Origin of the sequence: Solibacillus sp. FSL K6-4121 (genome assembly GCF_038002585.1) — a bacterium.
Taxonomy (GTDB): domain Bacteria; phylum Bacillota; class Bacilli; order Bacillales_A; family Planococcaceae; genus Solibacillus; species Solibacillus faecavium.
In genome coordinates, this window is record NZ_JBBOCS010000002.1 from 1 (window position 1) to 57,671 (window position 57,671).

Genomic DNA, 57,671 nt, shown 5'->3' on the forward strand with positions numbered 1-57,671 from the left:
CACGTGGCTTTAGCGCTGTCTTGCCGTAGCCCACCAATCAAGTGAAATTTTATTAGAAAAGCAACCCCATGTGATGGAGATGAGTCGAATCGTTCACTTTTAATAGAGAATTTTATAGGCGGATAGACATTTATTAGAAAAACATTCAAGCTTTTCGTAACAAGGAGGATATAAATTTGTTAAAATAAAAGTAGAAGAAAGTGGAGGTGCATGATCATAGAGAAAATAAAAAAGCTCATCCAATTAATTAGTTTTCGCGCGTTGCTAATTATCGTTCTTACTGCTACGGCATTGTTACAATTTTCTTTGATGATTGATAATGTCCGTGGTGTTACATATGATATTAAATTAACAGAATTATCACCAGAAACAATTCGTTCAATAAAAACAATTGAAGATACCGTCAAAACAGAACAGGAAGTGGAGAATGCCGAACGTTCAGTAGAACCTGTTTACATATTTAAAGAAGATGTTCCAAGCCACCGTGCCACTTTTGTAACGACAATATTTGATATTGTATTGGACGTGAAAAGGGATATTGGGAATCAGGATGGCGAAGTAGGCCAGCCAGAACAGCTGGAGTTATTGCGTTCAAATCTAAAAGATGTAATAGAAAATCAGCAAAACCTGATTTTATCGGATGCACAGCTAGTAAATTTACTGAATGCTCCAAAAGGAAATATCGAATCAACACGTGATTCACTGGCTGCATTGGTGGAAACGAATTTAAATCGTCCGCTTCGTAGGGAAAATCTGATTACATATCGTAATGACCTTGAAAGTAAAATTCGTCAGCATCCTTCCATATCGGATAGTTTAATGAGTGTAGCAGTTGCAGTTGGACGAGCTGCTGTCATAGAAACAGAAGTACTTGATGAGGAAAAAACAGCTATTGCTGTGCAGCAAGCTAAAGATGCCGTTGAACCGACCCGCATTCTTCAAGGACAGATCATTGTTCAGGAAGGGGAAGTCGTTACTCGGGAAATTTATCGTCAACTCGAATTATTAGGGATGCTGGACAGTGAAGAATCGATTAAACCGATTGCCGGCCTCGTTATTTTAATTGTTCTGCAAATGGCATTTTTATTTGCATTATTTGATCGTTCAAAAAAGGACCCTTCCAAAAAGCGTAATGAATTATTTGTTACGATGATTGTCTATTCTATCGCATTGGTCATGATGAAGTTAATCGGTCTGATTTCAGGGAATTTTGATTTAACGATTGCATTTATTTATCCTTCCGCCCTCGTGACGATGCTTGTTCGTGTATTGGCAAATGACCGTACAGCGAGCATAGTAACATTAATGACCGCAGCATCAGCAGGCATTATATTTCATGAAGGCTATTCTGCCATTTTACAGATGGATATGGCACTTTATATTTTATTTGGTGGTTTTGCATCAATTATCTTTATGCGCAGTTTGGAAAAGCGGAAAGATATTTTACAGGCCGTTGGTATTGTAACGCTTGTTAATATTTTATTTATTGCGTTTTATTTATTGATGGCACAATCTGGCTATGGCTTTGTGGAAATTTCATTCTATGCAGCTGCTGCAATCATATCAGGATTACTATCCGGTGCGTTGATGATGGGCTTACTTCCATATTTTGAGTCGGCGTTTGGAATTTTATCCGTTATGCGCTTAATTGAACTGTCGAATCCAAATCATCCACTTTTGAAAAAAATCTTAACGGAGACGCCTGGTACGTACCATCATAGTATTATGGTAGCGAATTTAGCAGAAGCTGCGTGTGAAGCAATTGGAGCGGATGGCTTGCTGGCAAGGGTAAGCTGCTATTATCATGATGTAGGTAAAACACGAAGACCAATGTTCTTTATAGAAAACCAAATGGGTACAAACCCACATGATTCTATGTCACCTGAAAGCAGTGCAGAAATTATCATTGCACACACAACTGATGGGGCAGAGCTTCTACGTAAGCATAAAATGCCTCAGGAGATTATAGATATTTGTTTACAGCATCATGGGACAAGTACATTGAAATTCTTCTTGTTTAAGGCGAAGGAAGAAGGGAAAGAATTGGATGAAAGTATATTCCGCTATCCTGGTCCAAAGCCACAATCGAAAGAGGCAGCCATTATTAGCATTGCAGATAGTGTAGAGGCTGCAGTAAGGTCATTGCATCAGCCGAGTGCAGAAAAAATTCATAAGCTTGTACAGTCGATTATTCAGGACCGTGTGCAAGATGATCAGTTTGATGAATGTGATATTTCTTTGAAAGAACTGAAAACGATTGAAGATATTTTATGTGAAACTTTAAATGGGACGTTCCACTCGCGTATTGAATATCCAAAGGAAAATTAGGAGGGAACAAATTGTTATTAATTGATTTTTTAGATGAAACAAATGAAGTAAAAGATCCGCATTTGAAATTGGTGGAAGAACTGCTGCAGCACGCAGCCGAACACGAAGGGATTGAAGATGGTTCTGAAGTATCGATTACATTTGTAACGAATGAGGCCATTCATGAAATCAACCGTGAATATCGGGATAAAGATCAACCTACCGATGTTATTTCATTCGCTCTGGAGGAAATGGGTGAAGGGGAAATGCAAATTATCGGAGAAGGTATACCCCGTATATTGGGAGATATTATTATTTCTACAGACCGCACAAAAGAGCAGGCTGCGGAATATGGGCATACTTTTGAACGTGAATTAGGATTTTTAGCAGTGCATGGATTTTTGCATTTGCTCGGGTATGACCATATGACACCTGAAGATGAGAAAATCATGTTCGGAAAGCAGGATGCTATTTTACAATCATACGGCTTAGGTCGTGATACAAATGAACGTCCGTAAGTTTTTCCGATCTTTCCGTTATGCAATGGAGGGAATACTTACGGCCGTCAACGAACAAAATTTCAGATTTCACTTAGTGAGCGCAATAATAGTAATCATCGCAGGTGTATTAACAGGCTTAACTATAGTCGAATGGAGTATTATTGTATTGGTAATTTTCCTCGTTTTAGGTGCCGAGCTGATAAATACAGCCATCGAACGAGTAGTGGACCTTGCTTCACCGGAATTTCATCCGATTGCAAAGCAGGCAAAGGATATTGCGGCAGGTGCTGTACTTGTTTTTGCGCTCGCAAGTGTTATAATCGGACTACTCATATTTTTACCAAAATGGCTATAACTTCTTTTTTGGAAACATAAGAATACTTACTGGAAAGTTATTACTCTGGTCGACAGCCGAACTTGGAAGCAAGGACAGGTAGTGATGAAAATAATATGTATATGTTGGGGGAACTGACGATGAACATGGATCAACTAATGGAACAGTCTAAAATTGCACGTGAATTTGCTTATGTGCCTTACTCTAAATTTAAAGTAGGTGCGGCATTATTAGCTGAGGACGGTACTGTATACAATGGCTGCAATATAGAGAATGCAGGGTATAGTATGACAAACTGCGCGGAACGTACAGCATTTTTTAAAGCGGTTTCGGAAGGCAATATGAAATTTAAAGCATTAGCGGTTGTAGCAGATACACCGGGTCCATGTTCTCCATGCGGAGCTTGTCGACAAGTAATGAGTGAATTTTGTGCACCGGATATGCCTGTCTACTTAACGAATATGAATGGGGACGTTCAGCAAACGACAGTAGGCGAGCTTATCCCGGGTGCTTTTAATACGGAGGATATGAAAAATGCAGGAAAATAAAGGATACAAATCGGGCTTTGTCTCGATTGTAGGTCGACCAAATGTCGGCAAATCAACATTTTTAAACCGAGTGATTGGTCAAAAGATCGCGATTATGTCGGACAAACCACAAACAACACGAAATAAAGTACAAGGCGTATTAACACAGGAAAACTCTCAAACAATTTTCATCGATACGCCGGGAATCCATAAGCCTAAACATAAATTAGGCGAATTTATGTTAAAAACATCACGTAATGCATTAAGAGAAGTCGATGTTATTATGTTCATGGTGAATGCAGAGCAGGCAATCGGTAAAGGTGACGAGTTCATCATCGAGTTATTGCAAGGCAATAAAACACCGGTATTTTTAATCATTAATAAAATCGATTTAGTACATCCTGATGAATTAGTGAAAATTATTGATTCGTATAAAGATAAGTTCGACTTTGCGGAAATTATTCCAATCTCAGCATTACAAGGCAACAATGTTGAAAACTTATTAACGACTATTGAAAAGTATTTGCCGGAAGGGCCTCAATATTACCCTGCTGACCAAGTAACGGATCATCCGGAGCGCTTCATTATCTCTGAATTAATTCGTGAAAAAGTATTGCATTTAACTCGTGAAGAAATTCCGCATTCAATCGCGGTCGTTATTGAACGAATTAAACCACATGAAGAAAAGGAAAATATGATTCATGTGCAGGCGACAATCATGGTAGAGCGTGATTCACAAAAAGGGATTGTCATCGGAAAACGCGGTGCTCTTTTAAAAGAGGTTGGTGTACGTGCCCGCCAGGATATTGAAATGTTGCTAGGTTCAAAAGTATATTTAGAACTTTGGGTAAAAGTCCAAAAAGATTGGCGTAATAAGCAAACCCATTTACGTGATTTCGGCTTTAGAGAAGACGAGTATTAAAAATAATATGAACAGATGCAGCGTTTATGTTGCATCTGTTCTTTATTTATTTCTGCATTTTTGCTAGTGTATAGTTGAATAAAATTTAGTATTATAAGATATAATAGGGATTATTTTACAATAAACTTAGTAGGTGAATGATTGAATACATTAAATAAATTTTTGCTGTCATTTTGGGTCGTGTCATTAGGAATTTTAGTGGCCGTTATGGTAACGATGGATAAAGACACTCCGATACTAATAGCAGAAGGGCAAATGACTACACCCGTTGAAGGCGGGAAAGAACAGCTTGCGCAAAGCAGCGATATTAAAGAAACGGTCGAACCAGTACCCGGGCTTGAACCGGTAAAGGAACCAGAGATTGAGCCACAGCCGGAAATTGTAAAAGAATCTATGCGTCTGGCGATGGTTGGCGATGTTCTGCTTCATTTGAGGCTTGCTCAATATGAGGATTTCACGTCATCTTTTGCAGCGGTGGCCCCAACTATGCAAAGCTATGATTATTTAATTGCAAATCAGGAATCCCCTCCAGTAGGGAACAATTATGCATTAAGTGGCTTCCCTCAATTTTCGAGCCCTCCTCATATTGTTCGAGATCTCCAAAATGCAGGTGTAGATATGGTTACTATTGCAAATAACCATACCGTTGATAAAGGGGAAGGTGGTGTCCGTACATTTTTTGAGAATCTGGATAAGTACGGCATGCCTTACGTAGGGGCGTATAAAAATGCTGAAGATAAAGCGAATGACCGTATCATTGAAGTTGGGTCGATAAAAATCGGATTACTTGCCTATACGTATGGCACTAACGGACTGTACTTACCAAAAGGCTCCCCATATATTATCAATTATATTGATGAGACAAAAATAAAGGCGGATATAGAATTATTAAAAGAAGAAGTAGATGTTGTAGCGGTTTCCATGCACTGGGGACCAGAATACGCTTATAGCGAAAGCGACTATCAGAAGCATTACGCAAAAGTTTTAAATGAGGCTGGGGCACATATTGTTCTCGGGACACATCCGCATGTGCTGCAACCATACAAAAAGCTTGTAACTGAACAGGGGCATGAAACGCATGTCTTTTATTCCCTAGGCAATTTCTTTTCAACGATTTTAACCATTCCGAACACTATGATTGGCGGGATCGCTAGCCTGGAAATTACGAAGGAAGGCGATGTTATTACGATTCGACAGCCTGAGCTCTATGCGACATCCGTATTGAAAGATACAGATGGTATTTACCGAGTATATCCTTTAAAAGATGTGGAACAACGATCTGTTCAAAATCTGGATTGGGTAAAGAAAATAATTGGTGATGAGGTAACCGTTTATTAAACATTTGATGTAGCAGTACGGTATAATAATACTATGAAAGAAATAGAAGGATGTGCAATAGATGCTACATAAATGGGAAGGCATCGTTTTAAAAGCGCGTGCTTACGGTGAATCAAACAAAATTGTTACGATTATGACTCGTGAAGCAGGGAAAGTGGCGTGTATGGCGCGTGGAGCCAAGAAACCTACAAGCCGCCTTGCAGGTGTAACACAACCTTTTATGCACGGCTCATTTTTAGTCCAGCGTACGTCAGGTATGGGAACTTTGCAGCAAGGGGAACATTTTAATTCAATGCGCCATATTCAAACGGACATTACGGCAACAGCCTATGCGAGCTATATTGTGGAAATTGTCGATCGTTTAGTTGAAGAAGGTAGACCCGAGCAGTATGCCTTTGAAATTTTAATTCAGGCGCTCAATGCGATTGAAGAAGGTTATGACCCTGAAGCGATTACATTATTTGTGGATTGGAAGATGCTTCCGTATGCTGGGGTGCAGCCAATTTTACATGCATGTGCCGGCTGTGGGGCAGTAGACGGGGAATTTGCTTTTTCATTTACACAAGGAGGCTTTATATGCCATCGTTGTTTTCATTTGGATCCGTATATTATCCGACTATCACCAACACAGTTAAAACTGATTCGCATGTTTTATACAGTGCCGATTGATCAAGTAGGCAAGCTTGAATTGAAGCCACAGACGAAGCAGTTTATAAAGAAAATCGTCACGACAATCTATGAAGAGCAAACAGGAATACGGCTGAAGTCACGAAGTTTTATAGAGCAATTAGAGCGTACACCTTTATTGCAGCGTGAAAAAAAGGAAGAAAACTAAATTAATTGCCTAGGAAATAAGCTAGTCAGATGGAGCGTTTCTACATTTGACTAGCTTTATTATTTGAAAGGGATGATGAAGGATGGAACAGTTTAAAAATGAAAATATAACGGTTTTTCAAAGTGTGCTCTATCAAACAACGTCCGCGGTAGTTAAAACAGAACGGGCAATCATTTTAACCGATCCTAATTGGCTGCCGAATGAAATTAATGAAATAAAAGCTTATATCCAAACGATTATTGGTGAACGGAAATTATTTATTATTTATACTCATAGTGATTTTGACCATATTATTGCAGCCGGGGCTTTTCCGAATGCTACAACAATAGCGAGTGAGGCATTTGTGAACCGTTCGGATAAAGAAAAGGCATTAGAGGAAATACATCAATTTGATGCACAGTACTATATTCAAAGAGACTATCCGATTGTTTATCCAACGATTGATATTGTTATTAAAGAAGATGGCCAGACCGTTAATTTGGAAGATGCTTCATGCACATTTTATTTGGCACCCGGGCATACTTGTGACGGTTTATTTACTGTAGTGGAGCCTTACGGAATTTTATTGGCTGGCGATTATTTATCGGACGTTGAGTTTCCCTTTATTGAGGATTTGAAGTGTTATAAGAATACATTACAAAAGGCAGCAGCAATTATGTCTGATAATAAAATTCAAACACTTGTACCGGGCCATGGTCAGGTCACAAATAATTTGTTGGAGATTCAGAAGCGGTTGGATGATTCGATGTTATATCTAAATAATTTAGTGATGGGAATTGATCAGGAAGAAGCGTTGAGAAAGCAATATCCTTTTTATAAAGGGTTAAAAGAAATGCATGAGTTAAATAAAAAGATAGCTTTAACATAAAAAATTGCCAACTATCCCAAAAAATCTGGGATAGTCATCCTTTCGACGTACGTATTGTACAGGGGCATTATTTTCAGTTTCACGCTTACATTATGGCTTAAGGAAAACTGCAAAGAGGGTTTTTATAAGAACACTCGGAACAGAGTACATCAGTTCTTAGAATGTGTAGAAACCTCTCTTGTTCTTCTATAAAAGGAGAATGTGCAGAGTTTTCAAATGTATAAAATTTTTTAGATGGAGCTTCTATTTTTTCGTAAAAACGTTTTGCTTCCTTGTAGGATGTTTGATAATCATACACACCATGTAAGATAAAAACAGGGACGTCAAAACGAGGTGCTAACAATGTTGCATCGGCTTTTGCCATCGTTTCACCTAAAGAATCATAACTAAAAAAAATTCCCTTTGGTATGTTAAAACGCTCTTTCCAGGAATAATGATTACAAGTAAACAGATCCTTCATACCTTGCCAATTGGAATATCCCGTTCTTTTCGTACCGCCACCAAATTTGTTGAGATATCTTCCAAGTATTCTACGATAGCCCTGATTTTTATAAAAATCTCGATCAAACACGACAGATTGAATATCTTTCTCTGCCCTTTTATCACCTCGTTTACTCGCTGTCTCCAATAAAAATTCATAAGTATGTTTATTGGATTCAAAATGCCTCCCAAATTGTCCTACTCCAATGTAAGCCAAATAATGCTCAGGATTTTGACTAACAACTATGCTTCCGAGCAATGTCCCCCATGAGTGTCCGGATATATATATCTTCTTTTTATTGAACTTTTTCTTTAAGTAGTTAGTTATTATTAAGGAATCAGAAACCAATCTTTCTAACGTCACTTTGCCTTGGGTCGATGAGTTATAAGACATACCGGTGCCACGTTGTTCCCAATAACAAACTGTAAAGTATTCTGCCCATCTAAGTCCTGATTTTTTTAAGATTGAATACTGTGGAAATCCAGGCCCTCCATGCAAAAACAGGAGAACCGGATTTTGAAAATCTATTGATTCAATGAATAAACCATTTTGATGCCCTTCTATCTCCACATATTCTTTTATGAATTGAACGTTCCTCTCTTCTACCTTCAAAATCCTCCTCCTTAACTTTTAGGTTTCGTATACAGTAATTGTTAGGATTCATATTTAAAGAAGCCGATAATACGTCAATAAGAATTTTTGATTAAAAAAGGTTAACGCTATAGTTCACTACCCTCTAGCTGATTCATACGTTCCAGTACTCGTCTTTTCCGGTACAGCATCATGCCTGCTTCGGCGACATCCTCAATCATGGATTTGTTAATAAATGCCCCGAAAATCATACCTGCCACCGGAATCATCTGGAACAGCTTCTTCATCCCAAAATTATCTCTGTACGTATAAAACACTTCTTGCCACCCTTGCAGCTGGGATACCATATTTTCTGCAGAGCGCGGCTGTTCATAGTTTTGGGCAAGTTCATTTAATATCGCCTCTTTCCCAACAATATCGGATGAAGCGAACTGCAAACATTTCACAATAAAAATGCGCTCTGTTTTTTCATTCGGATCATAGCCATGGATAAGCGCAATTTCCTGTAAAGTTTTTAAGGCAATCCCCAATATAACCGGGATATCAATTGCTAATGTGAATATTCCTCCAAAGCCTGTGGAGGCCCCCTGTACCGTAGCGATATTTGCACGGTTTTTCTGCAGCTTTTCACTAAGAGCCACCATATCATCTATCGGCATTTGTCCTATGTCTTGTATGGATGAAACCGACTGCAATGTATGTTTTTGAATATGACGCATCATAGACTTCTCACTTACTAAATACTTCCCACCCGTTTGTACATAGCTAACAAGTTCATCCACTAATACGGATATTTTTTCTTGAATGAATTTAGGTGTTAATTTATCAAGTATTTTGAATGGAATACGACCGATTTTTTCCCAAAACCATAACCCGCTTTGATCCTTTTCCCATTCTTGAATTGCCTGCAAATAATTCTCCAACTGTTGTTTAGATTCCAAGGTTCGCCCTCCTAATGGACTTGCTATTCAATTTACGAATAAGAGCAGAAAAGGTTTCATCTGAGTTACTCAAATTGTGTTAATAGAGGAGCTACATCTTCTTTTAACCGTTCATAAAACAATTCTTCGAGTTTTAAATGGTCATGATGCTGCTTTTGTTCGAAAAGACTATACATTTTATCAATTTTCTCGTTAGAAAAGCGGAAATGGTGGTTGAAATGGTCGCGTTTATTGTCCTCGCTTAAATGCATATAGCCCCGAATGATTGTATAAAGCTGATGGTATTTCTTGTTGGCCTGCTCATAATCTTCTCTACTTAGACAGCCTAAAGCACTGCTTGGGTCGTCATGGCTACGGTAAAAATCCTTTGCTTCCCGATAGGCTTCTAACTGTATATTCGCTGTGTAGAGAATGTGATGCTGCCCACGATGGTCAGGGCATTCGAAATGGAGGATCGCTTTGACGAGTCGAGAGATTTTATCATACGTATCTAATGGTTTTACAGATTTTTCTTTTAACTGAAAAAACATACTTCCACCCCATTATTTATCTTTTCAGAAAATTATAGCTTATTTTTAGGTGAAATGTTAGCAATCTCTTTCTATTTTTACAGAATAATAACAAAGATTGATATTGTAAAAAAATGCTCGTTTAGGAGTGAAAAAGCTATAAAAAACTAAAATATTGTAGAATAATTTTGACAATTCAGAAATTTATTGCGTATAATATCGGTATGAGAAAGTAGTTACACAATATGCGTAATGGAGGTTATTTTATGAATCTACCTAAAGTTCAATTTACAGAAGAACAAAAACAATTTAGACAGGAAGTACGAAGCTTTTTAAAACAACATATTGAGAAAGGGACATTTGAGACTCGTTGTGACTCATGGTTAAGCGGTTCAAATCCTGATTTCTCTAAACTTGTAGCAGAGCAGGGCTGGATAGGGATGACATGGCCGAAGCAGTATGGAGGTAAAGAACGCAGTACGTTAGACCGTTACATTTTAACGGAAGAGTTTTTGGCATATGGAGCTCCGGTAGCTGCCCATTGGTTTGCTGACCGTCAAACAGGACCGCTCCTACTGCGTTTTGGTACAGAATATCAAAAGGAATTCTTCCTGCCGAAAATTGTAAAGGGTGAATGTTTCTTCGCCATTGGGTTAAGTGAACCGAATAGTGGTTCAGATTTAGCTTCTGTTGCAACACGTGCCGAAAAAGTGGAAGGTGGCTGGATTGTAAATGGGGCAAAAACTTGGTCGAGTAATGCACAGGATTCGCATTACATGGTAACACTTATCCGAACAGAGCCATTAGGTGAAAAAAAGCATGAAGGTCTTTCACAGTTTATTATCGATTTGAAAGGTGAGGGAGTTACTATTACCCCGATTCGCTATTTGACAGGGGAGCCACATTTCAATGACGTATTTTTCGATAACGTATTTGTTCCGGATGAAATGGTCGTCGGAACACTCGGTAACGGATGGAAGCAAGGCTTAGCAGAGCTAGCATTTGAACGTAGTGGGCCAGAGCGTATTTTAAGTACATTCCCGCTATTAAATGAAGCGATTGAAGAATTAAAGAAAAAGAGAGATCTTTCCGGGTTGGAAGAGGCCATGAAACTTGTTGCAGAGCTTTGGTCATTGCGTAATTTATCGATCGGTGTGGCTAAAGTACTTGAAGAAGGCGGCGAAGTAATTATTCCTGCAGCCCTTGTAAAAAGTATCGGCACTAAATTTGAACAGAAAATTCCGGAGATCGTACGTTTATTGCTTGATGTATATCCAGATCTTCAAAGCGAAAAAGACATTGAACGCTATTTAGCAGAATCAATTTTACATGCCCCGGGCTTCACAATTCGTGGTGGCACATCCGAGGTTCTATATGGAATTTTAGCGAAGGGGGTTGTTGCTCAATGAGTGAAATAAAGGACATGGTCGTAGAAGTAGTGGAAAAAGTACTGAAAGATAAAGTCGAAAAGGAAACAGTGGATTTACTGGAGGAAAATCTGTGGGCTGAAAATGTGTGGCAACTATTACTTGAAAATGAATTGCACAACGTAGCAGTCAGTGAAGAAGATGGGGGCGCAGGCGGAGATATTGAAGATTTGCTCGCACTGTATGGACTAATTGGAAAGTATGCTGCACCCGTGCCGTTTATTGAGCATACGTTAGCAAACTATTTACTGAAACAGGTTGATATAAAAGGATATGAGCAGTTGACAACCTACAGTATTACTACACCGCTTCAGCTTAAAGAAGATACTTTGTTTGGGACGGTAAAACATGTTCCATGGGCTAAATATGCAGAGAAAATCGTTGTCTTGGCACAGGAAGATTCACAGCAATTTATCGTTGTTGCCGATCTGGAAAATGTGTTACTGAAAAATGGGACTAACCTTGCAGCAGAACCAAGGTCTGAAGCTGTTTTCGAAAAAGTGAAAGCGCTTCAAAAAGCACCGATTACCGCAAAACAGTATGTGGCACTATCGAAATTAGTTACAGCAGCATCTGTCAGTAAAATGAACGGTGCACTTACGACAGCATTCCAACTAAGTGTGCAATTCAGCAAGGAGCGCGAGCAATTTGGTCGTCCGATTCATCGATTCCAGCTCGTGCAGCAACATTTGGCAAATATGGCTGGCGAACAAACATTGATGACGGTAGCAACGAACAATGTCCAAACATTATTGGTCGATGGTCAAGAAGGGGTTGAAGTAGCGTATACGCGTTTAAGAATGGATGACGCAAGCCGCGTAGTTACCACTGCCGCACATCAGGTTCATGCAGCAATCGGCGTTACGCACGAGCATCGATTACATCAATTTACACGCCGTTTATGGGCTTGGAGAGATGAGGAATTTACGGCTCGCTATTGGAAGCAGCAGTTAGCTAAGCAGGTGCTAGAGTCGAAAATGGATTTATGGGAAAGTATGACAGAACAAAATGAAGCGCATGTTCATGCATAAGGAGGAAGAAAATATGGCGGATTTATTATTTGATGTGAAGGATCATATTGCAACGATTACACTAAATCGTCCAGATAGTATGAATGCATTTAGTGAAGAAATGATTTTATCGTGGATTAAGGCTTTGGAAGAAGTCCGGGATAATGATGATATACGTGTTGTCATTTTAAAAGGTAACGGCAAAGCATTTTGCGCTGGTGGTGATGTGAAGGCGATGATTGCTGGAAATGGATTTTTCAATAGTGAAGAAGATATTACTTCAACAGCTTTGGCTCGTAAAAATTCGTTATGGAAAAAGGTTCAGCGTGTCCCGCTTCTCCTTGAAGAAATCGATAAACCGGTCATTGCCCAAATGCATGGATTTGCGATGGGTGCGGGGCTTGATATGGCATTAATGTGCGATATCCGAATTGCTGCACAATCTGCTAAGTTCTCAGAAAGCTATATTAATGTTGGGATTGTTCCAGGAGACGGCGGTGCGTATTTTTTACCTCGTATTGTAGGAATTGATCAGGCCCTTGATATGCTATGGACAGCACGCGTATTAACAGCCGAGGAAGCGAAGGAAACACGTTTAGTTACCTACGTTGTCAATGACGATGAACTAGAGGACTATACGATGAATTATGCGAAAAAATTAGCAGCCGGACCAATTGAATCAATAAAAATTATTAAGCGTGCGGTTTACCAAAGCCAAACAATGAGCTTACGTTCATCACTGGACTATATATCTTCTAAAATGGGCCTAGTAACGGAATTGCCGACATACGAAGAAGGGGTTAAAGCGATTGTAGAAAAACGAAAAGCCGTATTTAAATAATACATCTCAAAAGGGGTATGCGGATGAAGAAAAAATTGCTCGCAGCTATTTCGATTGCTGCTATGTTGTTAGTAGGTTGTCAAAGTAATATTGAGCGATATGGAGAGCCGTTAATTTTTACAACAGGTACCACTACAGGTGTTTTCTATTCACTTGGTGCAGGAATCTCTACCATGTGGACAAATGAATTAGAAAAGCGTGTCGCTTCACAAGCATCAAATGGAAGTATAGAAAACTTGAATTTAATGCGAAAAGGCGAGGCGAATATTTCCTTTACTACAGTCAATATTGCATATGAAGCTTACAACGGTGTAGGAAGCTTCGAAGGAAGGCAATATGAGAACATTCGTATACTAGGAAACTTATATCCAAATATTAGTCATATTATTGTGAAAAAAAACGATAAATACAAAACGATTGAAGATTTAAAAGGATCGAGCTTCGTGTTCGGAGCAGCAGGGAGTGCCACTGAAGTGGAATCCCGACTTGTTCTTGAGGCACATGGTATTGGAGAAAATGATATTAAAGCCAACTATGTAGGGTTTACGGAAGCTACAGATTTAATGCGAAATGGTCAAGTGGAAGGTGTCAATATATACACAGGGGTCCCGGCAGCTGCTGCAACAGAGCTTATCTCAACAGTAGATTCAAGAGTATTAAGCATGTCTGACAGCGCAATTGACTATTTAGTAGAAGAATACCCTTGGAACTTTGCCTATACAATCGAGCCAAACACTTATGATAAACAGCCGGAAGCGATTCAAACTGTCGGTCAATACAGTACGATCGTCATTGACGAAAGTGTAAGTGAAGAAACGGTTTATCAGTTAACGAAAGCGTTATGGGAAAACTTAAGCTCACTGGAAAAATCCTACAGTATTGCAAAGCAGTTCAGTCCGGAAAATGCGGTGTCAGGAACAGCGGATGTTCCACTTCATCCAGGAGCAGAGCGCTATTACCGTGAAATTGGTGTTGTCGAATAAAAGTAAAGTGATAAGGAGGAAACTATATGACTGGAAAATCGCTTGAAAAAGATGAGCTACAGCAGCTAATGGATCTCGAAGATAAAAATATAAATTCCCGTACCTATGTTGGCTTATTTGGCAAAATTGTTATTGGAGTTGCAATTGTTTGGTCTATTTTCCAAATTTATATGAGCAGTATCGGTGTAATGGAAGCAACAAAGTTCCGTGCCTGGCATTTAGGATTTCTACTTTTATTTAGCTTTATATTTTATCCGGCAACAAAGAAAAGTGTAGGGACGAGAAGATTGCCAACATGGTTTGATAGCATTTGTATTACATTATCGATATTCGTGACATTATATTTTGTTATTGTATACGATATTTTAGTTCGGGACCGCGCAGGTGAAAATACGGTTCTTGATCTATGGGTCGGCGCAATAGCTATTATATTATTGTTTGAAGCAGCACGCCGCGTTGTCGGCAATGCACTGACATTAATTGCGCTGTTCTTCTTAGCCTACAACTTCTTCGGTGCATATATTCCAGGTATTCTAGGACATTACGGATTCAGCTTAGAGCGTATTATCAACATTATGTTCTGGGGTGGACAAGGTATTTTCGGTACTGCCCTTGGTGTATCGGCAACATACATTTTCATTTTCGTACTGTTTGGTGCCTTCTTGAAAAATAGTGGCTTTTCAGATTTCATTAATGACCTGGCGCTAACAATTGCAGGGCGTACAGCAGGTGGACCGGCAAAGGTTGCGGTATTTGCAAGTGCACTTATGGCGACGATTAGCGGAAGTGCTGTAAGTAATGTTGTTACAACCGGTACTGTTACGATCCCAATGATGAAAAAAGCCGGCTATTCGAAAAAATTTGCTGGGGCTGTAGAGGCTGTTGCTTCTACAGGCGGATTAATTGCACCACCTGTCATGGGTGCTGCTGCCTTCATTATGGCTGAGTATTTAGGTGTTTCCTATTCTGTTGTCATGCTGGCTGCCATTATCCCGGCAGTACTCTACTATTTAACGTTGTTTATGATCGTTCACTTTGAAGCGAAAAAAATGGGTTTATCGGGTATTTCAAAGGAAAATATTCCAGTAGCCAAGCAAGTTTTAAAAAATGGCGGGCATTTATTAATTCCATTATTTATTTTATTATTTATGTTGTTTGCCGGATTTTCGCCAATATATGCGGCCATCTTTGCATTATTTGCAGTAGTGCCAACAGCGGCCATTCGCAAACATACACGTATGAACTTAAAAACGGTAATTGATTCGGTCGTTGAAGGGGTCAAAGGAGCAATAAGTGTTGGGATTGCCTGTGCGATTGTCGGCATTGTCATTGCAACAATTACATTGACAAGTATCGGCTTAATCATCGGTAATAACGTATTAAGCTTTGCTGGAGACAGTGTCATGCTTGCGGCCATTTTAACAGCGGTTATTAGTATCGTATTGGGGATGGGTATTCCAGCCACTGCAGCATATATTATTGTGGCAACCATTTCAGTACCGATCTTAACTCAATTAGGTGTACCGGCGATTGCAGCCCATATGTTTGCCTTTTACTTTGCTGCTTTATCCAGTATTACACCACCTGTAGCATTAGCACCATATGCAGCTGCCGGTATTGCGGGTGAATCACCAAATAAAGTCTCGTTTGAATCGGTTCGCTTAGGGTTGATTGGCTTTATTGTACCGTTCTTCTTCATTTTCAATCCGGCCCTTCTGCTCACAGGCGGAACAATCGGAGAATACATTATAGCGGCAATTACAGCATGTATCGGTGGCGTATCGATCGCGGCTGGTATTAAAGGGTATTTACTTCGCCGAACATATTTTATGGAGCGTCTTGTTTTCTTTTTCGCAGGAATTGCGCTAATGGATACAACTATAATCTATAACTTAATTGCTTTGGCATTGATTGGCATTGCTGTTACAACACAAATTATGATGAAGCAGCCTGAACGTAAAGTTGTACCATCGTTAATAAAAGGTGAAGAAGCGAGGTGATGGGGATGCGCCCATTGGAAAATATTAAAATATTGGATTTATCCCGTGTCTATGCGGCACCAGCAGGAACGATGATTTTAGCGGATTTAGGTGCAGAGGTTATTCGAATCGAGCATCCGAATGGCTCTGACAGTATGCGTGATTGGGGTCCGTTCATAAATGGTGAGAGCACTTATTATATTAGTGCCAATCGTAATAAAAAGTCGATTATCTTAAACTTAAAGGAAACTTCGGATAAAGAGGTCCTATTGGATTTAGTAAAAGAGTCGGATGTTATTATTGATAACTTTAAAACGGGCGATATGAAAAAGATGGGGCTCGATTATGAAAATCTTAAACAAATTAATCCGCGCATCATTCAATGTTCTGTGACCGGCTTTGGTCAAACTGGCCCACTTGCCAACGAACCCGGATTTGATCCAGTCATCCAGGCGATGAGCGGCTTAATGGATGTAACAGGACATCCGGATGGAGAAGCAACGAAAGTGGGGGTGCCAATTGCTGATATTTTAACCTCCCATTATGTAGTAATCGGTATTTTATCAGCATTGCGCATGCGTGATTTAACGGGGCGAGGTCAGTTTATCGATTTAGCACTGCTTGACGTACAGATGAGCTCCCTTGCGAATATTTCAAGTGCCTATTTAAATACAGGCTTCGAATCATCCAGGCTCGGTAACAAACATAATAACGTAGCACCGTATCAAGTATTTGAATGCGCAGATGGTCCGCTCATGTTTTGTGTAGGGACCGAAGATCAATTTAGAAAGTTTTGTGAAATGGTTAATCGACGTGAGTGGACTTTGGATGAACGTTTTAAAACGAATACGCTACGTAAGCAAAATGAACCTGTATTGACGGCGTTAATTTCTGAGGTTACTAAAACAAAAACCCGTGATGAATGGATCGAGTTATTGCAGAAGTTTAAAATTCCGGGTGGACGCGTCAATACTGTAGCAGAGGCGTTTCAACAACCTCAAGTCATTGCACGCAATTTAATAGGGGAAATGGATCATCCAGTATACGGTACTGTAAAATTTGTGAAAAATCCATTGCAATATTCCGAATTGAATATTTCCTACGATAGCGGCCCACCACTTTTAGGTGAGCATACTGAAGAAATTTTGAAAATGAATAAAAGCTGAAGTATAAAGATTTTGCCATAGAATAAATGGCAGAAAAGGTAATTGTGACTTTTAGCATAAGCCCTCTTTTTTCTTCCAATTAATTTTGATACTATTAGGAAAAGGGGGCGTCTGGATGGAGCAAAACAAGTTTGAAAAAATGTATTTAATGCAAACCGTACAAAAAACAATAGTTATACTACGTGCCTTCACAAAAGAACAACCAAAGCTGTCTTTAACAGAATTAAATAAAAAAACTGGAATCGGCTTATCGAGTCTCCAAAGATTTGTAGCTACTTTAGTCTATGAAGGATTTCTAATTCGAGATGATCGGACTAAGCATTATCAACTTGGCTTATCATTAATTCACTTAGGGAAGTTAGTCGAGGAAGAATCCAGCATCATTACAATTGCGCAGCCTATTCTTCAACAGCTTAACCACATAACAAATGAAAGTATTTCGATGAGTATTATTGATGGCAATGAGCGCCGTTGTATTATGAACATTGAAAGTAATTATGCATTATCGGCCCGTAATCATGTAGGAGATACGTCGCCGCTATATGCAGGCGCCTCTGCAAAATCAATGCTGGCGTTCTTACCCCAGAAAGAAATTGATGAGTATTTAAATAATGTGGAATTACAGCGTGTGACAGAAAATACGGTTGTTGATCGTGAACAATTGATGCAACAGCTACAGCGAGTACGTGAACAACAATACATTTTTACAAGAGCAGAACGTATAGTTGGAGCCTGTTCGTTCAGTACAGCCATTATCTCAAACGGAAGACCGATTGCATCGATTGCGATTATTATTCCGGAAGCACGCTTTGATGAAGGACAATTTGACACTTTGCGCGACTTGATCCTACAGGCTAAATTCGATATTGAAAAGCAGCTGAATAAATAAAACAATCCAACCGGGTATGAATCGGTTGGATTGTTTTGTTTTTTGCGGGATGATGGCGGTGGGGGAAAGCTGTAACTGGAGAAATAGAGGGAGAAATTCCGCTTATTTAGAAAAAAGGTAAAAAAATAGCCAAAATAAGCGGAGAAATTCCGTCTATTGACCCAAATAACATAGGTAGGATGGCTTTTTACGTACCATAAGCGGAAAATCTCCCCTTATTTATTCAAAAATAAGCGCCATTTTTAAAATAACAGCAAAAACTCCGCTTATTTTCATTGCTCGGTTCATATTGAAGTTACTAAATATAATAGGGTAAGAAAAAAAGCACTTTCTATTCGAGAACGAACGGAAAGTGCCTTAATTATCCATATTTATTTGGGAATTAGAATACTAAATGTTTCTCAATATAAGCCTTAACATCAGCAATCGGCAAATCCGCATGCCTACTGTAAGCTATAATTAAATTTGATACTTAGAATACTAAATGCTTCTCAATATAAGCCTTAACCTCAGCAATCGGCATGCGGATTTGTTCCATAGAATCACGGTGACGAACTGTTACTTGGCCGTCTTCTTTTGAATCGAAATCGTATGTGATACAGAATGGTGTACCGATTTCATCTTGGCGGCGGTAACGTTTACCGATTGATTGAGACTCGTCGAAGTCAACCGGGAAAGATTTACGTAAGTCAGCCCATACTTCGCCTGCTTCGTCTGATAATTTTTTCGATAATGGTAACACTGCTGCTTTGAATGGTGCTAGTGCAGGGTGGAAACGTAATACGGTACGTTTGTCATCGCCTTCTAACGCTTCTTCATCATAAGCGTCACATAAAAATGCTAATGTTACACGGTCAGCACCTAAAGATGGCTCGATGCAGTATGGTACATAGCGTTCGTTTGTAATTGGATCAATGTACGTGAAATCTTCACCTGAATGCTCCATATGTTGTTTTAAGTCGAAGTCTGTACGGTCAGCGATACCCCATAGCTCGCCCCAGCCGAATGGGAAGCGGAATTCGATATCAGAAGTTGCATTTGAGTAGTGAGACAACTCATCTTCCTCATGGTCACGCATACGCATAGATTCTTCGTTCATGCCTAAGTTTAATAACCAGTTTTTACAGAAGTTTTTCCAGTATTCGTGCCACTCTAAGTCTTCACCTGGCTTACAGAAGAATTCTAATTCCATTTGTTCAAATTCACGTGTACGGAATGTGAAGTTACCTGGTGTAATTTCGTTACGGAAAGATTTACCTACTTGTGCGATACCAAATGGTGTACGTTTACGCATAGAACGTTGAACATTTTTGAAGTTCACGAAGATCCCTTGTGCTGTTTCAGGACGTAGGAAGATTTCATTTGTTGAAGATTCAGTTACACCTTGGAACGTTTTGAACATTAAGTTGAATTGACGGATATCTGTGAAATCGATTTTGCCACAATCAGGACAAGCTACTTCAAGCTCTTCCATTTTTGCTTTCATTTGGTCGAATGTCATACCGTCAACGATGATTTCTTCGCCCGTTTTAGCTAAGTTTGCATCCTCGATTAATTTGTCTGCACGGTGACGAGCTTTACAAGATTTACAGTCGATCATTGGGTCGTTGAAGTTACCAACGTGACCAGAAGCAACCCAAGCTTTTGGATTCATTAAAATTGCTGCGTCTAATCCTACGTTGTGTTCAGATTCCTGAACGAATTTTTGCCACCAAGCTTTTTTAACATTGTTTTTTAATTCCACACCTAGTGGACCGTAATCCCAAGTGTTTGCTAAACCACCGTAAATTTCAGATCCAGGGAATACGAATCCGCGATGTTTTGCTAATGATACAATAGTTTCCATTGATTTTTCTGCCATGAAAAATCCCTCCTAATAAATATTAATAATTGAGCGCAGTATCAGAATTTCTTCGGTACGCGCTGCAAGAAGATAAAAAGCACCCGTCTCCGGGCACAAACTTCATGCCCGGGGACGAGTGCATCATGACGATATACCCGCGGTTCCACCCCGCTTGTTTTTAAATAAATAAAAACCTCTTTTATAAAATGAGCTCAGGGGTGCCGTTTCTCAATTCGCTGTAGGCTTGCACTATCCCTACTCGCTCATGTTAGAATTGATACTTATTATTCCCTTCATCGCTTACATATGAAATTAAATTGTTCGCTCATATTGTAGCATGGGATTGTTTTCTTCGCAATATAGAAGAAAATAGTATATAATAATTGAGGAAAAAGTATAACATTATTTGAAGCGGGTGAGTCCAATCGAACTCAATAAACGTCAAGATGCAATCTTGCAAATTGTAAAAGAAAATGGTCCTATTACGGGCGAACATATTGCCGAGCGCCTAGGATTAACACGGGCTACTTTAAGACCGGACTTAGCCATATTAACGATGGCAGGTTTTTTGGATGCGCGACCTCGTGTCGGCTATTTTTATGCGGGGAAAAAATCAACGGCTGCCTTTACAGAATCGATGCTAAATTTAAAAGTAAAAGATTTCCAATCTGTTCCTGTAGTTGTTTCAGAAGAGATGACAGTATATGAAGCTATAATACATATGTTCTCTGAAGATGTAGGGACTCTGTTTGTAGTTGATAAAAATGAAATGCTGCAAGGTGTATTATCGCGAAAAGACTTATTACGTTCCAGTATCGGGACTCAGGATTTAAATAAAATGCCTGTGCATATAATTATGACAAGAATGCCGAATATCGCGTATTGTCTTAAATCCGATACATTAGTAAATACAGCAAAAAAATTAATTGAACGGGAAATTGATTCCGTGCCAGTTGTAGAAGAAACTGAGCAAGGGCTTATTATTACGGGACGATTAACGAAAACAAGTATTACCCGGGCATTTATTTCATTAGCTGAAACTCATGATTTATAGGTGATTTTATGAAAAAATTGACAATATTTGTCGTATCCGATTCTGTTGGGGAAACAGGAGAAGCAGCTGTTAAAGCCGTAGTTAGCCAATTTCGACCAAACTTCGAAAAAGTAAGAATTCGTAAGTTTCCACATATAACACATATAGATGTGCTTGAAAAAATTGTGCAAATTGCTCAAACAAATGGGGCGACAATTGTATTTACACTAGTTGAAAAGAACATGCGTCTTGCCCTACTAAAAACTGCTATGGAATATAATGTACCTGTTATTGACCTATTAGGTTCAATGCTCGATTTAATCGAAACTTCCTTTGATGAGAAGCCATTGCAAAAGCCTGGTTTAGTCCATCAATTGGATGATGATTACTTCAAGAAAATCGAAGCGATTGAATTTGCTGTAAAATATGACGACGGACAAGATCCGCGCGGTATTTTACTGGCCGATATTGTACTAATTGGTGTATCAAGAACTTCAAAAACACCTTTATCCCAATATTTAGCGCATAAAAGATATAAAGTAGCGAACGTTCCACTAGTTCCTGAAGTTAAGCCGCCTATAGAATTAATGCAAATCGATCCGAAAAAGTGCTTTGGGTTGGTCATTACGCCTGAAAAGTTAAATAACATTCGGAAAGAGCGCTTAATTACGTTAGGTTTAACAGAAGACGCTTTTTATGCACAACATAATAGAATCGAAGAAGAAATTCGCTACTTTTATAGCATTGTCGATAAAATTGGCTGTCGTGCCATTGATGTGACGAATCGTGCTGTAGAAGAAACAGCCCATAAAATATTAGATATGCTAGAGCTTGAATGTAAATAGACTCTAAAGCCACCTCTTGACGACTAGAAGGGGAGGTTTTTTTAGTGGAAGGATATTTTATTCTTTTGATATATTAAGATTTATACTTTTGATCTAGTTGAAACTTATAGAAATCGATAAAAATCGTTCTATTTAGCCTTTTTTCTTATATTTTTTACGAAAAATTATAGCAACAGTAGTCTTTTTGTTTTATAATATTAAAATTGTGGTAAAAATATTAATTATAGAGTAATTACAAATTTGTTTTATAAATTTTGTCGTATTTTAGAGGATTTTTGTAATTTATCTCGAATAGTGTAGATGGTGATAATGTGGCTGGAAAAATACCTGAACATGTGATTGAACAAATTCGCTCGCAGTCGGATATAGTCGATGTTATAAGTGATTATATGCAATTGACGAAAAAAGGGCGCAACTATTTCGGCTTATGTCCGTTTCATGGAGAGCAAACACCTTCATTTTCTGTTTCTACCGATAAACAGATTTTTCATTGTTTTGGCTGTGGCGCTGGAGGAAATGCAATCACTTTTGTAATGGACATTGAACAATTGTCGTTTCCAGATGCACTCATTAAATTAAGTCAGCGTGCAGGGATTCCGCTTGAAATGGAATTATCGACTGAACAGACAATGTCGAATTCGACCGTCTCAAAAAAAGAACAACAAATGAGAGAAGCTCATAATTTTGCAGTAGAGTTTTATCATCATATTTTGATAAACACTGAAGACGGCGAACCTGCATTAAATTATTTACTTGAAAGAGGATTTACACAGGAACAAATCGAAACACATCAAATAGGATGGGCTTTACCGAATTGGGATACGCTTTCAATATTATTGGAGCGTAAAGGGTATGACTTATCGGAAATGGCTGAAAGCGGTCTTATTATCCAAAAAGAAAGCGACGGCAGCTATTTTGATCGTTTCCGTGGACGGATTATGTTTCCTATTCGAGATGAAAATGGAAAGCCAATAGCATTTTCAGGCAGGATTTTAAATACGGATGGCGAAGATGCTAAGTACCTGAATAGTCCTGAAACGCCTATCTTTCATAAAAGTCAAGTGCTTTATAATTTAGATAAGGCACGAGCATCAATTCGAAAAGTAAGACAAGTTATTTTAATGGAAGGCTTTATTGATGTATTGGCAGCTAATCGTGCAGGCATATTCAATGCAGTTGCAACGATGGGTACGTCGCTAACACCCCAGCATATTACAAAGCTCAAACGCTTAGTTCAGCAAGTTACAGTTTGCTATGATGGTGATAATGCTGGTTTTGAAGCGGCAAAGCGGGCTGCACAAATGCTCAATGAAGAAAAAATTAAAGTCGAAGTTGCTGTTATACCGGATAAACTTGACCCGGATGATTACATTCGTACACATGGTCAAGAAGCATTTAAAAACCAAATAATCGAAAAGCCACACGCGTATATTGCATTTATGATGATGCATGCTAAACGTGGCAAAAATTTTCAGTTTGAAAATGACACACTTCAGTACATTCAGGAAGTACTTGAGACGTTAAAAAATAATACTTCTCCTATTGAAAGAGATTTATACATTCGTCAACTTTCCAATGAGACTAATATTTCTCAAGAAGCGATTAGTACGCAATTACGAAAAATCGCTGCGGATAATGTGAAAGAAAAAAAACGCGAACAAAGTACAGTGAATGTATCGAGTACCCAAATGCAGCGGGATCGCAAAAAAGATGCAACAGATCGTGCAGAAAGTATACTTTTAGCCTATATGTTGCATGATGTAAATATTGTGAACAAAGTGCTTCGAGAAGGAAATAATGAACCGTTCATTCATGAGGAATATTTATCCGTATTTGTACGTTTAACCGGATTTTACGAAGAATATGAAATGGCTGATTTTCATCGGTTCGTTGAAGTTTTAAATGATAATGATTTACGCAAAATTGTGATGGATGCTGCGTTACTTGAACGTGACCCTGATAATGGAGAAGCGGAAATTAACGATTGTTTAAAACAAATCGAAAAACGTCGATTAGAACTAAAAATAGAAGAACTAAAGCATAAACAAAAAGAAGCAGAAAAGATGCACGAGCATAGACGAGCACTTGAAATTGCCCAGCAAATTATCGAATTAAGCAGAAGGATAAAAATGGGCGTTTAACTCGATTTGTTTTTAGAAGGAGGAAGGTTTATGGCGGACAAGTCAAAACATTCAAAAGATACGGTGGTAAACGGGGTTTCATTAGAGCAAGTAAAAAAGCAACTTTTAGCTAAAGCAAAACAAGTTGGCGAAATGTCAATGAAGGAAATTTCAGATACATTAGCCTTTTTTGAATTAGAAAATGAAGAAATTTTCAACTTTGCCGATGAGATCGAAAAAAATGATGTAACTGTTGAAGGTAAAGAAGAATTTGAAGAAGAAGCACTTTCTAAGCAAGAATCTAGTGAAGAAGCTTTTGATTTAAATGATTTAAGTGTTCCTCCGGGTGTTAAAATTAACGATCCAGTACGCATGTATTTAAAAGAAATTGGACGCGTGGATTTACTTTCTGCTGAGGAAGAAATTCGTTTAGCAGAACGTATTGAACAAGGTGATGAAGAAGCTCGTAAACGTTTAGCAGAAGCGAACCTACGTCTTGTAGTATCTATTGCAAAGCGCTACGTTGGTCGAGGCATGTTGTTTTTAGACCTTATCCAAGAAGGAAACATGGGACTTATTAAAGCGGTTGAAAAGTTTGATCACCGCAAAGGATTTAAGTTCTCAACATATGCAACATGGTGGATTCGTCAGGCAATTACACGTGCCATTGCAGACCAAGCACGTACGATTCGTATACCAGTGCACATGGTTGAAACGATTAACAAATTAATCCGTGTTCAACGTCAACTTCTGCAAGATTTAGGTCGTGAGCCATCTCCAGAGGAAATTGGAGAAGAAATGGACTTAACACCTGAAAAAGTACGTGAAATTTTGAAAATTGCTCAAGAACCGGTTTCTTTAGAAACGCCAATTGGGGAAGAAGATGATTCGCACTTAGGAGACTTCATTGAAGACTCAGAAGCACAATCACCTTCTGATCATGCAGCATATGAGCTTTTAAAAGAACAACTGGAAGATGTACTAGATACATTAACAGACCGTGAAGAGAATGTACTACGTCTACGTTTCGGTTTAGATGATGGTCGTACTCGTACATTGGAAGAAGTAGGTAAGGTATTTGGCGTTACACGTGAACGTATTCGTCAAATCGAGGCAAAAGCATTACGTAAACTTCGCCACCCATCTCGTTCAAAACGCTTGAAAGACTTCCTAGAATAGGGAATATGGAAAAGATGAAGAATTTTTTTCTTCATCTTTTTTTCTTATATATTTTAGTTAATAAGTATTGGTTTTTACGAACGGTGCCGTTACTTTATACTGATGTTCATTCTTGAAGTATTAATTACAATTATATATATAACTTACATATATGGGGCGAAGTCATGTCAAATCAGAAAAAGCAGATTATTATGAATGAAATTAGCTTTTGGAAACAAAATAAATTGTTGCCAGGGCAGTATTGCGATTTTTTAATGACACTTTATTCAGAAGGCAATCATAGCGATGATGAAATTACAGGTCAGGCCAAAAAAGCGATACATAATGTTGAAAAACGGAAAAAGTTTAATTTAGCTGTATTTTTTCCTATAAGTGCGTTTGTTATTTTATTATTGCTGTTCACCATTCAATTTGAATGGGTAGTCATTGCTGTGGCGGCTGTGTTTGCAGTTAGTTGCCTTATCGGAGCGCTCTATTTCGCTAAAAGAAATCATTTATTGGCAGTCATGTTGCAACTGGCCACAGCTTTAGCGACTTTAGGTGTTACCTTAAAAATAAGTACGACATATTTTGCCGGTAATAATGAAATGCTTTATATCTTTTTGATTATTAACTGTGTATTTTGGTTAGTAAGTGGCATAATGATGAAAATTATTTATTTTACGATTTCAGGCATTCTTGGTTTACTCGTAATAATCGGTGCTTGGATTTATTTCCTATAAACAACAATACATAATTATAATTTGAGGCTATGTAGAAAGTTATGAACTTTTTATATAGCTTTTTTATTATATAATTCTACAAATTTCTCTATAAAACGCGTATATTTTCTGTAAAAAACAAGATTTTTAGATTACAATGGGAATGTAGCACATTGAGGGTGAGAGGATGAATGTTATGAATTTTGATTTATCAACAGAGCAAAGCATGTTACAAAAAATGATCCGGGAATTTTCAGATGAAGTAGTGGCACCGGGAGCAATCGAACGAGATAAAAATAAAGCCTTTCCAGTAGAGGTTTTCAAGCAGCTTTCTGATATGGGAATTATGGGGTTACCGTTTCCGGAAGAATATGGCGGGGCAGGAGCAGACACGATTAGCTTTGCTATTGTCACAGAGGAATTAAGCCGTACATGTGCATCAACAGGTATTACGTATTCGGCTCATATTTCGTTAGGCGGTGCACCATTACATTTATTTGGTACAGAGAAGCAAAAAGAAAAATATTTGACACCGATTTGTACAGGAGAATCATTTGGCGCGTTCGGATTAACTGAACCTAACGCGGGATCGGATGCTGGGGGTACTGAAACGACAGCATCATTGGAAAATGGGGAGTTTGTTATTAACGGGTCAAAAGTTTTTATAACAAATGCTAGTTTCGCAAAACATTTGGCATTGACAGCGATTACTGGCCGTAATGGTGATCATAAAGAAATTAGTGCAATCATTGTGCCGACTGATGCACAAGGCTTCACAATTAAATCAGAGTACGAAAAAATGGGTTTAAATGCATCCAATACGACAGAACTTATTTTGGAGAATGTGCGTGTTCCTGAAGAAAATCTATTAGGTGTAAGAGGGAATGGCTTTAAGCAATTTTTAACGACACTTGATGGAGGACGTATCGGTATTGCGGCAATGGCAGTTGGGATTGCCCAAGGTGCTTTAGATAAAGCAATTAAGTATGCAAAAGAACGTAAGCAATTTGGTAAGACTTTATCACAATTCCAGGCAACACAGTTTAAATTGGCTGATATGGAGGTAAAAGTACAACTAGCTCGAACTTTTGTTTACAAAGCAGCCTGGTTAAAAGACCAAGGACGACCATTCGGCAAAGAGGCAGCTATTGCAAAATACTATGCTTCGGAAATGGCGATGGAAGTTTGCGATGAGGCGATTCAAATCCATGGCGGCTATGGCTATATGAAAGAATATGAAGTAGAGCGCTATTTACGTGATGCAAAGTTATTGGAAATCGGAGAAGGTACTTCGGAAGTACAGAAAATGGTAATTGCAAGACATATATTGTGATGAAAATGACAAATTGGATAAATTGTTACAAAGCTAGTAAAAGTTGTCCGATAGGTCTTTTAGTTTTCTAGTGAATCAAGTACAATTAGTATTGTTTACTAGGCATTTGCCTAGAAAGAAATAGAATATTTAATGAGGGAGGGGAACGCAATGAAAAACAATCCACTTATTCCTTACACGCTTATCATGGCATTCGGTATAGCACTAATTTTCTTCATGTCATTTGAGGGTGCAGCTGATAAAAACAGTGCGGATGGTGATCATGCAGGCGAAACTGCTGAACTAAGCGGTGAAGATATCGCTCAAAAGAACTGTATTTCTTGTCACGGTGGAGATTTAACTGGTGGCGGAGGTCCTAGTATTGTTGGCTTAGATGCAGAACATATTAAAGATGTAGCATTAAATGGTTCGGAAAGCGGCGCTATGCCACCAATTCTTAAAAATGAAGCTGAAGCGGAAGCGGTAGCAGAATATATTTCTGGTCTGTAAAGATCATAAAAGTGTAGAAATTAGAGAAATCTATTTTCTGCACTTTTTTGATATGCAAATATTTGTTGGAAAGAGACGTTTTTACAAAAGTTCTATATAATATAGTTAGTTTGTGATATAGAAATGAGGATATTTAATATGAACGCACAAAAACTTTCAAAACGACTAGAAAAGGTTGCTTCATTTGTACCTACAGGGGCAGTTGTAGCTGATATTGGCAGTGACCATGCATACCTACCATGTTATTTAGTGCATAAAGGGATTGCTTCTCGTGCAGTAGCGGGTGAAGTAGTTAAGGGACCTTATGAATCAGCAGTTAAACAAGTACGGACAGAAGGTTTAACCGATAAAATTACAGTTCGCATGGCCGATGGTTTAGCCGCAGTAGAAGAAGGGGATGAGATAACTGCAGTAACAATTGCAGGAATGGGTGGCCCTTTAATCGTTTCAATTCTAGAAAAGCATCCACAGGCATTAAAAACGGTTACCCGCCTAATTTTACAGCCAAATATCCATGCTAAAGCGATTCGGGAATGGGCGCTTGCGAATCGTTGGGCAATTCAGGACGAAGTAATTTTGGAAGAGGACGGCAAAGTTTATGAAGTGCTCGTTTTACAGCGCGGAGAAATGAAGTTAACGGAAGCAGAAATTTTACTTGGACCAAAGTTAATGAGTACAAAATCACCCGTTTTTGTACAGAAATGGTCGCGCGAAATCGCCAATTGGGAACGTGTTCAACAAGCGATTGCACAAGCGGAAAGCACGCCTGAAAATCAAGCAAAGCATGAAGAATTAACACACTTAATAAAACTGGTACAGGAGGCGATTGCGTGAAGTCAGTAAATGGCAACGAAATTATTCAACTGTTCGAATCATGGTCACCGAAAAAATATGCATGTATGCCTAATGACCCGATTGGATTGGCTATCGGAACATTAAATAAACCCGTCTCAAAAGTGCTTGTTACGTTAGACGTGACACATGAAGTGGTCGACGAAGCGATTGAAAATGGGTGTGAACTTATTATTGCCCATCACCCACCGATCTTCATGAAATTATCCAATTTACGAACAGATAATCCGCAAGGCGCATTATATGAAAAATGTCTAAAAAACGATATTGCCGTATATGCAGCCCATACAAATTTAGATGTCGCACCAGGTGGGGTAAATGACTTATTGGCAGATGCTCTGCAATTGGAAGAGCGACGGATTTTGGATATTTCCTACGAGGAAAAAATGATGAAGCTTGCTGTTTTTGTTCCTGTTGACGATGCTGATGAGTTGCGCGAAGTTTTAGCTAAAGCTGGAGCCGGACGATTAGGGAATTATGAAGCATGCAGCTACACACTCGCTGGTAAAGGACGTTTCCGCGCAGTAGAAGGAGCAGATCCTGCTGTAGGTGAAATAGGGGAACTGCATATAGAGCAGGAAGAGAAAGTTGAAGTTGTATTCCCGCAGTCGATGAAAAACAAAATATTAAAGGCTATGTTAAATAGTCATCCATATGAAGAACCTGCGTATGATTTATTTACGATGGATGTTGCGACAAACGAAGAAGGTTTGGGACGTATCGGAAAATTAAAAGAACCGATGACATTACGTGAATTCGCGGAATTTGTGAAGGTTCAATTAGATGTCCCCTGCCTGCGTGCAGTTGGTCCACTTGATCAGCCTGTGCAAAAGGTTGCTGTCGTTGGTGGTGACGGCAATAAGTATATTCGTACAGCAAAATTTGCAGGAGCCGATGTATTTGTAACAGGAGATATTGGCTTCCATATGGCTCAAAGTGCGGAATTGGATGGTTTAAGCATTATTGATCCTGGTCATCACGTAGAAAAAGTGATGATTAAAGGAGTCGCAGATAAAATGACGACTTTATGTACTGATAAAAAGTTACCTGTCGAGTTTCTTCAATCCAAGATGCATACAGAGCCGTTTAAATTTATTTAGAATGTGATCCGGGAGAAAAATAAGCGGAGGAATTCCCTTTATTTTTATAATTTCGCTCATTTTAAGTGAAATAAACGGAGGAATTCCGGTTATTCACATGAAATTCTGTAAATTACATGCTTTTTTAATCAATAGGCGGAATATCTCCGCTTATTTTGGTTATTTTTTCGTTAAATTAATAAATAAGCGGAATTTGTCCGTCTATTTTGCGCGCTATAGCAATAAAGCAGATCAAACTTTACTTATCCGTAAAATTTGATCTGCTTTTAATTTTGAATTAATTTTTGTCCGGCTGCTGCATTAAATAATGATACGAAACTACTAATCCTATTAAATAGATAACAACTAATAGATAGAGCGGAAGCAGGTGAATGAATGTTGTATAGCCGATTGCAAAATGTGTACCGATACCTGCTAGAAAGGCGGGAAGGGCACCGAAAGCATACGTAAACCATAACCAGCGTTCACCAGCGCGGAATCCCCAAAGCGATAGACATAATACAAGGATGCCCACACTGATCAGTGCACTGCCAAAGCCAGCGCGGTCATGTGCAATTACTGGTATTAACATGTCGCTAATCGATTGCAGCATATCAACCGGCATACATAAAAAGCTAATATCAGTCGAGACAAATACTTTAGTAATCCCAATGAAAGAAATAACGATTCCGCCAGTCAACAATAAAAAGCCGAGCATAACGAAAAGCAGTTGACCATAAACACCGCGCATCCAGATCCGGTCATTTGTGTCATGCCAAGAACGCGGGCTGCGGTTTGCCGTTTTGCTTTCCTGCCAGCTCAGTATATAGAGCGGCAGCAATAATAGCCAAAAAAGGCCGTGTAGCCAATCAAAATACCCATAGCCTATAAATAGTAAAATGCCTAAAAATCCAGTAATCGCGGCACTATGAAAAGCTACTTTAGCCCAGTGCAGCTGACGCCTTATCCCGAAATAGGCAAGCGACATATACAGAATTCCTGCGGATATCATTGTGCCTGCGAGTGACATTCGATCATGTGCCATAAAGGCCAATATCTGTGGATTGATGAGATTTAATTGTTGGTGCGTTAAACCGATGAAAGATTCATCATAATTTAAAATGACGGTCGTAAGTGCAAAATATAGTGCGATGAAACCTCCAATTAAAATACCAAGTCCAAATAAAAATGACCAGTGCCAGTTCTGTGATGGGCTACGGGTCTCTTTTTCATAGAGTAGCCGTTCATGAATCCGTTTTGGTAAGCCGGGCCCTGCTTTTATATAACCTTCTGAAAGCATGATTAAATCTGCTCCAGACTCCTTTATACTAAGTGCCTGTGAAGGTGACTCTACCGCTCCGCTAGTTATGATAGGGGAATCAGGAAAGGAACTTTTTAAATCCTTTACAGCCTGGTGAATTAAAGAGAAAGCGTCACTATGTTCACTATAACGGTCCTCGGTAGCTGTAATAGGAGCATCGATAATAAATCCACTAACTGCTCTCGGGACTTGCTCGATTGTCTTAGCAGAATCCCCTGAAATTATTTGATAGAGAGTTGCCTCTATGTCCGAATCAAGCTGTTCTATCTGACTCGCATATAGAAAGAACCCATCTACATACGGAGAAAGCTGTGTTATACATGTATACAAATCCTGCCTATTTAAGCTTTCGTCTAAGCGTGCAAACAGAGGAATATGAATATTTTTAGTAATTACTAGTTTCAATGCATTTTTTAATAATACTTTTTCCTCTGTATGGGAAAAGGAGATTTGCTGTTCCTGCCACTTTGGTGGTAATTGCCGTGCAGGCTTTTTAACTAAAATAGGACCAATCTCTATAAAACTTAAACCGAGTTCCTGAAAAGCAGTTACCCCAGTAAGTTGAGGGTCCAATTTACAGCTAAGACCAATAGGTGAATTAAACTGAGTACCGTTTACCTGTTGCTGCAAAAGCGGGCTAGTTCGGTTGTGACCTAAAAATTCGATGAGGCGCTTTCCGCCGGGAATAGAAGCGATTGTCCGCATAGAATGATGGATGAATTGTCTACTGTTTTTCGCTTCTATCTTAGATAAAGCGATCTTTTTTAAAGGATGATAGGACCAATCTGGCATTTGAAGTCACCCCATTTTCGTTTTATTTCCAGTTTACCATACGAGAAAAGTAAATTTGAAAACGGATTTTATGCAATAGTATATAAGAAAAATCGATTACATCGCCGTTAAGCAATATAATCGATTTTTGTGTTCTCCATTGATTAATGAGGCATAATTTTTTCTACTGGCTTTGGTGTTTTGATTTTCGGTAAAATTTTATCTAACGTTACCGAGCGAACAATTTCGTGTGTCGCTGGGTCGTTCTTATCGAATTTTTCCAAAAATGCAATGACTTCTTTTACGATTGGTGTCGGTGTTGAAGCTCCTGCTGTAACCGCAACTGTTTCAACATTTTCCAACCACTCGATTTGAAGCTCTGAAATATCTGAAATACGGTATGACGGAGTACCTGCTATTTCCACTGATACTTGAGTTAAACGGTTAGAGTTGTTTGATTTTGGATCTCCAACAACGATTAATAAATCAGAAGCTCCGGCTTGGTCAGCTACTGCTTCTTGACGTACTTGTGTCGCTAAACAAATTTCTTTGTGTACTTCTACATGTGGAAATTTTTCTTTTAAACTATCCATTAGGAAAGCTACATCCCATTGACTCATTGTCGTTTGGTTTGTAACGAGAATTTTTTCATTTTTAAATGATAGACTATCAATATCTTTCATCGATTGGACTAAGTGAACACGGTCCGGAGCTACACCAATAGCGCCTTCTGGTTCTGGGTGTCCTTTTTTGCCGATGTAAATAATGTCATAACCTTCTGCTGTTTTTTCACGAATTAAATCATGTGTAACCGTAACGTCCGGGCATGTGGCATCAATCGATACCAATCCTTTACGCTTGGCAATTTCACGTATTTCCGGTGATACACCATGTGCCGTGAAAATTACAGTTCCTTCTTCCACTTGCTCTATAATATCTTTTCTGTTATCGCCATCAAGCGTAATAATACCATCCTGTTCAAAAGCATCTGTTACATGTTTATTGTGGACAATCATACCTAAAATATAGATTGGTCTTGGTAATGAAGTGTCAAGTGCAGCATTGCGAGCGATTACCATAGCATCAACTACGCCATAGCAGTAACCACGCGGATTAATTTTAATAACTTTCATTTAACGTAACTCCTTTCAAAGCCCTGTAAGTTCATTATATAGGACGTATATACTTTATTCAAAGTTCGCTTACTGAATTTCGGTTATTTCACAACAAATTATGAAGTCTAAATGTAAAGAAAAGCGGCTAAGCCTGAACTTGCTGGAGATACAGATACTATATGAATTTGCTATAATGAAAGAAATGAATGGTATGTAAAGCGGGGGAGTGACATGGTGTTTTCTTTTTTTAAACGTAGCAAAACGAAAGAGTTAAAAAATCAGGTAGAGTTTTGCATGACAAATTTATCGCTCGGTGCAGCAGATGTATATGATGTATTGATCGAAAGAGATGATGTTGAAATTACTGAATCGGGCTGTACATCCAACTGTGAAATTTGTGAAGCCAATCTTTTTGCCATAGTTAATGGCGACATTATTAAAGCGGAAGATGCTGAGCAATTGCTAGCTTTAGTTGAAAAAGAATTGGAAGAAAACTCAGTCCTATATTAAGTTCAACTTGTTTTAAAAAATTTCAACAGGGAAGAAATATTACGTAAATGAAATATTAAATTTAGTTGTATTCACTAATAAATTTTTTCATTTAAAAATGTTCATTAGAGGAGTGTTTCTTTCATGACAAATGTTGAAAATAAACAAGTTGGCGGTACACCCGCTCAAACACAACCATCCCAACCTGGTATCGAAAGTGAAATGAATCCCTTACCAACGCAGCCTTATGACTATACAGGTAGTGATAAGCTGAAAGGGAAAGTAGCAATTATTACAGGTGGAGACTCAGGTATTGGACGAGCTGTAGCAGTTGCCTATGCAAAAGAAGGTGCAAACCTTGTCATAAACTATTTGGAAAAAGAACAATCAGATGCAGAAGAAACAAAAAGCATTGTTGAAAAAGAAGGTATTAAAGCGATTTTGGTAGAAGGGGACATTGCAGACTATGAAACAAGTAAAAAGCTTGTTCAGTCAGCGATTGATGAATTCGGTCAAATTAATATTGTTGTCAATAATGCAGCCGTTCAATATCCGGTAGATTCATTTTTGGATATTACAGTAGAGCAATGGGACAAAACGTTCCGTACAAATATTGATAGTATGTTTTATTTAAGTAAGGAAGCCCTCCCACATTTAGGGCAAGGTGATTCCATTATATGTACGACATCCGTCAATGCATATAGAGGACATTCTATTTTAATCGATTATACAGCGACTAAAGGAGCGATCGTAGGCTTTGTAAGAAGTTTGGCACAAAATGTAGCAGACAAAGGAATTCGAGTGAATATGGTTGCCCCAGGTCCTATTTGGACGCCATTAATCCCATCAACTTTTGATGCAAGCCAAGTTGAGGAGTTTGGTACAGATACACCATTGAAACGACCTGGTCAACCGAGTGAGCTGGCGGGATCGTATGTTTTATTGGCATCTCAGGATGGCTCATATATTACAGGACAGTGTATTCACGTAAACGGTGGAAGTATAATGAGCTCTTAAAAAAGAATAGATGATGAAATAACAAACTACCCCATATGCGAATTAGAGGTGACTCGTTAACTTAATTGACGAATCACCCTTAATTGGTCAAATATGGGGTAGTTTTTTTGTTGTCGTTAGTCAAAGGGTGGCTGAAATATCATTGGTCGGGAAGGTTTTGTTGTTATAGGTTGCACCGGCTCAGGATTTTGTCTTGACCCTCTACCTCTACCTCTGCCGGACCGTTCTCTCTGCGACCTTTCTCCAGGTGTTGTATCTCCTCTAGGACGTTCTGTTGGCATAGCAACAGTGGATGATTCAAGTGGATCCGGAGAATCTTTGAAACCTCTGTACATACGCCATAAAGCCGGTAAATTTTTAAACATTGGAGCAGCTTGCTGAATATAAGGGGTGAACTTTTGTGCATTATTAAATAAAGAGTTTGCTCCTGCTAAAAAACCTTCTAGCCTAGGTGCACCTGCTGCAGCACCAGCAACACCAGCAGCACCAGCCGCGGCAGCAGCACCGGCAGCATCCATAGGTATTTGTGGCGGCATTTGCATTGGCATTTGGTTCATCATTTGGTTCCGCATCATATACGGTGCATACATTGGGAAACGTGGGGCAACAGGTGCAGCAGGCATTTGATTCATCATACCTTGAGGTGGAAAATAATAGGGTGGGCGCATAATGAACTCCTTTCTTAAAGTCCTCATAAAATTGTTTATTAATTATGCCTCGGCGTTATTGCGGCCAGATTTTTTAAGATACTAAAAACCCTCTTAAAAAAATCTGTGACATGCGCCGGGGATCATTCTTCATTCAGTGGTTGGCTTAGACACCTGCAGAGCCTAACAAAAACAAGCATTCATTAGCCCATTGAAGGTGTGAGTAATTTATGCTGAATGAAGAAAATTCATCTCAACTGTTTGACGTTGAAACTATTTATAAGTTATGATATGCAGATGGTCACTTAAATGTACGAAACATGGTACAATAGGAAAGATGTAAGGAGGTACGAAAAATGTCAAAATATACTGATTATCAATTCAAGCCATTTTTGCAGGACGCCATTGCAAAGCTTGGATTTACAGAACCGACACCAATTCAAAAAGAAATAATTCCACTCGTACTAAAAGGAAAGAGTGCGATTGGACAAGCTCATACAGGTACAGGGAAAACGCATAGTTTTTTATTGCCAATTGTTGAGCGTATTGTAGAAGAAAAACAAGAAGTACAGGCCGTAATTACTTCACCAACACGTGAATTAGCCCAACAAATTTTTGATGCATTAAATCAACTTGTTGAAGGAACGGAAATTTCAACGAAGTTATTTATCGGAGGTACGGATAAACAACGTACTATTGACCGCCTAAAAACTCAACCACAAATTGTTGTTGGGACACCAGGGCGCATTAAAGATTTAGTGAAAGAAAATGCATTGCTTGTACACACAGCACCAATACTTGTAGTGGATGAAGCAGATTTAGCATTTGATATGGGATTCATTGAAGACATTGACGGATTTGCTTCCGCAATGCCTGAAAAGCTTGAAATGTTTGTGTTCTCCGCAACCATTCCAGAAAAATTAAAACCATTCCTAAAAAAATATATGGATGCACCTATCCATATTCATATGAATGACAAACGCCCTGTAGCTGAAGGAATTAACTTCCTATTAGTACCTGTGCGTTCTAAGTCACGTAATACCCGCCTGCTTGAAGTTATGAAAGCAATCAATCCATTTTTAGCTGTTATTTTCTGTAACACACGTAAAAATGCAGAGGCTGTAGCAAACTTCTTAGCTGAAGAAGGTATTCGTGCCGGTCAAATTCACGGAGATTTAAGTCCACGTGATCGTAAAAAAATGATGAAACAAGTGCGTGATTTAGAATTCCAATACATCGTTGCAACAGACTTGGCTGCACGTGGTATCGATATTCAAGGTATTTCACACGTTATTAACTACGAAATCCCGGAAGATTTAGAATTCTTCATTCACCGAGTGGGCCGTACAGCCCGTGCAGGTACAAAAGGGACAGCCATAACATTGTTCCAGCCTGAAGATGAGGATGCAGTAGTACGCATCGAAAAAATGGGTATTCCATTTGAGCAAAAAGATGTGAAAAATGGTGAGTGGGTTGACTTAAAAGACCGTCACCAACGTGCAAACCGTAAGACTGAGCGTAAGCAAGATGAAATCGATGTAAAAGCAAAAGCCCTCGTACGTAAGCCGAAGAAAGTAAAACCAGGCTATAAACGTAATATGAAGTGGGAAATGGAAAAAGTGAAGAAGCGCGAACGCCGTATTAAAGCGCGTCGTAATAATAGAGAACAATAAATAATTTTCGCAAGGGGCTGCTTAGAATGTATTTCTTTGCGGTCTCTTTTGTTTTTAATGGACAGTAAATTTGGAGGGAAGAGTAATGTTATTAGGTTCACATGTTTCGATGAGTGGTAAGAAAATGCTATTAGGCGCTAGTGAAGAAGCATTAAGCTATGGTGCCAATACATTTATGATTTATACGGGTGCACCTCAAAATACGCGCCGCAAGCCAATTGAAGAGCTTAACATTATGAAGGGCTTACTTCATATGCAGGAAAATGATATTTCGAATATTGTTGTGCATGCACCATACATTATTAACTTAGGCAATACGACGAAGCCTGAAACTTTTGAGCTAGGCGTAAATTTCCTGCAAGAAGAAATTAAACGAACAGCTGCATTAGAAGCGACACAAATTGTATTACATCCAGGTGCCCATGTTGGTGCAGGTGTCGATGAAGGTATCGCACGAATTGTAGAAGGCTTGAACGAAGTACTGACACAAGACTACCCTGTGCAAATCGCATTGGAAACGATGGCTGGCAAAGGCTCTGAAATCGGTCGTACATTTGAAGAATTAGCCCGCATTATAGACGGTGTAACGAATAATGAGCGTTTATCAATTTGTATGGATACATGTCATATTCACGACGCAGGTTATGATGTAGTGAATGATTTTGACGGTGTTTTAAATGAATTTGATAAAGTAATCGGGTTAGATCGTTTAAAAGTGATCCATATTAATGATTCAAAAAATGTGCGCGGTGCAGCAAAAGACCGTCATGAAAATATTGGATTTGGTGAAATTGGCTTTGATGCAATGAAATATATTGTTCATCATCCACAACTAATGCATTTACCTAAAATATTGGAAACACCATTTGTCGGTATTGATGCAAAAAATAAAAAAGCACCTTATTTACATGAAATTGCAATGCTGCGTGATGGGGAATTCCGCCCAACATTAATTGATGAATTGCGTAATTAATAAGAATTAATGAACATACTTTGCATAAATTTGATGCAAAGTATGTTTTTTTACATTTTTTTATTACATTATTTGCTATAATGAATTAACTGTAAATTTCAAAAAATTAAATGGAGGTATATTATGAAAAAAGTTATACAACTCGTCATTTTATTTGCATTATTCTTTTCATTACCTATACAAAGTTTTGCCTCGGTCAGTAGCGCCGTTACTTCGAACTTAGGGAAAAGCAATGCAGCGGTGACAATACGGGATATCGATAGTGGGAAAATTGTTTATTCTCAAAATGGGGATAAGCTTATGCGCCCAGCATCGAATATGAAACTGATTTCCGGTGGTGCAGCACTATCAATATTAGGGGAAGATTACCGTTTTACTACAGATTTATTTATTGACGGGAAGGTTGTCAACAATACGTTGAACGGCAATGTTTACATAAAAGGCAGTGGTGATCCGACATTAAATAAAGAGAGTTTTCAGGAGTTTGCTAAAATATTGAAGCGTAATGGCATACGGACTATAAACGGTCATGTAATAGGTGATGATACAGCCTTTTCCGGCAGTACATTACCGCCAGGAGTCGACAAAACGGATGAGACGTATTACTTCGGTGCCAGAACTTCAGCTATTACGATGTCTCAAAATGCTGACTTTGATGCGAGTACAATTATTATTACAGCAAAACCTGGAAAAGTAGGTGCTAAACCAAGCTATTCAGTAGAACCGAATTTAAGTGGTATGGTGATTTCCAATCAGGCGAGAACTGTTAAAAAAGGCAATAAAAATACACTTACGATTAAACGGTCTTACAATACGAATCGCATTATTATTTCCGGAAACATTCCACAGGGCAGCAGTAAAAAAGAATGGGTAACACTGCAGGATCCATCAAAAAATACGATGCAGGCAATTAAACTGACATGGCAAAGTGCAGGGATTAAGTTTTCAAAAGACTCAAAAGTTCAATTAGGTAAAGTGCCACAAAAGGCAAAGCTGCTTTACACGAATGAATCACGTACTTTAGCATCGATTTTCCCTGCATTTATGAAGCTGAGCAATAACAGTATTGCAGATATCCTCGTAAAAGCGATGGGCAAGGAGCAGCTAGGGGAAGGAAGCACGAAAAAGGGCGTAACGCTATTAAAGAGCTATGCAGAATCATTGGATATTCCTGTAGATAATTGGCGTATCGTAGATGGTTCAGGTTTGTCCAATTCAAATCTTGTGACGACAAATAGTTTGTCCCAATTATTATTTAAAGTTCAAAAAGAACCTTATTTCAATACGTTTTATCGATCATTGCCAATCGCAGGTAACGATGAACGATTTGTCGGAGGGACATTGCGCAAGCGTTTGACGAGCGCTAATTTACAAAATCGGATTTATGCGAAGACTGGATATATCCCAAATGTGTACACATTATCAGGCTATATTAAAGGGCAAAGTGGAAAAGAATATATCTTCTCAATTTTATTGCATAACACTGCGAACGGAAATGCCTATATCGATCGTACAATGACAGCGCTTGTTAAAAACTTGTAGAGGGGTAGAAGAGATGGAGAAATTACTATTAACAGGATTTGAACCATTTTTATCAAATCCAATCAACCCTACAATGGATATTGTACAGGCACTGAATGGAAAAACAATCGGTCAGTTTGAGATTGTCGGCCATGTACTTTCTGTGGACTTCGCAAAAGCTCCTGAGCAGTTTTTGGCGCTAATAGAAGAAGTTAAGCCTACAATGATTGTTTCATTAGGTTTAGCGGCAGGAGTAACGAAAATTTCACCGGAACGTGTTGCACTGAATGTAAAAGATGGGGAAAAGGACAATGCGGGAAATGCATTTGAAGATGCACCGATTCGGAAAGAAGGGGATGTTGCATATTTTTCGTCACTGCCGATTCGCGAAATTGTCAATCGTTTAAATAAAGCAGGTTACCCAACAGCGATTTCTAATTCAGCAGGGACATATCTATGCAATAATATTATGTATGAGGGCTTGTATCACGCTGCAAAGAATAAATCGATTCTTGCGACAGGATTTATTCATATCCCTGCCTCCTTTGAACTGGCCATCGAGCATGGCCGAATTCCAGGCTGGTCGATGCGTGATTTGACAGCTGCCATTGAACTTGCATTAGAAGTATGTGCAGAAAACGTAGATTTGGCAGAAAAAGCATTGTAAATGAAGCGAAAATCAACTATCAAGAAAAGCAACAGATGTTTGTTGCTTTTTTTCATGCAATAAAAATTATTTTGAAACTTTTTCTTGTTTTTTCCGTCTGTACGTTGCTAGTTATAAAAAAGAGGAGAGATTAGATGAAAAAGACATTTCTTACATCGCTATTTACTTTGCTTATCATGATGGTTGTGACAATTCCAGTTCAAGCAGCAGAACAAAAGTCTTTTGGTGATGTAACCTATAAAATTGTTACACTTGAAAATGGCAAACAAGAGGTACATATTACGGGATTAACGGATCATAAAAACCGCATTGTAGTTCCGGAAAAAATTGAAGGGCTACCCGTTGTCGAACTAATCGATCGTGCATTATATACGGATCGCTCGGATTATGCTTCTGATGGGACATATTCCGAGTGGGATATCCCTGGCTATAAGGATCTCTTCATTACTGAAATTGAATTACCTAAAACACTTAAGCGAATTGGTGATGAAGCACTTGCCAGTCACTTAATTGAAAAGATTTCCCTGCCGGAAGGACTGGAAGAGATTGGTCATATGGCGTTCGCCAATAATAATCTGACGAGTATTGCTATTCCAAAGTCGGTGAAAAAGATAGGCGGGAATATTGTGAGCGGCAATAGGATCAAAACCTATTCATTGCCGCCGTCATTTAAAAAACCTGAAAGTAAAAAAGTCGGAAATTTTCTTTATGTAAAGTTTACGCATAATGGAAAACCGGAAATACGTGTTACAGGGCATACATTTAAAAAAGCGCAAACAAAGATTATTGTTCCAAATCAAATTGATGGTCTACCTGTGACAGAAATTGACGACTATGCATTTGCCTATAGTAGTAGCTTGCTAGGTCATGAGTTTGACTTTTCAAGACCATTTATTAAAGAAGTCGTACTTCCGAATACGGTTCGTGTCATTGGAGACCATGCCTTATCAGGTGTATATTATGACAATAACAATCGTGATTTTACATTACCACGTGATTTAGAGGTAATTGGAGATTATGCATTTAAGGGTAACTACATCACGAATAAGGGAAATAGTTTAAAACTGCCGGCAAAACTGAAAAGTATTGGGAAAGGGGCTTTTCATCAGAATAGATTAGAGGCTGTTACCATACCATCTACGGTTACATCAATAGGAAAGTATGCGTTTGAATACAATATTCTAAAGAACGTAACAATTGGCGACAATGTAAAAAATCTTGAGGCAGGTGTATTCAGAGGCAATCAGATTTCAAACCTGAAATTACCGAAACAGTTGAATTCAATTGGAGCTGAGGCTTTTGCTCATAATGAGCTTCGAAAATTAATTTTGCCTTCTACTGTCAAATCAATCGGGGATTTTGCTTTTATGTATAATCGGCTAGAAGAAGCAACACTGCCAACTTCTCTCCATACAATTGGTGATGGTACATTTGCGAACAATAAGCTAACTGTCTTAAAGGTACCGGGTGAAGTGAAGAACCTGCCCTTCAACGTAGTGATTGATAATCCGCTACAGGCTATCGTACTACAAGGATCTGCTACGAAAATTTTGTCGTATACGGCGACAAGTAGAAATTACCGAACTGATTACTATAAAGTGATGGAAAAAGTAGATCAATTATATACGGATAAGAATTTTACAGAAATTTGGTCGAATTGGGATACGGTCATTACTAAACCTACGACGTTATATGTGACTTGGAAGGGACAAGAGCGGGTTGTTTATGAAGGTGAAGCTGAGGCACCGGTTAATGACGAAAAAGAAAAAGACGATCCAAAAATCGAACAACCAGCAACGGATCAGCCTGCTCAATCAAGTCGTTCATTTTCAGATACAGAAAATTACTGGGCGAAGGATACAATTGCCGATTTTGTAGCAAAAGGAATTATTTCCGGATATCCCGACGGTACATTCCGCCCAAATGACCCGATGCAACGTAAGCATGTGGCAAGTATTTTAGAGAAGGTGTATGAATTAAAATCAAAATCAGCACCAGTGGATTTTAAAGATGTAACTGCGAATCATCCAAACTATGCGGCCATTTCCAAGCTGCAACAGGCGGGGGTTATTCACGGTGCAGATGGTTTATTTCGACCAAATGATACACTGACACGCGGTCAAATGGCAAAAATTTTGGTGCTTGCATCAAACTTTACGCCAGGTGGGCAAAAAACATTCCCTGACGTTCCACGTACCTACTGGGCGTATGACTATATTGCTGCACTTGCAGATCTTAATATTGTGGGGGGAAGTAACGGCCAATTTAATCCGAACGGCGCTGTTACACGCGGTCAATTTGTTGGGATGCTAGATAAGGCTTTGAAAGTAATGGAAAAATAAACAATTAGATATAAAAAGAAATCAGTCGTATTACGGCTGATTTTTGCTTTAAAAAATAAAATAATCAACGCCGCCTTGCAATAGCAAAAGCGGCAATAGAAAATTGATTATAAATTCCTCTAAATTACAAACCGACTAATTTCATTAATTTTTTATAACGTTTATCCCCAAGCACTTTGTGGATTTTCTTTTGAACTTCTTTTGGAATCCCGGTAATTGCCCAGCTAATATTTGCATGCTTCAAGACTTTCTGCAGCTTCTGTACTTCTTCAATCGTCAAATCAAGCCCTTGCTGTTTTGCAAAATTCTGCAGCTGGCGGTCATTCATTCTCTTAAGATTTTCAAACCATTGTAACATTTGGATAGTCATCATCCTTTCAAGTTTATTTCCTTTACATGAACCAAAAAGTCTATTATACTAACATGATGTAAATCGTAATGATTTTGAATTAGAAAGAAGCGAATGATATGAAAAAAATACTAATTGAATTGAAGGATGTTTCATTTCAATATGAATACACACAAGCATTGAAAAATATTTCTTTACGTGTTCATGAGGGCGACTTTTTGGCGTTAATGGGGCAAAATGGCTCTGGAAAATCGACACTTTTAAAATTAATTTTAGGTTTATTGAAGCCAATGTCTGGAGAAATTAAATTATTTGGCGAACAAGCGAACCATTTTAAACACCGCGAATGGATTGGCTATGTGTCGCAAAAGTCCAATGCCTTTAATTCCGGTTTCCCTGCAACCGTTGAAGAAGTTGTTAAAAGCGGTTTGGTTCAAAAAGTTGGATTATTTAAACGCTATCCAAAAGATGCAGACATTTTAGTAAAAGGTGCTTTAAAGGATGTCGGTATGGAAAAATATTTGAAGCGTAATATTGGGCAGCTTTCCGGTGGCCAACAGCAGCGCGTCTTTATCGCACGTGCTTTAGTGTCAGACCCTAAGCTCCTTATTTTAGATGAACCTACAGTAGGAATTGACCGCGAAAATGTGCAGGCATTCTATGATATGCTTGCACACTTGAATAAGCATCACAATATGACGATGATTTTAGTTACGCATGATGTTGATACAGTTTCGGATCGTGTCAGTCATGTAGCATGCCTAAATCAATCGATCCATTTCCACGGATATAAAAATGATTTTGATACAATTTCGGAAGAACAGATCGCTAGCTGGAATGGTCACTCTGTTCGAAAGATTCATTAAGGAGTAGACCGCCATTATGATAGAAGCAATATTAAACTATGAATTTTTACAAAATGCCTTTTTCTCGGGATTGATTATTGGCGTGATTGCACCACTTCTTGGTGTATTCATCGTTGTTCGTCGATTGTCATTAATAGCAGATGCATTATCGCATGTAACACTTGCCGGTATTGCCGGAAGTCTTTACTTAAGTCAGTCATTTGCAGGGCTAGCATTGCTAAACCCTATTTATCTAGGTATTGTGGCATCTGTAAGTGGCTCGATATTGATTGAGCGTTTACGTCGACTGTATAAACATTATGAAGAACTTGCAATTCCGATTATTATGTCAGGTGGTATCGGAATTAGCGCGATTTTAATTTCATTGGCAAGTGGCTTTAATACAGATCTGATGAGTTATTTATTCGGCTCAGTTTCCGCTGTATCGCGCCAGGATTTGTATGTAGTGATGGCGATTGCAGTCGTTGTCGTATTATTTTTAGTGCTGTTTTTTAAAGAGCTCTTTGTTTTATCGTTTGACGAAGAATATGCTAAAGCGAGTGGCTTACCTGCAAAGTGGATTCATCTGTTGTTTATGGTTGTCGTCGCATTAGTCATTGCCGCAAGTATGCGTATCGTAGGAATTCTACTTGTCTCAAGCCTAATGACATTACCGGTAGCTGCTGCAATGCGGTTGGCCCGTGGATTTAAAGAAGCCATTATTTTGGCCATTGTATTTGGAGAACTGGCAGTAATTATTGGATTGATTTCTGCATTTTACTTAAACTTAGCACCTGGTGGAACAATTGTTGTCACATCGATCATTATTTTATTGTTAGTTATATTTATTAAAAAAGTTGTGCTAAAAGTATCGATTAAATCGAAAGGGGAAGAAGTACTGTGAATGCAACGCGCGCGTGGGAAATATTAAAGGAAAACGGCTATAAAAAGACCGATAAACGAGAATTGATTTTGGATATGTTTGCAGCTACGGATAAATATTTGACTGCCCGTGATTTGCTGTCAGTATTGAAAAAGGATTTCCCTGGGATGAGCTTCGATACAATCTATCGCAACTTAGCAACTTTTGTTGAGCTTGATATTTTGGAAGAAACGGAATTAAACGGTGAGCGCAACTTCCGCATGCATTGTGAGTCAGACCACCATCATCATCATTTTATTTGCCGTGATTGCGGTAAAGTAAAAGAGCTGTCCGTCTGTCCAATGGAAATGCTTGGTGAAAAGTTGCCGGGGTATGCTGTAGAAGCGCATAAATTTGAGATTTACGGCAAATGTCCTGAATGTTTATAAAATTTAGTTTGCATAAAATTTTTTATATGCTAAAGTGATAAAGACAAATTGAATAGATTTGCAGGAAAAAGATGCATGATGCATAAATGGGAATTCGGTGTAAATCCGAAGCTATATCCGTAACTGTAAGCGTTGATGAAAATAAGTGTAATACCACTGCTAATATAGCGGGAAGGTACTTGTGAGTAAAGTGAAACGCAGAGCCAGGAGACCAATCTTTTTCTTATCGTAACATCCCTCTTCGGAATTAAAGAGAATGTACGGCAATCATTGATCGAATGAGCGTTTTGCACCCTTTTATTGATTTTTGAAGCCATCCATTTTCTTATGGGTGGCTTTTTTTCGTTCACTCAATAATTGCGAGGAGGTACTACTTGAAGTGAGGAGAACTTTATGAAAAAGGATATTCGTTATTCCTGCTATCCGTTTATGCGGGAAAAATCAAGCTGTGTGGACTACGAGATTCGGACCGATTCTTTAACAACGCGAATCGGCGTAGTATTTCCAACATTAGTTGATGATGTATTAGGTCAGATTGTGCTTGAAGATTTAAAGAAGATTCAACCATTAGCCTACCATGCCAATGGTTCGGTCCGCGGTAAATTAGCCATTACATCAGAAGATTTAAAATGGTTAAGCGATCGATACGATTTTTATGTAAGTGAAGTTGGGGAAACGATTCAGCAGTTTGTCCTGCCACAAGGAATCGAAAGTGCCGCAAGACTTCATATTTGCCGCAGCGAGGCGAAAAAGTCTTACAGAGCATTACATAAAGTAAGCGAAGAAAGAGAAGTGGATGAAATTCTGTTTGATTTTCTCGGGCTGCTTGCCAATGTATTTTTTGTCATGGCAGTCTATATGAATCAACAGCATCAGCAAGAGGAAATTCCATTTATCTCAAAATCCTATCCGACAAAAAAGAAAAAAGGGGTTACAACAAATGAAACTGAATAACAAATGGGTCGTTGCTTTAGCAGCAACGTTATTACTAGCAGCATGTGGATCTGATGAGGGAAAAACAGATAAGGACGTTAAAAATGAGGAGCAAGCTACAACCAAAAATGATGGCGCTCCTTATACAGTTGTCGATGACCGTGGTGTTGAGGTAACATTTGATGAAGTCCCGGAAACGATTATTTCACTACAGCCAAGCAATACAGAAATTTTGTTTGAACTGGGTGTTGGTGAGCAAATAATCGGTGCAACAGACTTTGATACATATCCGGAAGCAGCACAAAAAATTGAACGAGTTTCGACTTCTACGGTCATCAATGCAGAGCGAATTCTGGAGTTAGATCCGGATGTAGTTGTGGCATATACAATTGGGGAGGAAGCACAAATTGCTCAACTGGAAGATGCGGGTCTGAAAGTATTTGTTATTGCTTCTGCCACGACATTCGATGATGTTTACTCAGATATTATTCAGTTGTCAGAAGTAATGGGTATCGAAGAGAAAGGTGAAGAAGTTGTAGCCGATATTAAAGCACAAATTAAGACAGTACAAGAAAAAACAGCAACAATCGATACGAAGAAAAAAGTGTATTATGAAGTGTCCCCAGCTCCGGATCTTTGGACAACCGGCAACAGTACTTTCCAGCAAGAAATAATGGATTATGCGAATATCGAAAATATCTATGCTGATCAGACGAGTTGGATTAGTGTGACAGAAGAGGATGTTATTACTCGCAATCCTGAAATTATTATTTCACCTGCGACTTATATGGAAAATGCGGTTGAAGAAATTTTAGGACGTACAGGCTGGAATAAAATACAAGCAGTCAAGGAGCAGGCAGTTTACTTAGTGGACGGAGATATCATGTCACGTCCTGGACCGCGTATTGGTGAAGCCGTTGAAATTATGGCACAATCAGTATACCCAGAGCTGTTTAAATAGTTATAGAATAGAAGAACATGCCTTAGTTGGCATGTTTTTTTGAACTGGAAAGGAGGCATACGATTGATTTTTATAACAGGTGGTGTACGCAGCGGGAAAAGTGCTTTTGCAGAGAACTATGCGAGGCAGTTAGGCGAAAATAAGTTGCTTTACTATGTCGCTACGGGAGTATCATTTGATGATGAAATGAAAAAACGGATTGTCCGCCATCAGCGTGACCGTCAAAACCAAAACGCTAACTGGGACACGGTGGAAATGCAAGTACAGATTCCTTTAACAATTCAACAGCTTTCAAAAGAGGCAGTCGTGCTTTTTGAATGTGTGACAACCTGGCTTTCAAATGTACTTTTCAACTATGAAGCAGAAGGCAAAAATAGCGAATATATCAATAATTGTATTGAATCGCTGCAAAAGCAATTGCTAGCTTGGCATCAGCAAGGTGCTACAATAATAGTTGTATCAAATGAAGTGTTAGACGAATTGCCTTCACATTATGATGAGGTAAATTTATATCGTAAACTGTTGGGAGAACTTCATCAGTGGATTGTCCAACATAGTGATGAAGCATATGAAGTACAATATCAGCTTGTACAGCAATGGAAATAAGGAGTGGGCAAGTTGAAAAATAGCTTTACAGGATTTTTATTAGCATGGCAATTCTTCTCGGCAATCCCAATTAAGAAGCAGCTTGATATGAATGCAAAGTCCGTTACATGGATGTACGCCTTTTTACCGATTGTTGGTTTACTCATCGGTTCAATCATTAGTGGCGGCATTTTTGTCATCTCAAATTATAGTGACATTTCGAGTCTACTATTGGCGATTTTAATCGTAATTATGTTCATTGTTCTAACAGGCGGTCTGCATTTAGATGGCTGGATTGATATGAGTGACGCCTTTTTTTCTTATGGGGAAAAAGAAAAACGATTGGAAATATTGGATGATCCGCGTACAGGTGCTTTCGGTGTCATCAGTGTTTTTTGCTTATTGCTGTTAAAAATCGGTGTTATTTATGAAATGCTTTTAAAAGGTCATGAAGAGATTATTCCCTTTATTATTTTTATTCCTTTTATTGCACGTTTAGGGATGCTGATTTACTTTTTAACGATGCAAACGGCCAAGCAGACAGGGCTCGCAGCTTATTTTAAATCCATTATCATTCCAAAGAAATTGATGCTAATCATAAGCGTTTTTTCTATAGTATTTATGGTGGCATGGATTTATTTTTCGATGTACAGCTTATTTATTTTAGTTATTGTTATGTTGCTATCGATTTTCTTTTACCGGAAATGGTCGCAAAAGCATTTTGGCGGGATGAGCGGTGATTTACTCGGTGCTTTAGGAGAAGGGTTGGAGGTTGTACTATGGCTGACGGTATTACTTTGCATTTAATTCGTCATGAGAAAACAAAAGCGAATATAGAGAGGAAATATATTGGCTGGACAGATGAACCGATATTAAAGTTGGTTCAAGCACAGATGCCAATCCATACAAATGAAGTATTTGGAAGTGATTTATTGCGTTGCCGTGAAACAGCGCAATGCTATTTTCCACATGCTTCATATTATCAAAACAAAAATTTAAGGGAACTGCATTTCGGGGATTTTGAAATGTGTACATATGAGCAATTAGAACATAACCCCATTTACAGGGTATGGATTGATGATCCGGTAAATACGCCAATTCCTAACGGGGAGCACTTTTTACAGTTTCAACAGCGTGTTTTAACGGGTGTTCATGAAATTGTACAACAAGAGAAAGAATATACATTAATCATTCATGGTGGTGTCATTCGGATACTACTTGCGAAATACGGTATTACGGAGCAGACGTTTCAGCAAACGATTGCCAACCACCGAACAATTTATACGCTTAGCTGGGGTTCGATTGAAGACTTTATAGGAGGTGCAAGATGTTCATTATACTCGGAGGCGCACATAACGGTAAACGAGCATATGTAGAAGATTTAGTTGCACAATTACCTACAAAAGAGCTTGCCAAATACGAAGGGGCATTACCTCGGATAGAGGAAGTAACTGGAGATAAACGATTTATTATTAGTAATTTCGAACAGATTGTATTACCTCATCTTCATCTACCGGAGGAGCAGGTTGCACTACAGATTTTTGAGCATATTGCTGAAATTTCCACACTTGCTGAAGTATTTTGTATTTGTACAGATACGAGTAGGGGGGTAGTGCCGCTTGAAAAGGAAGCACGACAATTAAGAGATACTTGTGGTCGACTATACCAAAAGCTTTGTAGCGAAGGGCATACGGTTGTTCGTGTATGGTACGGTATTCCACAAATTTTAAAAGGAGCACATTATGGACAAAACTAAATTACGTTTCATCATTTTAACCGCTTTAATCGCTGCAATGTGTGCGATTGGAAGTTTTATTAAAATACCGGTAGGCGTTGTTACAACAGCGGCACTGGATTCGGCTCCAGCATTTATTAGTGCGATTTTTTTACCGCCTATTTTCGCAGGCGCAGCAGGAGCACTCGGTCATATTGCAACAGGACTTACATCCGGCTTTCCATTAGGTGTTTTCCATATCATTATTGCAGTGGAGATGTTCATTATTGTCGCAATTTTCGCTGTAATGCATCGAAAAGGACTGCATATTTCAAAGTGGATATTTGTTGTGATTGGAAATGGGGTTATTGCACCTTTACCATTTTACTTCCTTATTTCACCGGCATTTTATATCGGATCCATTGCTTCACTTTCTTTTGCAACATTAGTGAACTGTCTCATTGCCATCGTCGTAATGCCGGTCATTAAAAATGTAGTACAGCGTGTTGGGGTGAACGCATGAGAAACGCGATCGAAGTAAACGGGTTAATCGTAACAATCGATAATTCAGGATGTATTGGAACAAAAGAGCATGATCTTGTCAAAGTACCAAATGAAATTACAGCATATTTTACAGCACGTACTGCCATTTTGGAGCAGTTATGTGCAGGGGCAATTCCTGTGCAGTTATTAATGGCCAACTTCTCGGGTGACAACGTATGGAATGAGTATGCAGAAGGGTTTAAAAAGGCGTTTAATGAAATGGCGTTAAATATGCCACCATTGACCGGTTCCAGTGAAACGAATTTCTCCGCTCTGCAGTCGGCTGTTTCCTTAACAATAATAGGGAAAAAGGAATTTAGCGGTGATCGGAAGAACTGCCTTTATTATGTTGTCGGTGAACCGCTAGTAGGTAATGATGTAATGGAAAACCTTCACAAAATTGCAAACTTAAAAGAACTGTTCGAAGGGTTACAAAGTGGGGTCATTGAAGCAATCTGGCCTACAGGTTCAAAAGGAATTGGTGCCGAAATTAAGCGCTTTATCGGTGAAGAATACAGTGCAGCAATCAATTTAGAAGCATCGGCCGGACCATCTTGTGCTGTGCTAGTCGCAGTAAAAAAAGAATATGAAGAAACTTTTAAAAATAATATGACAGCACCTTTAACTGAAATTGTAGAAATGAATTAATTTTAAATGATGAAATATGCTCGAAAACTATTAGAACTGCTAGTAAAAAATATTTTTTGTTTAAAATTAAAAAATACTAAATATTCTAAAAATAAAGTGGTATGATAGAGTGTATCAATTTCAATAAGTTAAGGAGCATGAATTATGACAACGTACCAAATTACAACTGAGTTATCAACAAACAAAAAAGAAAAGACACCTGCAGAAAAGCTTGGTTTTGGTCAAATTTTTACGGACCACATGTTTGTAATGGATTATGAAGAAGGTAAAGGGTGGCATAATGCATCTATTGAACCTTATGCACCGATTACATTAAGCCCTGCTGCAATGGTTTTCCATTATGGACAAGCGGTTTTTGAAGGTTTAAAAGCATACATGACAGAGCAAGGTGACGTACAATTATTCCGTCCGGAACGTAACTTCCAACGGTTGAATACTTCTAATGCACGCCTTTGCATTCCACCAATCGATGAGGATTTTGCACTGGAAGCATTGAAGGAATTAATCCGAGTGGATCGTGAATGGGTACCAACAGAACCAGGTACATCTCTTTATATTCGTCCATTCATTATTGCGACGGAAAGCTATTTAGGTGTAAACCCTGCGAAAAGCTATAAATTCATGATTATTATGTCACCAGTTGGCTCTTATTATAAAGAAGGCATTAACCCGGTTAAAATTTTAGTAGAGCAGCATTATGTACGTGCTGTAGTAGGGGGTACCGGCGAAGCAAAAACAGCGGGTAACTACGCTTCAAGCTTGAAAGGTTCGGAACTTGCCGCAAAACAAGGGTACTCTCAAACATTATGGTTAGACGGTAAGGAAAATAAGTATGTAGAAGAAGTAGGAAGCATGAACATCTTCTTCAAAATTGCAGGTACAGTCATTACACCTGCATTAAATGGCAGTATTTTACCCGGCATTACACGTGACTCGATGATTCAAGTATTAAAATCAAAAAATATTCCGCTTGAAGAACGTGCAATCGAGTTTTCTGAAATTGTCGCTGCAGCACAAAATGGTACACTGGAAGAAGCGTTCGGTACAGGTACAGCTGCAGTTATTTCTCCGGTTGGTGAATTAAAATGGCTGGATGATGTGATTACTGTTAACAACGGTCAAATTGGTGAAGTAACACAAATGCTATATGATACATTAACAGGCATCCAGTACGGTAAAATGGAAGATTCATTTGGCTGGACGGTTAAGATTTAATCGAAATAAAAAAGAAGTCGCTAATTAAAAATAAATTAGCGACTTAGACTGTAAACAACTCTTAAAGAGTGTTTGTTTACAGTCATTTTTTATTTAAAAATTAAATTAACAGTGACATCGTTGATTTCCACTCCGGGACCGATGCTTTCCCCGGGCACGGCTCCAGCTAACTAACTAGTGCCTACAACGGCAGGCACTAGTTAGTGGATCTTCCGCGCGTGCGGTTCCCGGTGGAGTCACGGTCCCTCCACTCCAATCAACTTATTCATTGCTTTAAATAAAGTGAGGTACTATACCTATGATGACTAGCAAACAAATCAATGCGCCTGCATAATTTGAAATATTAACGAATGTACAACTTGTTTCTGTTAAGTATCTAGTTAAAAGACAAAAGGTCTCGAGAGATGAACCCTCGAGACCTTTTGTCGACAATCTGAGACGCTAATTAAAAATAAATTAGTGGCTTTTTGAATGTTAAGGGATTATATAATCGACTTGAATTATTTTTCTACTAATTCCTCTACATGGTTAAATCTTTCGTGAGAAACGGATGCTGCTTTTTCGAATGCATTTTTGCCGACGTATGATTCGATTAATGTTTTTACATCAATACCCGATGATGCTTTTAAAGTTTCCTGCAGACCGGCCATTAAATCTGTTGCGTAGCCTGTAACTTTACCTGCGCCACCATTTGCACCGCCTCCAGTATCAACAACTGTAATCTTATCGATATTGGCAAGTGGACTTGCAACTTGTTTTGCATATTCAGGTAACATTTTCACAATCATATCAAGGACAGCTGCCTGACCGTATTGTTCAAACGCTTCTGCAATTTTTTCCTTCGCTTCTGCTTCTGCAAGACCGCGTAAACGAATAATTTCAGCCTCAGCCGTACCTTGTGCACGCTCTGCATCAGCTTTAGCAAGACCATCTAAACGAATACGTTCAGCTTCTGCTTGTGCTTGTGCTTCGATACGATATTTTTCTGCATCAGCCTGTGCAAGCTCTTTACGTTTTTGCGCTTCTGCGTTTTGTTCGATTGCATAACGGTCCGCATCAGCCTTTTTCTTAACTTCAGAATCATATTGCTTTTCTCGACGTAGAATCTCTTTTTCTTCTAATTCGATTTGCTTTTGACGTTCAATGATCTTAACTTGCATTTCCTGTTCAGTTACTTCCTGTTTTGCACGTGCGGATTCCAATTCATAAGCTTGGTCGGCACGGGCTTTTGCGATGTCTTGCTCGCGGCGGTATTCAGCCACTTTTAACTGATTATTCTTTTCTGCTTCCGCAATTTCAGTAGCACGCTCTAATTCTGCCTGTTGAGCTTCCTGAGCTGCTTGTGCACGTTTAATACGTGTTTCTTTGTCTGCTTCAGCAGTAGCGATATCGGCATCACGTTTCACTTGAGCGATTCGCGGTTTACCTAGAGAATCCAAATAGCCGTTTTTATCGCGAACATCTTTAATTGTAAATGATACAATGACCAAGCCCATTTTCGCTAAATCCTGGGAAGCGACACGCTGTACTTCCTGTGAGAACTTATCACGATTTTTATAAATTTCCTCTACAGTCATCGATCCTAAAATAGAGCGTAGGTGACCTTCCAGTACTTCGCGTGCTTCACTTTCGCGTTCCTGTTTATCTTTCCCTAAAAATTGCTCGGCAGCAGTTGCGATTTCTGAAATGGAACCACCAATTTTGATGATAGCTGTACCATCTGCCATAACCGGTACACCTTGTTCCGTGTATACTTCAGGTGTTGTTACTTCTAATTTACTAGAAAGTAAACTAAGCGGTTTTGCCTGCTGGAATACAGGGAACACAAATGTACCACCACCACGGATAATCTTAATGCGATTACCTGATTCATCCGTATGTACATTTTTACTTCCCAAATAACTACCTGTTACGATTAATGCTTCATCTGGACCCGCTGTACGGTATTTCATTATATATACCGCTACAAGAGCGACAATCAGAAATACGACAACACCCACTGCAATTAAAATTCCTGACATTTCACCAATACTTGACATGAACTTTTCCTCCTAAAATTTAAAATTGAAACTCCTCTTTCTCATAAATCGCAACCATTGCCGTACCATTACGCATCTCAATAATTAAAACTTTTGTATCATATGGAATTTCTACATGATGAAAGCTCGCCGCACGTTTGGAAATGATACCGTTTGCTGATTCTATTACAATTTCCCCGAAGCCATCTAACGGAACAGGTACAATGACTTTTCCAGCCTGGCCTTCAAGCGATTCATCTGTATAAGCAAGAGATACTTCAGCTGAGCGTAAAGGAACGAGCAAGAAATAATAAAGAAGTGCTGTGAGTAAACACGCTATAATGAATGCGATAATAAAGATGATGAAGCTTGTAAAACTTGAAAAACGCTCAAATAGATAACCAGCAGCAGAAGTGAATGTAATAAACGATAGGATAACAGCCGGATCTAAAAATGGAAGTCCATCGATAGACACATCTGCAAAATCTGCGAAAAACAAGTAAAGAATCGTACAGCATCCAATGACGATTAAGATGGTTAAATAAATGGTTTCAATGGAATATCCAAACAAGTTGTCACCTCCCTTAAGTCCTTTGTATTAGTAAATACGGATGAAATTGGAAAAGGTTTCAGAAAAAACAAAAATTTAAAGGGAGAATATTGATGGTTAAAAATAATTTCTCTACATTTTTGAAACTTTTAGCCATCTCACTTGTCTAACTTATACGATAAAAAAGGAGGTGCAAAATGGATCAGTCAGAGCGCGAACAAAAATTAGAAGAAGCGATGGATTTATATGGCGATTATATCGTGCAGCTTTGTTATACATACGTGCAAAATTGGCAAACAGCAGAGGATTTAGCCCAAGATACATTTATTCGGTATTTTGAAGCGTTACCTAAGTTTCGTGGTGAAGCTTCTTCAAAGACTTATTTATTTAGAATTGCTGTGAATAGTTGCCATAATTATTTAGCTAGTTGGAAATACAAAAAAGTACATATTACGACCTTGTTTCAGAAATTATTGAAGTCGGATGAAACGCCTGAAAGTCAACTGTTAAAACAAACAGAGAATCAGTTATTAGTATCGGCGATTGAAGGGTTCCCGTCAAAATACAAAGATGTAATCGTGCTTTACCATTTTGCAGAATTATCATTACAAGAAGTAGGGGAAGCTTTAAAACTTCCTATCAATACGGTTAAGACAAGATTGCGTCGTGCACGTCAAATGCTAGGCATAGAGTTAACAAGGGAAGGTGAACTATATGGATCCAATTAAAGAAGCCTTGAAGGAATCTTATAAAGGACACGGTTTATCAAAATTAAAAAAGTTGGAAACACAGCAAAAAGTGCGTGAGCAACGTAAAACGATGTTACCTGTCGTTATTTCAACGGTAGTAACATTTACGATTTTTTTATTCATTTTTTTGACGATTAATGAGCAGGATCCTGAATTGAAAATGTCAGCTAGTATTTCAAGTAAAGTCGAAGTACAGGATGCAGTCATCGAAATGATGGAAAGAAAACTTCAATTTCAAACAATTATAGAGGATGGAGAAATAACAGCAGCAGAACGATTAGAATATTTGCGGTCGAGTGATTGGAAATTGCAGCTTGCTTTTGAGCATATTACTAATTCAACATATGAGATTCCTGATGTAACTGAGGAACAAGGTATACTTTATGCAACGTTGTTATTTTATATGCGACAATTAATATTGGAGCCCCATAGTATTTCAGAAGTAGCGACGGCCTATGCACAAGTAAGAGATTTTCAGCAATTACCCGAATTAGTTCCGGTATTAGATGCACATGTTTTAGCCGGGTACCAACCTTTGAAATATGAACAGATTCCGGCAAACCGTAATTTTTTCTTAGCCAATCGTACGCTACAAACTATCATCGTATGTATGTATATTCTTAGTATGTTTTTCATTATAAAAAATATTATAAAGCGTCAGCATTTATGGTCTACATTATCGAATGTATTTATCGTAATTGCAACATTAATAATCTTTTTTAAACCGCTTCCTCTTTTTTATGCAAATGATGAAACGACTTTATCAATATCGAGTATAAAAGCAATAAAAGAGGCGGGGTTACCTACTGATCAAGCTCAATTCATTACGGCAGCAACATTTGATAACAGCCGTTTTGCATTAATCAAAGAACGGCAAAACCAGCATATATTGGTGAGATTTCAAAAAGGGGATAATTACTATCAATTTACTGATCTTAATATTTCTGTACCAGGTGAAGATGTATCAGTAATAAGAGATATTTTTCATGTTCGTAATGATGGTCAAGCAATTTATGTGATGGCATTTACAGAAGGGCACCCGATAACTAAAGGGGTGTTGATTGATCATGGTGGAAATGATATAGAATTTCAGGTGGAGCAGGGGAAAGCTGCGATTGAAGCGATCTATCTACCTCAAAGAAATACGAGTTTTGGATTGAAGTTTTATGATGCCAATGGGGAAATAGTAAGGTAGCAATTAAAAGCGTATGTCGTTTTGTTCGAAGCGACATACGCTATTTTTGAGCATTTATTTCATTATAAAAAAGTTTTTTAGCTCTACTGTTAATGGGCTGTTCTGTTCAATATATTCCATCATTAAGTCAGGTATGAATTTTTTTGATTCACGAATAGGCTGTTTTTTAAACATGTGGAAATGATGGGCACCTGTTGCACGGTAGCTGTTGACCGCTACTTCAAACAATAAATCGTCTTGTATAGGGCAACCATTATAGTTCAGCTTAACAACACGCTGTCCGAATGTTTTACTTAAATCGATTTCATAGTCAATGCCACCCCATAAATCATAAATATAAGGCTGTGGCTCTGGATAAAAAACAGAAAGGCTAAAATCGACTTCACCTTTGTTATTCAGTGCGAAGACGGCTGCGCTTTGTTCAATTGCTTTGCGAATATCAGCTCCAGTCAGTTCAACAACGAACAAACGATTGGCACGCGGCATATTGTGTATAACTTGTTCCCGCGTTATAACTTTTTGAAAGCCGCCTGATGAATGGTAAGGGAGTTCAATGACTGAAATCTGAGCTCCTGAATAATGAAGCTGCATGTCATGTATCAATTGCGTGTACGATGATGATGCTATGCGCGGAGTAAAGAAATCCGAGTATGTTAAATCGTTTTCTGTGCTACCTATTACTTCCTTTTTCCAGTCGTTAAATTCGGGAAAGGACTGTATTGGTAGGCTTGAATCCACGTGAACAAGAGATGGTTCATGAATTATTTGGTCATTTTCTAGCGTTACATCGATTTGAGCAAAGCAATGTGCATTCGCTCCAGGCTGTACGACAGAAATCCCGTTAATCTTTGTCGCGATTTCCAAATGCTGATGGCCTGTAATAAATACGTCAATACCATCAATTTCATAAAGCATGCGATAGCCTTCATTTTCACCATGTTCAAGATCAATTTGATTCCCATTATGTAAATCCCGTTCAAAACCGCCATGATAGCTTAAAATTACGAAATGGGCTTTTTCAATTTCCCGTACGTACTTCACCGTATTTTTCGCACTTACAAATGCCTGTTCAAAATGTAAATGCGTTATCGTGTTGGTTTCATCCCAAAGCTTCGTAAAATGTGTCACAACGCCTACTACCGCTATCCGTAGTCCGTGAATTTCCTTTATAAAATACGGTTTTGCAAAGCCCGTAATATTGGCAGCTATCCACGGGAAGTTACTGGCTTTCTGTATTTTCCGCACTTTTTCGAGTGGATAATTAAATTCATGATTTCCGAAAATGCCAACATCGTAACCGAGCGCATTAGCCAGCTCTATTTGAGGATGTTGTTTATGTATAACATGGTCGTAATAGTAGCTTAAATGGCTTCCTTGAAGAAAATCACCGTTATCAATTAACAATGCAGGCTTTCTTTTTGAAATCATTTGAGCAAGCTGTGAAAACCGCTCTGTATGGCCATGTATGTCACTAGTGGCAATAATAGAAAACTGCATATGTAAAAACTTCCTTCAACTATTCATTTTCCTTCATTATAGCGTGTGTGAATTATTGCGCAACAGTGATGAAAGTGCTTTAATAAAAAGTGAATACACT

The 57,671-nt window shown here is 38.6% G+C and carries 56 protein-coding genes and 1 riboswitch; of the genes, 45 read left to right on the plus strand and 11 right to left on the minus strand.

Annotated features, from left to right (window positions below; translation table 11 throughout):
• Window positions 1-210: 210 nt before the first annotated feature.
• From MHH95_RS09420 to MHH95_RS09455, 8 genes are all read left to right on the plus strand, one after another.
• Window positions 211-2,328 (plus strand): HD family phosphohydrolase, encoded by a 2,118-nt coding sequence (locus MHH95_RS09420; RefSeq protein WP_340727324.1) that lies wholly within the window; start codon window positions 211-213, stop codon window positions 2,326-2,328.
• Window positions 2,329-2,339: 11 nt separating this feature from the next.
• Complete coding sequence (gene ybeY / locus MHH95_RS09425; RefSeq protein WP_340727325.1) at window positions 2,340-2,825, plus strand: rRNA maturation RNase YbeY; 486 nt, start codon at window positions 2,340-2,342, stop codon at window positions 2,823-2,825.
• Window positions 2,812-3,162 carry a diacylglycerol kinase family protein gene (locus MHH95_RS09430; RefSeq protein ID WP_340727326.1) on the plus strand — a complete coding sequence of 117 codons (351 nt, stop codon included), beginning with the start codon at window positions 2,812-2,814 and terminating at the stop codon, window positions 3,160-3,162. Before ybeY ends, MHH95_RS09430 begins: the two co-directional genes overlap by 14 nt.
• Window positions 3,163-3,281: 119 nt before the next feature.
• On the plus strand, window positions 3,282-3,689 hold the full coding sequence (locus MHH95_RS09435; protein ID WP_191698301.1) for a cytidine deaminase: 408 nt from the start codon (window positions 3,282-3,284) through the stop codon (window positions 3,687-3,689).
• Entirely contained in the window at window positions 3,676-4,590 is a 915-nt protein-coding gene (era, locus tag MHH95_RS09440) for a GTPase Era (protein ID WP_191698300.1), read from the plus strand. The genes MHH95_RS09435 and era overlap by 14 nt, the downstream gene beginning before the upstream one ends.
• Before the next feature lie 141 nt (window positions 4,591-4,731).
• Entirely contained in the window at window positions 4,732-5,928 is a 1,197-nt protein-coding gene (locus tag MHH95_RS09445) for a CapA family protein (protein WP_340727327.1), read from the plus strand.
• A gap of 61 nt (window positions 5,929-5,989) precedes the next feature.
• The gene (gene recO, locus MHH95_RS09450; protein WP_340727328.1) at window positions 5,990-6,763 is read left to right on the plus strand and encodes a DNA repair protein RecO; all 774 of its coding nucleotides are present in this window, start codon (window positions 5,990-5,992) and stop codon (window positions 6,761-6,763) included.
• Window positions 6,764-6,845: 82 nt separating this feature from the next.
• On the plus strand, window positions 6,846-7,631 hold the full coding sequence (locus MHH95_RS09455) for an MBL fold metallo-hydrolase (RefSeq protein WP_340727329.1): 786 nt from the start codon (window positions 6,846-6,848) through the stop codon (window positions 7,629-7,631).
• A gap of 97 nt (window positions 7,632-7,728) precedes the next feature.
• On the opposite strand, the gene MHH95_RS09460 is transcribed toward MHH95_RS09455, so the two are convergent.
• From MHH95_RS09460 to MHH95_RS09470, 3 genes are all read right to left on the minus strand, one after another.
• Window positions 7,729-8,724, minus strand: coding sequence for an alpha/beta hydrolase (locus MHH95_RS09460; protein WP_340727330.1), 996 nt, complete (start codon window positions 8,722-8,724; stop codon window positions 7,729-7,731).
• 107 nt (window positions 8,725-8,831) lie between these two features.
• Window positions 8,832-9,644, minus strand: coding sequence for an EcsC family protein (locus MHH95_RS09465; RefSeq protein WP_340727331.1), 813 nt, complete (start codon window positions 9,642-9,644; stop codon window positions 8,832-8,834).
• A gap of 65 nt (window positions 9,645-9,709) precedes the next feature.
• Window positions 9,710-10,174, minus strand: coding sequence for a hypothetical protein (locus MHH95_RS09470; protein WP_340727332.1), 465 nt, complete (start codon window positions 10,172-10,174; stop codon window positions 9,710-9,712).
• A 245-nt stretch (window positions 10,175-10,419) separates the two neighbouring features.
• On the opposite strand from MHH95_RS09470, the gene MHH95_RS09475 reads away from it, so the two are divergent.
• The 7 genes from MHH95_RS09475 (at window position 10,420) to MHH95_RS09505 (ending at window position 18,448) form a co-directional block, all read left to right on the plus strand.
• Window positions 10,420-11,562, plus strand: a complete 1,143-nt coding sequence (locus tag MHH95_RS09475) for an acyl-CoA dehydrogenase family protein (protein WP_340727333.1) — start codon at window positions 10,420-10,422, stop codon at window positions 11,560-11,562.
• A complete protein-coding gene (locus MHH95_RS09480) occupies window positions 11,559-12,611 on the plus strand; it encodes an acyl-CoA dehydrogenase (RefSeq protein ID WP_340727334.1) in 1,053 nt (350 codons plus the stop codon). Before MHH95_RS09475 ends, MHH95_RS09480 begins: the two co-directional genes overlap by 4 nt.
• Window positions 12,612-12,624: 13 nt before the next feature.
• Window positions 12,625-13,431 carry an enoyl-CoA hydratase/isomerase family protein gene (locus tag MHH95_RS09485; protein ID WP_340727335.1) on the plus strand — a complete coding sequence of 269 codons (807 nt, stop codon included), beginning with the start codon at window positions 12,625-12,627 and terminating at the stop codon, window positions 13,429-13,431.
• A 23-nt stretch (window positions 13,432-13,454) separates the two neighbouring features.
• A complete protein-coding gene (locus tag MHH95_RS09490; protein WP_191698291.1) occupies window positions 13,455-14,414 on the plus strand; it encodes a TAXI family TRAP transporter solute-binding subunit in 960 nt (319 codons plus the stop codon).
• A 26-nt stretch (window positions 14,415-14,440) separates the two neighbouring features.
• Window positions 14,441-16,414 carry a TRAP transporter permease gene (locus MHH95_RS09495; protein WP_340727336.1) on the plus strand — a complete coding sequence of 658 codons (1,974 nt, stop codon included), beginning with the start codon at window positions 14,441-14,443 and terminating at the stop codon, window positions 16,412-16,414.
• Window positions 16,415-16,419: 5 nt separating this feature from the next.
• Window positions 16,420-17,559: a CaiB/BaiF CoA transferase family protein gene (locus MHH95_RS09500; RefSeq protein ID WP_340727337.1), complete on the plus strand. Its 1,140-nt coding sequence runs from the start codon at window positions 16,420-16,422 to the stop codon at window positions 17,557-17,559.
• A gap of 115 nt (window positions 17,560-17,674) precedes the next feature.
• Window positions 17,675-18,448 (plus strand): IclR family transcriptional regulator, encoded by a 774-nt coding sequence (locus MHH95_RS09505; protein ID WP_340727338.1) that lies wholly within the window; start codon window positions 17,675-17,677, stop codon window positions 18,446-18,448.
• 472 nt (window positions 18,449-18,920) lie between these two features.
• On the opposite strand, the gene MHH95_RS09510 is transcribed toward MHH95_RS09505, so the two are convergent.
• The gene (locus MHH95_RS09510) at window positions 18,921-20,309 is read right to left on the minus strand and encodes a glycine--tRNA ligase (protein WP_340727339.1); all 1,389 of its coding nucleotides are present in this window, start codon (window positions 20,307-20,309) and stop codon (window positions 18,921-18,923) included.
• 397 nt (window positions 20,310-20,706) lie between these two features.
• Between MHH95_RS09510 and MHH95_RS09515 the strand changes: the two genes are divergently transcribed.
• From MHH95_RS09515 to MHH95_RS09555, 9 genes are all read left to right on the plus strand, one after another.
• Window positions 20,707-21,345, plus strand: a complete 639-nt coding sequence (locus tag MHH95_RS09515; RefSeq protein ID WP_340727340.1) for a helix-turn-helix transcriptional regulator — start codon at window positions 20,707-20,709, stop codon at window positions 21,343-21,345.
• A gap of 8 nt (window positions 21,346-21,353) precedes the next feature.
• The gene (locus MHH95_RS09520; protein WP_340727341.1) at window positions 21,354-22,169 is read left to right on the plus strand and encodes a pyruvate, water dikinase regulatory protein; all 816 of its coding nucleotides are present in this window, start codon (window positions 21,354-21,356) and stop codon (window positions 22,167-22,169) included.
• A 311-nt stretch (window positions 22,170-22,480) separates the two neighbouring features.
• Entirely contained in the window at window positions 22,481-24,310 is a 1,830-nt protein-coding gene (gene dnaG / locus MHH95_RS09525; protein WP_340727342.1) for a DNA primase, read from the plus strand.
• Window positions 24,311-24,340: 30 nt separating this feature from the next.
• Entirely contained in the window at window positions 24,341-25,468 is a 1,128-nt protein-coding gene (gene rpoD / locus MHH95_RS09530) for an RNA polymerase sigma factor RpoD (RefSeq protein WP_191698283.1), read from the plus strand.
• Between the two features lie 164 nt (window positions 25,469-25,632).
• Entirely contained in the window at window positions 25,633-26,190 is a 558-nt protein-coding gene (locus MHH95_RS09535) for a hypothetical protein (protein ID WP_340727343.1), read from the plus strand.
• A gap of 175 nt (window positions 26,191-26,365) precedes the next feature.
• Window positions 26,366-27,502 (plus strand): acyl-CoA dehydrogenase family protein, encoded by a 1,137-nt coding sequence (locus tag MHH95_RS09540; protein WP_340727344.1) that lies wholly within the window; start codon window positions 26,366-26,368, stop codon window positions 27,500-27,502.
• Between the two features lie 150 nt (window positions 27,503-27,652).
• Complete coding sequence (locus MHH95_RS09545) at window positions 27,653-27,991, plus strand: c-type cytochrome (RefSeq protein ID WP_340727345.1); 339 nt, start codon at window positions 27,653-27,655, stop codon at window positions 27,989-27,991.
• Window positions 27,992-28,129: 138 nt separating this feature from the next.
• Entirely contained in the window at window positions 28,130-28,825 is a 696-nt protein-coding gene (locus MHH95_RS09550; protein ID WP_191698279.1) for a tRNA (adenine(22)-N(1))-methyltransferase, read from the plus strand.
• A complete protein-coding gene (locus tag MHH95_RS09555; protein WP_340727346.1) occupies window positions 28,822-29,943 on the plus strand; it encodes a Nif3-like dinuclear metal center hexameric protein in 1,122 nt (373 codons plus the stop codon). Before MHH95_RS09550 ends, MHH95_RS09555 begins: the two co-directional genes overlap by 4 nt.
• Before the next feature lie 277 nt (window positions 29,944-30,220).
• Here MHH95_RS09555 and MHH95_RS09560 read toward each other — a convergent pair whose 3' ends face one another.
• Window positions 30,221-32,035, minus strand: coding sequence for a dihydroorotate dehydrogenase (locus MHH95_RS09560; RefSeq protein WP_340727347.1), 1,815 nt, complete (start codon window positions 32,033-32,035; stop codon window positions 30,221-30,223).
• A gap of 143 nt (window positions 32,036-32,178) precedes the next feature.
• Complete coding sequence (locus MHH95_RS09565; RefSeq protein WP_340727348.1) at window positions 32,179-33,147, minus strand: 4-hydroxy-3-methylbut-2-enyl diphosphate reductase; 969 nt, start codon at window positions 33,145-33,147, stop codon at window positions 32,179-32,181.
• Window positions 33,148-33,360: 213 nt separating this feature from the next.
• Here MHH95_RS09565 and MHH95_RS09570 point away from each other — a divergent pair, with 213 nt between their 5' ends.
• Together MHH95_RS09570 and MHH95_RS09575 are read left to right on the plus strand one after the other, a co-directional pair.
• Entirely contained in the window at window positions 33,361-33,639 is a 279-nt protein-coding gene (locus MHH95_RS09570; RefSeq protein ID WP_191698275.1) for a DUF1450 domain-containing protein, read from the plus strand.
• A gap of 123 nt (window positions 33,640-33,762) precedes the next feature.
• A complete protein-coding gene (locus tag MHH95_RS09575) occupies window positions 33,763-34,635 on the plus strand; it encodes an SDR family oxidoreductase (RefSeq protein ID WP_340727349.1) in 873 nt (290 codons plus the stop codon).
• 116 nt (window positions 34,636-34,751) lie between these two features.
• Here MHH95_RS09575 and vrrA read toward each other — a convergent pair whose 3' ends face one another.
• The gene (gene vrrA, locus MHH95_RS09580) at window positions 34,752-35,330 is read right to left on the minus strand and encodes a VrrA/YqfQ family protein (protein ID WP_340727350.1); all 579 of its coding nucleotides are present in this window, start codon (window positions 35,328-35,330) and stop codon (window positions 34,752-34,754) included.
• 308 nt (window positions 35,331-35,638) lie between these two features.
• On the opposite strand from vrrA, the gene MHH95_RS09585 reads away from it, so the two are divergent.
• The 5 genes from MHH95_RS09585 (at window position 35,639) to MHH95_RS09605 (ending at window position 42,458) form a co-directional block, all read left to right on the plus strand.
• Window positions 35,639-36,955 carry a DEAD/DEAH box helicase gene (locus MHH95_RS09585; RefSeq protein ID WP_191698272.1) on the plus strand — a complete coding sequence of 439 codons (1,317 nt, stop codon included), beginning with the start codon at window positions 35,639-35,641 and terminating at the stop codon, window positions 36,953-36,955.
• A gap of 85 nt (window positions 36,956-37,040) precedes the next feature.
• Entirely contained in the window at window positions 37,041-37,928 is an 888-nt protein-coding gene (locus MHH95_RS09590) for a deoxyribonuclease IV (RefSeq protein ID WP_340727351.1), read from the plus strand.
• Between the two features lie 123 nt (window positions 37,929-38,051).
• Window positions 38,052-39,470 carry a D-alanyl-D-alanine carboxypeptidase/D-alanyl-D-alanine endopeptidase gene (gene dacB / locus MHH95_RS09595; RefSeq protein WP_191698270.1) on the plus strand — a complete coding sequence of 473 codons (1,419 nt, stop codon included), beginning with the start codon at window positions 38,052-38,054 and terminating at the stop codon, window positions 39,468-39,470.
• A 13-nt stretch (window positions 39,471-39,483) separates the two neighbouring features.
• The gene (locus MHH95_RS09600) at window positions 39,484-40,116 is read left to right on the plus strand and encodes a pyroglutamyl-peptidase I (protein ID WP_340727352.1); all 633 of its coding nucleotides are present in this window, start codon (window positions 39,484-39,486) and stop codon (window positions 40,114-40,116) included.
• A gap of 134 nt (window positions 40,117-40,250) precedes the next feature.
• Window positions 40,251-42,458 carry a leucine-rich repeat protein gene (locus MHH95_RS09605; protein ID WP_340727353.1) on the plus strand — a complete coding sequence of 736 codons (2,208 nt, stop codon included), beginning with the start codon at window positions 40,251-40,253 and terminating at the stop codon, window positions 42,456-42,458.
• A 124-nt stretch (window positions 42,459-42,582) separates the two neighbouring features.
• Here MHH95_RS09605 and MHH95_RS09610 read toward each other — a convergent pair whose 3' ends face one another.
• Window positions 42,583-42,816: an isopropylmalate synthase gene (locus MHH95_RS09610; RefSeq protein WP_340727354.1), complete on the minus strand. Its 234-nt coding sequence runs from the start codon at window positions 42,814-42,816 to the stop codon at window positions 42,583-42,585.
• Window positions 42,817-42,926: 110 nt separating this feature from the next.
• On the opposite strand from MHH95_RS09610, the gene MHH95_RS09615 reads away from it, so the two are divergent.
• The 12 genes from MHH95_RS09615 (at window position 42,927) to MHH95_RS09670 (ending at window position 51,562) form a co-directional block, all read left to right on the plus strand.
• Window positions 42,927-43,673, plus strand: a complete 747-nt coding sequence (locus tag MHH95_RS09615) for a metal ABC transporter ATP-binding protein (protein WP_191702511.1) — start codon at window positions 42,927-42,929, stop codon at window positions 43,671-43,673.
• A gap of 16 nt (window positions 43,674-43,689) precedes the next feature.
• A complete protein-coding gene (locus tag MHH95_RS09620) occupies window positions 43,690-44,556 on the plus strand; it encodes a metal ABC transporter permease (RefSeq protein ID WP_340727355.1) in 867 nt (288 codons plus the stop codon).
• Window positions 44,553-44,963 carry a Fur family transcriptional regulator gene (locus MHH95_RS09625; RefSeq protein ID WP_191702513.1) on the plus strand — a complete coding sequence of 137 codons (411 nt, stop codon included), beginning with the start codon at window positions 44,553-44,555 and terminating at the stop codon, window positions 44,961-44,963. Before MHH95_RS09620 ends, MHH95_RS09625 begins: the two co-directional genes overlap by 4 nt.
• A gap of 52 nt (window positions 44,964-45,015) precedes the next feature.
• Window positions 45,016-45,197: riboswitch (cobalamin riboswitch) on the plus strand.
• Window positions 45,198-45,356: 159 nt separating this feature from the next.
• Window positions 45,357-45,917 (plus strand): hypothetical protein, encoded by a 561-nt coding sequence (locus MHH95_RS09630; RefSeq protein WP_340727356.1) that lies wholly within the window; start codon window positions 45,357-45,359, stop codon window positions 45,915-45,917.
• Entirely contained in the window at window positions 45,904-46,857 is a 954-nt protein-coding gene (locus MHH95_RS09635; RefSeq protein WP_340727357.1) for an ABC transporter substrate-binding protein, read from the plus strand. The genes MHH95_RS09630 and MHH95_RS09635 overlap by 14 nt, the downstream gene beginning before the upstream one ends.
• A 63-nt stretch (window positions 46,858-46,920) precedes the next feature.
• Window positions 46,921-47,463 (plus strand): bifunctional adenosylcobinamide kinase/adenosylcobinamide-phosphate guanylyltransferase, encoded by a 543-nt coding sequence (locus MHH95_RS09640; protein WP_340727358.1) that lies wholly within the window; start codon window positions 46,921-46,923, stop codon window positions 47,461-47,463.
• Between the two features lie 3 nt (window positions 47,464-47,466).
• Window positions 47,467-48,249 (plus strand): adenosylcobinamide-GDP ribazoletransferase, encoded by a 783-nt coding sequence (gene cobS / locus MHH95_RS09645; protein WP_340727359.1) that lies wholly within the window; start codon window positions 47,467-47,469, stop codon window positions 48,247-48,249.
• Window positions 48,222-48,818, plus strand: a complete 597-nt coding sequence (locus MHH95_RS09650; protein WP_340727360.1) for a histidine phosphatase family protein — start codon at window positions 48,222-48,224, stop codon at window positions 48,816-48,818. The genes cobS and MHH95_RS09650 overlap by 28 nt, the downstream gene beginning before the upstream one ends.
• Entirely contained in the window at window positions 48,770-49,198 is a 429-nt protein-coding gene (locus tag MHH95_RS09655) for an adenosylcobinamide kinase (protein WP_339215670.1), read from the plus strand. The genes MHH95_RS09650 and MHH95_RS09655 overlap by 49 nt, the downstream gene beginning before the upstream one ends.
• Window positions 49,185-49,679, plus strand: a complete 495-nt coding sequence (locus tag MHH95_RS09660; protein ID WP_340727361.1) for an ECF transporter S component — start codon at window positions 49,185-49,187, stop codon at window positions 49,677-49,679. The genes MHH95_RS09655 and MHH95_RS09660 overlap by 14 nt, the downstream gene beginning before the upstream one ends.
• A complete protein-coding gene (locus MHH95_RS09665) occupies window positions 49,676-50,347 on the plus strand; it encodes a hypothetical protein (RefSeq protein WP_340727362.1) in 672 nt (223 codons plus the stop codon). Before MHH95_RS09660 ends, MHH95_RS09665 begins: the two co-directional genes overlap by 4 nt.
• A gap of 144 nt (window positions 50,348-50,491) precedes the next feature.
• The gene (locus MHH95_RS09670) at window positions 50,492-51,562 is read left to right on the plus strand and encodes a branched-chain amino acid aminotransferase (RefSeq protein WP_340727363.1); all 1,071 of its coding nucleotides are present in this window, start codon (window positions 50,492-50,494) and stop codon (window positions 51,560-51,562) included.
• Window positions 51,563-52,062: 500 nt separating this feature from the next.
• Here the strand turns inward: MHH95_RS09670 and MHH95_RS09675 are convergent, their stop codons facing one another.
• Window positions 52,063-53,601 carry a flotillin family protein gene (locus MHH95_RS09675; RefSeq protein WP_340727364.1) on the minus strand — a complete coding sequence of 513 codons (1,539 nt, stop codon included), beginning with the start codon at window positions 53,599-53,601 and terminating at the stop codon, window positions 52,063-52,065.
• A 19-nt stretch (window positions 53,602-53,620) separates the two neighbouring features.
• Complete coding sequence (locus MHH95_RS09680; RefSeq protein ID WP_340727365.1) at window positions 53,621-54,151, minus strand: hypothetical protein; 531 nt, start codon at window positions 54,149-54,151, stop codon at window positions 53,621-53,623.
• Window positions 54,152-54,327: 176 nt separating this feature from the next.
• Here MHH95_RS09680 and MHH95_RS09685 point away from each other — a divergent pair, with 176 nt between their 5' ends.
• Window positions 54,328-54,858: a sigma-70 family RNA polymerase sigma factor gene (locus MHH95_RS09685; protein ID WP_340727366.1), complete on the plus strand. Its 531-nt coding sequence runs from the start codon at window positions 54,328-54,330 to the stop codon at window positions 54,856-54,858.
• Window positions 54,845-56,074: a hypothetical protein gene (locus MHH95_RS09690; RefSeq protein ID WP_340727367.1), complete on the plus strand. Its 1,230-nt coding sequence runs from the start codon at window positions 54,845-54,847 to the stop codon at window positions 56,072-56,074. Before MHH95_RS09685 ends, MHH95_RS09690 begins: the two co-directional genes overlap by 14 nt.
• 54 nt (window positions 56,075-56,128) lie before the next feature.
• Here the strand turns inward: MHH95_RS09690 and MHH95_RS09695 are convergent, their stop codons facing one another.
• Window positions 56,129-57,571, minus strand: a complete 1,443-nt coding sequence (locus tag MHH95_RS09695) for a bifunctional metallophosphatase/5'-nucleotidase (protein WP_340727368.1) — start codon at window positions 57,569-57,571, stop codon at window positions 56,129-56,131.
• Window positions 57,572-57,671 lie beyond the last annotated feature (100 nt).

Coding starts and splice junctions, on each gene's coding strand:
- MHH95_RS09455 (WP_340727329.1), top strand. CDS start 6,846: ATGGAACAGTTTAAAAATGAAAATATAACGGTTTTTCAAAGTGTGCTC.
- dacB (WP_191698270.1), top strand. CDS start 38,052: ATGAAAAAAGTTATACAACTCGTCATTTTATTTGCATTATTCTTTTCA.
- MHH95_RS09610 (WP_340727354.1), bottom strand. CDS start 42,816: ATGTTACAATGGTTTGAAAATCTTAAGAGAATGAATGACCGCCAGCTG.
- MHH95_RS09650 (WP_340727360.1), top strand. CDS start 48,222: ATGGCTGACGGTATTACTTTGCATTTAATTCGTCATGAGAAAACAAAA.
- recO (WP_340727328.1), top strand. CDS start 5,990: ATGCTACATAAATGGGAAGGCATCGTTTTAAAAGCGCGTGCTTACGGT.
- MHH95_RS09635 (WP_340727357.1), top strand. CDS start 45,904: ATGAAACTGAATAACAAATGGGTCGTTGCTTTAGCAGCAACGTTATTA.
- MHH95_RS09675 (WP_340727364.1), bottom strand. CDS start 53,601: ATGTCAAGTATTGGTGAAATGTCAGGAATTTTAATTGCAGTGGGTGTT.
- MHH95_RS09620 (WP_340727355.1), top strand. CDS start 43,690: ATGATAGAAGCAATATTAAACTATGAATTTTTACAAAATGCCTTTTTC.
- MHH95_RS09600 (WP_340727352.1), top strand. CDS start 39,484: ATGGAGAAATTACTATTAACAGGATTTGAACCATTTTTATCAAATCCA.
- MHH95_RS09510 (WP_340727339.1), bottom strand. CDS start 20,309: ATGGCAGAAAAATCAATGGAAACTATTGTATCATTAGCAAAACATCGC.
- MHH95_RS09630 (WP_340727356.1), top strand. CDS start 45,357: ATGAAAAAGGATATTCGTTATTCCTGCTATCCGTTTATGCGGGAAAAA.
- MHH95_RS09655 (WP_339215670.1), top strand. CDS start 48,770: ATGTTCATTATACTCGGAGGCGCACATAACGGTAAACGAGCATATGTA.
- MHH95_RS09500 (WP_340727337.1), top strand. CDS start 16,420: ATGCGCCCATTGGAAAATATTAAAATATTGGATTTATCCCGTGTCTAT.
- MHH95_RS09485 (WP_340727335.1), top strand. CDS start 12,625: ATGGCGGATTTATTATTTGATGTGAAGGATCATATTGCAACGATTACA.
- MHH95_RS09565 (WP_340727348.1), bottom strand. CDS start 33,147: ATGAAAGTTATTAAAATTAATCCGCGTGGTTACTGCTATGGCGTAGTT.
- MHH95_RS09540 (WP_340727344.1), top strand. CDS start 26,366: ATGAATTTTGATTTATCAACAGAGCAAAGCATGTTACAAAAAATGATC.
- MHH95_RS09615 (WP_191702511.1), top strand. CDS start 42,927: ATGAAAAAAATACTAATTGAATTGAAGGATGTTTCATTTCAATATGAA.
- MHH95_RS09495 (WP_340727336.1), top strand. CDS start 14,441: ATGACTGGAAAATCGCTTGAAAAAGATGAGCTACAGCAGCTAATGGAT.
- MHH95_RS09475 (WP_340727333.1), top strand. CDS start 10,420: ATGAATCTACCTAAAGTTCAATTTACAGAAGAACAAAAACAATTTAGA.
- MHH95_RS09435 (WP_191698301.1), top strand. CDS start 3,282: ATGAACATGGATCAACTAATGGAACAGTCTAAAATTGCACGTGAATTT.
- MHH95_RS09535 (WP_340727343.1), top strand. CDS start 25,633: ATGTCAAATCAGAAAAAGCAGATTATTATGAATGAAATTAGCTTTTGG.
- MHH95_RS09490 (WP_191698291.1), top strand. CDS start 13,455: ATGAAGAAAAAATTGCTCGCAGCTATTTCGATTGCTGCTATGTTGTTA.
- MHH95_RS09520 (WP_340727341.1), top strand. CDS start 21,354: ATGAAAAAATTGACAATATTTGTCGTATCCGATTCTGTTGGGGAAACA.
- MHH95_RS09550 (WP_191698279.1), top strand. CDS start 28,130: ATGAACGCACAAAAACTTTCAAAACGACTAGAAAAGGTTGCTTCATTT.
- MHH95_RS09670 (WP_340727363.1), top strand. CDS start 50,492: ATGACAACGTACCAAATTACAACTGAGTTATCAACAAACAAAAAAGAA.
- MHH95_RS09545 (WP_340727345.1), top strand. CDS start 27,653: ATGAAAAACAATCCACTTATTCCTTACACGCTTATCATGGCATTCGGT.
- MHH95_RS09570 (WP_191698275.1), top strand. CDS start 33,361: ATGGTGTTTTCTTTTTTTAAACGTAGCAAAACGAAAGAGTTAAAAAAT.
- MHH95_RS09420 (WP_340727324.1), top strand. CDS start 211: ATGATCATAGAGAAAATAAAAAAGCTCATCCAATTAATTAGTTTTCGC.
- MHH95_RS09685 (WP_340727366.1), top strand. CDS start 54,328: ATGGATCAGTCAGAGCGCGAACAAAAATTAGAAGAAGCGATGGATTTA.
- MHH95_RS09430 (WP_340727326.1), top strand. CDS start 2,812: ATGAACGTCCGTAAGTTTTTCCGATCTTTCCGTTATGCAATGGAGGGA.
- MHH95_RS09590 (WP_340727351.1), top strand. CDS start 37,041: ATGTTATTAGGTTCACATGTTTCGATGAGTGGTAAGAAAATGCTATTA.
- vrrA (WP_340727350.1), bottom strand. CDS start 35,330: ATGAGGACTTTAAGAAAGGAGTTCATTATGCGCCCACCCTATTATTTT.
- rpoD (WP_191698283.1), top strand. CDS start 24,341: ATGGCGGACAAGTCAAAACATTCAAAAGATACGGTGGTAAACGGGGTT.
- MHH95_RS09605 (WP_340727353.1), top strand. CDS start 40,251: ATGAAAAAGACATTTCTTACATCGCTATTTACTTTGCTTATCATGATG.
- MHH95_RS09690 (WP_340727367.1), top strand. CDS start 54,845: ATGGATCCAATTAAAGAAGCCTTGAAGGAATCTTATAAAGGACACGGT.
- MHH95_RS09575 (WP_340727349.1), top strand. CDS start 33,763: ATGACAAATGTTGAAAATAAACAAGTTGGCGGTACACCCGCTCAAACA.
- MHH95_RS09585 (WP_191698272.1), top strand. CDS start 35,639: ATGTCAAAATATACTGATTATCAATTCAAGCCATTTTTGCAGGACGCC.
- MHH95_RS09560 (WP_340727347.1), bottom strand. CDS start 32,035: ATGCCAGATTGGTCCTATCATCCTTTAAAAAAGATCGCTTTATCTAAG.
- MHH95_RS09665 (WP_340727362.1), top strand. CDS start 49,676: ATGAGAAACGCGATCGAAGTAAACGGGTTAATCGTAACAATCGATAAT.
- MHH95_RS09480 (WP_340727334.1), top strand. CDS start 11,559: ATGAGTGAAATAAAGGACATGGTCGTAGAAGTAGTGGAAAAAGTACTG.
- MHH95_RS09695 (WP_340727368.1), bottom strand. CDS start 57,571: ATGCAGTTTTCTATTATTGCCACTAGTGACATACATGGCCATACAGAG.
- era (WP_191698300.1), top strand. CDS start 3,676: ATGCAGGAAAATAAAGGATACAAATCGGGCTTTGTCTCGATTGTAGGT.
- MHH95_RS09660 (WP_340727361.1), top strand. CDS start 49,185: ATGGACAAAACTAAATTACGTTTCATCATTTTAACCGCTTTAATCGCT.
- MHH95_RS09470 (WP_340727332.1), bottom strand. CDS start 10,174: ATGTTTTTTCAGTTAAAAGAAAAATCTGTAAAACCATTAGATACGTAT.
- MHH95_RS09505 (WP_340727338.1), top strand. CDS start 17,675: ATGGAGCAAAACAAGTTTGAAAAAATGTATTTAATGCAAACCGTACAA.